This is a genomic window from Bradyrhizobium sp. B117, assembly GCF_038969555.1.
GTDB lineage: Bacteria > Pseudomonadota > Alphaproteobacteria > Rhizobiales > Xanthobacteraceae > Bradyrhizobium.
Window position 1 is genome coordinate 6,422,026 of the sequence record NZ_CP152414.1, and the last position, 57,671, is coordinate 6,479,696.

The 57,671-nt window shown below is 63.6% G+C and carries 49 protein-coding genes and 1 pseudogene (2 of these 50 only partly in view); 22 read left to right on the plus strand and 28 right to left on the minus strand.

Annotation, left to right across the window (positions count from 1 at the left end):
- A protein-coding gene (locus AAFG16_RS31355; RefSeq protein ID WP_342731495.1) for an AMP-binding protein crosses the window boundary here: on the plus strand, window positions 1-264 show its end. 2,343 nt of this gene lie to the left of the window's left edge; the window shows 264 of its 2,607 coding nt (coding positions 2,344-2,607); the start codon falls outside the window, past its left edge; the stop codon is at window positions 262-264.
- A gap of 60 nt (window positions 265-324) precedes the next feature.
- Here the strand turns inward: AAFG16_RS31355 and AAFG16_RS31360 are convergent, their stop codons facing one another.
- Window positions 325-861, minus strand: a complete 537-nt coding sequence (locus AAFG16_RS31360) for a DsrE family protein (protein ID WP_283080337.1) — start codon at window positions 859-861, stop codon at window positions 325-327.
- 326 nt (window positions 862-1,187) lie between these two features.
- On the opposite strand from AAFG16_RS31360, the gene AAFG16_RS31365 reads away from it, so the two are divergent.
- The 3 genes from AAFG16_RS31365 (at window position 1,188) to AAFG16_RS31375 (ending at window position 5,409) form a co-directional block, all read left to right on the plus strand.
- Window positions 1,188-2,984 (plus strand): hypothetical protein, encoded by a 1,797-nt coding sequence (locus AAFG16_RS31365; RefSeq protein WP_342731498.1) that lies wholly within the window; start codon window positions 1,188-1,190, stop codon window positions 2,982-2,984.
- A gap of 85 nt (window positions 2,985-3,069) precedes the next feature.
- Window positions 3,070-4,056 carry a TAXI family TRAP transporter solute-binding subunit gene (locus AAFG16_RS31370; protein ID WP_342741002.1) on the plus strand — a complete coding sequence of 329 codons (987 nt, stop codon included), beginning with the start codon at window positions 3,070-3,072 and terminating at the stop codon, window positions 4,054-4,056.
- 669 nt (window positions 4,057-4,725) lie between these two features.
- The gene (locus AAFG16_RS31375; protein ID WP_283080339.1) at window positions 4,726-5,409 is read left to right on the plus strand and encodes a HemK/PrmC family methyltransferase; all 684 of its coding nucleotides are present in this window, start codon (window positions 4,726-4,728) and stop codon (window positions 5,407-5,409) included.
- Window positions 5,410-5,500: 91 nt separating this feature from the next.
- Here the strand turns inward: AAFG16_RS31375 and AAFG16_RS31380 are convergent, their stop codons facing one another.
- The 3 genes from AAFG16_RS31380 to AAFG16_RS31390 all read right to left on the minus strand — a co-directional run bounded on the left by AAFG16_RS31380 (window position 5,501) and on the right by AAFG16_RS31390 (window position 10,416).
- Window positions 5,501-6,871 (minus strand): HlyD family type I secretion periplasmic adaptor subunit, encoded by a 1,371-nt coding sequence (locus tag AAFG16_RS31380; protein ID WP_342731501.1) that lies wholly within the window; start codon window positions 6,869-6,871, stop codon window positions 5,501-5,503.
- Between the two features lie 158 nt (window positions 6,872-7,029).
- Window positions 7,030-8,871, minus strand: a complete 1,842-nt coding sequence (locus tag AAFG16_RS31385; RefSeq protein WP_342731503.1) for a type I secretion system permease/ATPase — start codon at window positions 8,869-8,871, stop codon at window positions 7,030-7,032.
- A 204-nt stretch (window positions 8,872-9,075) separates the two neighbouring features.
- Window positions 9,076-10,416 (minus strand): calcium-binding protein, encoded by a 1,341-nt coding sequence (locus tag AAFG16_RS31390; protein WP_342731505.1) that lies wholly within the window; start codon window positions 10,414-10,416, stop codon window positions 9,076-9,078.
- 88 nt (window positions 10,417-10,504) lie between these two features.
- On the opposite strand from AAFG16_RS31390, the gene AAFG16_RS31395 reads away from it, so the two are divergent.
- The gene (locus AAFG16_RS31395; protein ID WP_342731507.1) at window positions 10,505-10,828 is read left to right on the plus strand and encodes a hypothetical protein; all 324 of its coding nucleotides are present in this window, start codon (window positions 10,505-10,507) and stop codon (window positions 10,826-10,828) included.
- Window positions 10,829-11,478: 650 nt separating this feature from the next.
- Window positions 11,479-12,006, plus strand: a complete 528-nt coding sequence (locus tag AAFG16_RS31400) for a hypothetical protein (protein ID WP_342731509.1) — start codon at window positions 11,479-11,481, stop codon at window positions 12,004-12,006.
- 884 nt (window positions 12,007-12,890) lie between these two features.
- On the opposite strand, the gene AAFG16_RS31405 is transcribed toward AAFG16_RS31400, so the two are convergent.
- The 8 genes from AAFG16_RS31405 to urtA all read right to left on the minus strand — a co-directional run bounded on the left by AAFG16_RS31405 (window position 12,891) and on the right by urtA (window position 20,621).
- Complete coding sequence (locus tag AAFG16_RS31405; RefSeq protein ID WP_342731511.1) at window positions 12,891-13,931, minus strand: aliphatic amidase; 1,041 nt, start codon at window positions 13,929-13,931, stop codon at window positions 12,891-12,893.
- 55 nt (window positions 13,932-13,986) lie between these two features.
- On the minus strand, window positions 13,987-14,337 hold the full coding sequence (locus AAFG16_RS31410; protein ID WP_283080346.1) for a zinc ribbon domain-containing protein: 351 nt from the start codon (window positions 14,335-14,337) through the stop codon (window positions 13,987-13,989).
- 67 nt (window positions 14,338-14,404) lie between these two features.
- Entirely contained in the window at window positions 14,405-15,634 is a 1,230-nt protein-coding gene (fmdA, locus tag AAFG16_RS31415; protein WP_063694888.1) for a formamidase, read from the minus strand.
- Window positions 15,635-15,659: 25 nt separating this feature from the next.
- Window positions 15,660-16,349 (minus strand): urea ABC transporter ATP-binding subunit UrtE, encoded by a 690-nt coding sequence (urtE, locus tag AAFG16_RS31420; protein WP_342731514.1) that lies wholly within the window; start codon window positions 16,347-16,349, stop codon window positions 15,660-15,662.
- An 11-nt stretch (window positions 16,350-16,360) separates the two neighbouring features.
- The gene (gene urtD, locus AAFG16_RS31425) at window positions 16,361-17,116 is read right to left on the minus strand and encodes an urea ABC transporter ATP-binding protein UrtD (protein WP_342731517.1); all 756 of its coding nucleotides are present in this window, start codon (window positions 17,114-17,116) and stop codon (window positions 16,361-16,363) included.
- Between the two features lie 10 nt (window positions 17,117-17,126).
- Window positions 17,127-18,266: an urea ABC transporter permease subunit UrtC gene (gene urtC, locus AAFG16_RS31430; protein WP_283080350.1), complete on the minus strand. Its 1,140-nt coding sequence runs from the start codon at window positions 18,264-18,266 to the stop codon at window positions 17,127-17,129.
- Between the two features lie 23 nt (window positions 18,267-18,289).
- Window positions 18,290-19,216, minus strand: a complete 927-nt coding sequence (urtB, locus tag AAFG16_RS31435; RefSeq protein WP_027557089.1) for an urea ABC transporter permease subunit UrtB — start codon at window positions 19,214-19,216, stop codon at window positions 18,290-18,292.
- A gap of 145 nt (window positions 19,217-19,361) precedes the next feature.
- A complete protein-coding gene (gene urtA, locus AAFG16_RS31440; protein ID WP_342731521.1) occupies window positions 19,362-20,621 on the minus strand; it encodes an urea ABC transporter substrate-binding protein in 1,260 nt (419 codons plus the stop codon).
- Between the two features lie 170 nt (window positions 20,622-20,791).
- On the opposite strand from urtA, the gene AAFG16_RS31445 reads away from it, so the two are divergent.
- Together AAFG16_RS31445 and AAFG16_RS31450 are read left to right on the plus strand one after the other, a co-directional pair.
- Window positions 20,792-24,160 carry an ATP-binding protein gene (locus AAFG16_RS31445; RefSeq protein ID WP_342731524.1) on the plus strand — a complete coding sequence of 1,123 codons (3,369 nt, stop codon included), beginning with the start codon at window positions 20,792-20,794 and terminating at the stop codon, window positions 24,158-24,160.
- Window positions 24,150-25,076 carry a DNA-binding response regulator gene (locus AAFG16_RS31450; RefSeq protein WP_342731525.1) on the plus strand — a complete coding sequence of 309 codons (927 nt, stop codon included), beginning with the start codon at window positions 24,150-24,152 and terminating at the stop codon, window positions 25,074-25,076. The genes AAFG16_RS31445 and AAFG16_RS31450 overlap by 11 nt, the downstream gene beginning before the upstream one ends.
- A gap of 60 nt (window positions 25,077-25,136) precedes the next feature.
- On the opposite strand, the gene AAFG16_RS31455 is transcribed toward AAFG16_RS31450, so the two are convergent.
- Together AAFG16_RS31455 and AAFG16_RS31460 are read right to left on the minus strand one after the other, a co-directional pair.
- Entirely contained in the window at window positions 25,137-25,391 is a 255-nt protein-coding gene (locus AAFG16_RS31455; RefSeq protein WP_283080354.1) for a hypothetical protein, read from the minus strand.
- Window positions 25,388-26,227 (minus strand): AraC family transcriptional regulator, encoded by an 840-nt coding sequence (locus AAFG16_RS31460; RefSeq protein ID WP_342731527.1) that lies wholly within the window; start codon window positions 26,225-26,227, stop codon window positions 25,388-25,390. Before AAFG16_RS31460 ends, AAFG16_RS31455 begins: the two co-directional genes overlap by 4 nt.
- Before the next feature lie 453 nt (window positions 26,228-26,680).
- On the opposite strand from AAFG16_RS31460, the gene AAFG16_RS31465 reads away from it, so the two are divergent.
- The 7 genes and pseudogenes from AAFG16_RS31465 (at window position 26,681) to AAFG16_RS31495 (ending at window position 34,588) form a co-directional block, all read left to right on the plus strand.
- Window positions 26,681-28,558: an ATP-binding protein gene (locus AAFG16_RS31465; protein ID WP_342731529.1), complete on the plus strand. Its 1,878-nt coding sequence runs from the start codon at window positions 26,681-26,683 to the stop codon at window positions 28,556-28,558.
- Window positions 28,555-29,226, plus strand: coding sequence for a response regulator transcription factor (locus tag AAFG16_RS31470; RefSeq protein ID WP_283080357.1), 672 nt, complete (start codon window positions 28,555-28,557; stop codon window positions 29,224-29,226). The genes AAFG16_RS31465 and AAFG16_RS31470 overlap by 4 nt, the downstream gene beginning before the upstream one ends.
- A gap of 106 nt (window positions 29,227-29,332) precedes the next feature.
- Window positions 29,333-29,716 (plus strand): response regulator, encoded by a 384-nt coding sequence (locus AAFG16_RS31475; RefSeq protein ID WP_342731531.1) that lies wholly within the window; start codon window positions 29,333-29,335, stop codon window positions 29,714-29,716.
- Between the two features lie 166 nt (window positions 29,717-29,882).
- Window positions 29,883-31,742 carry an FUSC family protein gene (locus tag AAFG16_RS31480; protein WP_342731533.1) on the plus strand — a complete coding sequence of 620 codons (1,860 nt, stop codon included), beginning with the start codon at window positions 29,883-29,885 and terminating at the stop codon, window positions 31,740-31,742.
- Complete coding sequence (locus tag AAFG16_RS31485) at window positions 31,739-31,942, plus strand: DUF1656 domain-containing protein (protein WP_342731535.1); 204 nt, start codon at window positions 31,739-31,741, stop codon at window positions 31,940-31,942. Before AAFG16_RS31480 ends, AAFG16_RS31485 begins: the two co-directional genes overlap by 4 nt.
- 12 nt (window positions 31,943-31,954) lie before the next feature.
- Window positions 31,955-33,250 (plus strand): HlyD family secretion protein, encoded by a 1,296-nt coding sequence (locus AAFG16_RS31490; protein ID WP_342731537.1) that lies wholly within the window; start codon window positions 31,955-31,957, stop codon window positions 33,248-33,250.
- Between the two features lie 248 nt (window positions 33,251-33,498).
- A pseudogene (locus AAFG16_RS31495) lies at window positions 33,499-34,588 on the plus strand (AraC family transcriptional regulator).
- Between the two features lie 144 nt (window positions 34,589-34,732).
- On the opposite strand, the gene AAFG16_RS31500 reads toward AAFG16_RS31495, so the two are convergent.
- The 10 genes from AAFG16_RS31500 to AAFG16_RS31545 all read right to left on the minus strand — a co-directional run bounded on the left by AAFG16_RS31500 (window position 34,733) and on the right by AAFG16_RS31545 (window position 43,525).
- The gene (locus AAFG16_RS31500; protein WP_283080362.1) at window positions 34,733-35,671 is read right to left on the minus strand and encodes an acyltransferase domain-containing protein; all 939 of its coding nucleotides are present in this window, start codon (window positions 35,669-35,671) and stop codon (window positions 34,733-34,735) included.
- Between the two features lie 9 nt (window positions 35,672-35,680).
- Window positions 35,681-36,631 (minus strand): AEC family transporter, encoded by a 951-nt coding sequence (locus tag AAFG16_RS31505; protein ID WP_342731540.1) that lies wholly within the window; start codon window positions 36,629-36,631, stop codon window positions 35,681-35,683.
- Entirely contained in the window at window positions 36,628-37,509 is an 882-nt protein-coding gene (mdcB, locus tag AAFG16_RS31510) for a triphosphoribosyl-dephospho-CoA synthase MdcB (RefSeq protein ID WP_342731541.1), read from the minus strand. The genes AAFG16_RS31505 and mdcB overlap by 4 nt, the downstream gene beginning before the upstream one ends.
- On the minus strand, window positions 37,506-38,186 hold the full coding sequence (gene mdcG, locus AAFG16_RS31515) for a malonate decarboxylase holo-[acyl-carrier-protein] synthase (protein WP_342731543.1): 681 nt from the start codon (window positions 38,184-38,186) through the stop codon (window positions 37,506-37,508). The genes mdcB and mdcG overlap by 4 nt, the downstream gene beginning before the upstream one ends.
- The gene (mdcE, locus tag AAFG16_RS31520; RefSeq protein WP_342731545.1) at window positions 38,161-38,883 is read right to left on the minus strand and encodes a biotin-independent malonate decarboxylase subunit gamma; all 723 of its coding nucleotides are present in this window, start codon (window positions 38,881-38,883) and stop codon (window positions 38,161-38,163) included. Before mdcE ends, mdcG begins: the two co-directional genes overlap by 26 nt.
- A complete protein-coding gene (locus AAFG16_RS31525) occupies window positions 38,870-39,808 on the minus strand; it encodes a biotin-independent malonate decarboxylase subunit beta (RefSeq protein ID WP_342731547.1) in 939 nt (312 codons plus the stop codon). The genes mdcE and AAFG16_RS31525 overlap by 14 nt, the downstream gene beginning before the upstream one ends.
- Window positions 39,805-40,122, minus strand: a complete 318-nt coding sequence (mdcC, locus tag AAFG16_RS31530) for a malonate decarboxylase acyl carrier protein (RefSeq protein ID WP_283080368.1) — start codon at window positions 40,120-40,122, stop codon at window positions 39,805-39,807. Before mdcC ends, AAFG16_RS31525 begins: the two co-directional genes overlap by 4 nt.
- 9 nt (window positions 40,123-40,131) lie before the next feature.
- Window positions 40,132-41,778, minus strand: coding sequence for a malonate decarboxylase subunit alpha (mdcA, locus tag AAFG16_RS31535; RefSeq protein ID WP_342731550.1), 1,647 nt, complete (start codon window positions 41,776-41,778; stop codon window positions 40,132-40,134).
- Window positions 41,775-42,641 (minus strand): MBL fold metallo-hydrolase, encoded by an 867-nt coding sequence (locus AAFG16_RS31540; RefSeq protein ID WP_342731552.1) that lies wholly within the window; start codon window positions 42,639-42,641, stop codon window positions 41,775-41,777. The genes mdcA and AAFG16_RS31540 overlap by 4 nt, the downstream gene beginning before the upstream one ends.
- Window positions 42,642-42,739: 98 nt before the next feature.
- Window positions 42,740-43,525, minus strand: a complete 786-nt coding sequence (locus AAFG16_RS31545) for an alpha/beta hydrolase (RefSeq protein ID WP_342731554.1) — start codon at window positions 43,523-43,525, stop codon at window positions 42,740-42,742.
- A gap of 248 nt (window positions 43,526-43,773) precedes the next feature.
- Here AAFG16_RS31545 and AAFG16_RS31550 point away from each other — a divergent pair, with 248 nt between their 5' ends.
- The 6 genes from AAFG16_RS31550 to AAFG16_RS31575 all read left to right on the plus strand — a co-directional run bounded on the left by AAFG16_RS31550 (window position 43,774) and on the right by AAFG16_RS31575 (window position 51,097).
- Window positions 43,774-44,133 (plus strand): hypothetical protein, encoded by a 360-nt coding sequence (locus AAFG16_RS31550; protein WP_342731556.1) that lies wholly within the window; start codon window positions 43,774-43,776, stop codon window positions 44,131-44,133.
- A gap of 174 nt (window positions 44,134-44,307) precedes the next feature.
- Complete coding sequence (locus tag AAFG16_RS31555) at window positions 44,308-44,772, plus strand: hypothetical protein (protein WP_342731558.1); 465 nt, start codon at window positions 44,308-44,310, stop codon at window positions 44,770-44,772.
- 20 nt (window positions 44,773-44,792) lie between these two features.
- Window positions 44,793-45,965, plus strand: a complete 1,173-nt coding sequence (locus tag AAFG16_RS31560; RefSeq protein ID WP_342731561.1) for an efflux RND transporter periplasmic adaptor subunit — start codon at window positions 44,793-44,795, stop codon at window positions 45,963-45,965.
- The gene (locus tag AAFG16_RS31565) at window positions 45,962-49,102 is read left to right on the plus strand and encodes an efflux RND transporter permease subunit (protein ID WP_342731563.1); all 3,141 of its coding nucleotides are present in this window, start codon (window positions 45,962-45,964) and stop codon (window positions 49,100-49,102) included. The genes AAFG16_RS31560 and AAFG16_RS31565 overlap by 4 nt, the downstream gene beginning before the upstream one ends.
- Window positions 49,089-49,505, plus strand: a complete 417-nt coding sequence (locus AAFG16_RS31570; protein ID WP_342731565.1) for a thioesterase family protein — start codon at window positions 49,089-49,091, stop codon at window positions 49,503-49,505. Before AAFG16_RS31565 ends, AAFG16_RS31570 begins: the two co-directional genes overlap by 14 nt.
- 218 nt (window positions 49,506-49,723) lie before the next feature.
- A complete protein-coding gene (locus AAFG16_RS31575; protein ID WP_342731567.1) occupies window positions 49,724-51,097 on the plus strand; it encodes an ATP-binding protein in 1,374 nt (457 codons plus the stop codon).
- Window positions 51,098-51,114: 17 nt separating this feature from the next.
- Here AAFG16_RS31575 and AAFG16_RS31580 read toward each other — a convergent pair whose 3' ends face one another.
- Window positions 51,115-53,412, minus strand: a complete 2,298-nt coding sequence (locus tag AAFG16_RS31580; protein WP_342731569.1) for an FdhF/YdeP family oxidoreductase — start codon at window positions 53,410-53,412, stop codon at window positions 51,115-51,117.
- A 247-nt stretch (window positions 53,413-53,659) separates the two neighbouring features.
- On the opposite strand from AAFG16_RS31580, the gene AAFG16_RS31585 reads away from it, so the two are divergent.
- Window positions 53,660-54,907 (plus strand): oxalate decarboxylase family bicupin, encoded by a 1,248-nt coding sequence (locus AAFG16_RS31585; protein WP_283080379.1) that lies wholly within the window; start codon window positions 53,660-53,662, stop codon window positions 54,905-54,907.
- Between the two features lie 118 nt (window positions 54,908-55,025).
- Here the strand turns inward: AAFG16_RS31585 and cydB are convergent, their stop codons facing one another.
- The 3 genes in view from cydB to mqo are tightly spaced (at most 18 nt apart) and all read right to left on the minus strand, a layout consistent with a single transcriptional unit that may run on beyond the window.
- On the minus strand, window positions 55,026-56,012 hold the full coding sequence (gene cydB / locus AAFG16_RS31590) for a cytochrome d ubiquinol oxidase subunit II (RefSeq protein ID WP_342731571.1): 987 nt from the start codon (window positions 56,010-56,012) through the stop codon (window positions 55,026-55,028).
- Between the two features lie 2 nt (window positions 56,013-56,014).
- Window positions 56,015-57,415, minus strand: a complete 1,401-nt coding sequence (locus AAFG16_RS31595; protein WP_342731573.1) for a cytochrome ubiquinol oxidase subunit I — start codon at window positions 57,413-57,415, stop codon at window positions 56,015-56,017.
- Between the two features lie 18 nt (window positions 57,416-57,433).
- Window positions 57,434-57,671: the 3' portion of a malate dehydrogenase (quinone) gene (gene mqo, locus AAFG16_RS31600; protein WP_283080382.1), read on the minus strand. It continues 1,301 nt past the right edge of the window; the window shows 238 of its 1,539 coding nt (coding positions 1,302-1,539); its start codon lies beyond the right edge, outside the window; it ends in the stop codon at window positions 57,434-57,436.

Below are 57,671 nucleotides of genomic sequence, written 5' to 3' on the forward strand. Positions count from 1 at the left end.
ATGCTCAAGCTCGAACTCGAGGAACTCCTCCGGATGCGGGCATTCGGGCGCTGGGTTTCGGATACCAAAGCTCGTCTGCCCATCAAGGGAACGGTCTTCGCCTGCCATCGACCGGGAGTGACACCGCGCCTCGGATGGGACGCCCTGTTCGAAGAGCTGGATGTGATTCCGATCGCCGGCGGACATCTTGACCTGGTGGTCGAGCCACATCTCTCTGTCAACCGACCTGTCATCGAGCGCGCGATCGCGGCGTCCAGCTCTTGATGCGAGGTGCTTTCCAACGACCGGTCCTGTAAGACAGGACCGTACAGACCGATCGTGCCATCAGGGCCGCAAGTAGCTCCAACCTTGCTCCTGAAGCTCCATCAGGCGGACCACCCCGGACTTGGTGACCTTGGCTTGTGAAACAAGGGGAATGTCTTTGCCTTCGCTCTTCGTCATGTTCTCGCGCGTATTTCCACATGCCGAAAACGTCAGTCCGGGGGTGGTTTCGCTCATCGCTGCAACACGCCCTTTGACGGGGGACGTGTCATCGCGCAGCATGTGCAGTCCCGGTCCGTACGCGACCACTTCTATTTCGACTTTCTGATTGAGATCGCTGTAGTGCTGAGCCACGTTGCTGACATTGTTGAGAGCAAGGTTCATCACCGCCGGATCGTTGACGTCGACATGGATGACAAGTCGATGCGGACGCTGCGTCCGTAGCGTCGCATTCGAGATCTTGGCATTTGCGTTCCTGACCGAAACGCTGGGATTCTTGGTGGAGAACGGTGATTGCGCAGAACCGTGGGTTTCCATGCCGCTTGCGAGGATCAATCCGAAAGCCGCGACGCCGGCAAGAATGGCAAATGACCTGCTCATATTTTGCCTCCCGCGCGTGTAATGAGCTATGCACCTCGCAAACTATTTAAGCAGGGTCGACGGGGTCAAGACGCTTCGAGCAACCGTCCGTTCTGATCTACTTAATACCCATCGTCGCTCCTTCTACTCCGTTCTGGCTACCACGACTGCGATATCGACAGTGCGTTGGTGAACGCGGTGTCATGAACGCCAAACCATGATCCCTACCAAGCATTTGGGCTATCACGATGGGGGCGCACAGATTCGATTTGTCGACAAGAAGAGCTACCGCGATGATTGCTGCGCGCTGGTCTCGGTGCCAGCAACTTCCATTCCGCGGATGCGGATTGTTCGACCTCTCTTACCGCCCGCGCGGTCGCGCAAGAGCCCGTACGTCCATCGTGATCCCAGTCATCTGCCTTGTGCCGCTGCTGGTTGGAACGACTGCCGCTGCATCCTGGAACAAAGAAGAGGGTCACGCTCACCTCGTCGCAGCAGCGGCATTCAATCAATCGAGCGGCACGGGCGAACGAAAGCCACTCAACGAGGTCGAACGAACGCGGATCCTCGCTCAACGCGTGGACAAAACGCAATCTGCACCGCCGCAACCCGCTCCAAGGCCCGCAGCAGCCGCGCCACAAGGAACGATAACGGCAAAGGAGCAGCAACGCCCCCCTGCCGAGACCCCTGCGCACGATACGACGTCTTTACCGGCGGACCGTGGCGCAGCTCAGCCCGCGTCAGAAGCAGAGCGGGTCAACCAGCAGTTACTGCTGGATCAGGAGCGCCAGCGAAGGGAACAGCTTGCCCGCGAACTGGCTTCCGTCCGAGCGGAGCTAGACGCGGCGCGCCAGATCCAGACGCACACCGCCCGCGCCATCGAGATTGGAATCCAGCAAACGCAGGCGCTCGAACAGGAACGGGAAAAGGCGAGCAATTTATCGCGCGAACTCTCCTTTCTGAGGGCGGAGCTGGATGTCGCGCGGGTTGCGGCTTCGAAGGCGATGCAGGCGTCCGAAGTCGAGCTCAAGCAGGAATGTCCACTCGACCGACGGAACGGAGCCAAGCGTTTTTCGCTTCAGCTTGCCTCGCTTCGCTCGGAGCTCGACGGCGCACGGAACGCAGTATCCGAGGCCACGAATTCTGCCGCGACGGAGGCTGAACGGAGGCAGGCTCTGGAGCGAGAACTGAAGCAGGAACAGGATAAGACCGAGGCCCTCATCAACGAACTCGGCGCTCTCCGGACTTCGGCCTCCGAGACCGTCAAGATCAATGCTGCAGATTCCGCCGAAAAGCAGGCGCTGAGACGCGAGCTCGAGAAGCAGCGAGACAGGGCGGATAGCACGGTCCGCCAGCTGGACTCTTCTCAGGCCGAACTCCGTGCAGCGCAATCTGCGGCCTCAGAACTGACGGCCCACCGCGCCGCCGACGTCGAACAGCAACGGGTGCTGGAGCGTGATCTCGAGCAGCAGCGAAGCCGTGCTGACGCACTCGCGCGCGAGACGACATCGCTGAGGAATGAGCGCGACGCGGCGCGTGCTGAAGTGTCAGATGCGGCGCGCGCCGCCGAGGCTGTCGCAAAAGCGCAGGTCAAGCGTGAGAAGGAGCAAGCGAGCAGTGGCAAGCCGCCGCCTCCGACGTCTGCATCCGTCGGGGATCAGTTGGCCGCGTGGAGCGCATTCGCCGCTGTGATCGCCCCCTCGCGTAGCGACCAGAGCCGCGCCCCCACCCAAAGCGTCATCCAGTCCCCTGCTCCGCCTTCGCCCAAGCCTCCAACCCCGGCCGCAACGCCGCCGAACGTGCAGCTCACAACGGGCTCTGTCCCGTCCGGCGCGACGGAGCGAGCGGCCGCCGCGAGCGCAGCAGCGCGACCGCTTGCCAACGAGGAGAGACTACTCGCCCGTGCCAGCGCATTGCTCCGGCAAGCGGACATCAACGGCGCCCGCGGATTGCTCGAATACATCCTGGGGCATGGCAGCGCACAGGCTGCCTTCATGCTGGCCGAAACCTACGATCCTCACATGCTGCAATCCTGGGACGCCCGCGGCGTCGCCGGCGATTCGGCAAAGGCGCGCGAACTGTATGAACGAGCCCGGGCTGGCGGCATTCAGGACGCGGACGGACGGATCAAGGGACTCAGATAGCTGCCGAGTGGGCCTTAGGAAGGCAGCCCAAAGAGGAGAGCGATTCATGTTTTTGACCAAGCTCGCATTCACGGCAGCTATGGCGATGCTCGTCTTGCAGCCGGTCGCCAATGCCCAATCTCGCCCGCCACGCGATCCGCCGCCGGCACCGACCGCGCCACGAACCGCGGACGCGCTCGCGAAGGAACGCATCAACGCGTGGACGGTCGGGCTCGCCGGAGGACTTGTCGAAGGCGCGCCGCTTCGGCTCGCCGCGGAGATCGCCCGCGTCGTCAACGAAGAGGACAAGCTGCACGTCATTCCGATCGTCACGACGGGTGCGACCGAGAACGTCAATTCGCTGCTCTATCTCAGGGGCGTCGATGCGGCAATCATCAACACCGATGCGCTTGACGAGTACAAGGCACAGGTTCCGGGGATCGAACGGCGGATCGCTTATGTTCTCAACCTCTTCCCTGCCGAGCTGCACGTCTTCGTGCGTCCAGAGATCAAGTCGCTCGATGACCTCAAGGGAAAGAAGGTCAACTTCAATACTCAGGGTACGGCGGCCGCCTACTCTGGTCCTCTGATCTTCAGCCGGCTGGGATTGAATGTCGAAAAATTGTTCATTCCCCATCAGGTCGCATTGCAGCAGATGAAGAGCGGTGAAATTGCAGCGGTCGTCTTCATCACATCAAAGCCAGTCGACGCATTCCTAAAAGGTCGTTGGGACGACGGCTTCAAGTTCTTGCCGATCGAATATGACGTCCGATTTGAAGATTACTATCTTCCGTCGTTCCTCGATGCAAAGGATTATCCAAACCTGGTTCCGAACGGCACGCGGATTGCGACCATCGCCGTTCCTACAATTCTCGCCGCCTACAACTGGCAACCACAGACCGATCGCTATCGGCGGATGGCGCGCTTCGTGGATCACCTCTTCGGAAGGCTCGACCGGCTGCAATCCGCCGGCTTCGACTCGAAATGGAAGGACGTGAATCTCCGCGCGGGTGTCCCCACCTTGACCCGATTTGGCCCGGCGCAGGAGTGGCTCGATCATTCACCCAGCGCGACCGTTGGATTATCGCGATGAAGCGACTCTGTACCCTCGCAGCCTCCGTGCTCGTGGGTATGGTGCATCTAGACTGCGCGTCGGCCGACGATGCGACAGATCGCTTGAAGGCATGCGCGCAATTTCAGGGCATGGAGCACATGACGTGCGTCGACCAGCGGATCGGGGCGACCTCACCCGAGCGATTGGTCCAAGTGGCTCCTCAAAGTCCGAACTGGATTGTGAGCGAAACCACATCGCCGGTCGACTACAAGCCACAGATCGCCGCGCGAACGACCGCACGGTCCGGCTCGAAGGATGCACCCTCCTCGCTCGCTATCCATTGTCACGCCAATCGGACCGCGCTGTTGCTCTCCGCAGCGAGTCCCTGGACCCAAACTCCCTCGTCCGAGATCAGGGTCGTATTCCAGATCAATGATCAACCGTCTGTAGACCAACGATGGAAGGTCGCCGATGGCGGACGAAGTCTGGTCTTCCCTGGCGATGCCGCCCGCCTCATAGGCACCATGCCGGCGGCCGGTCGACTTCTGGTCAGGGTGTACACTGGAACGCCTCCCGTCTCCGAGAACGAGTTTGAGCTGGTGGGTCTGGACGCAGTCCGCCGGCGATTTGCAGAAGTCTGCACCCGGCCAGCGAGCTGAGCCGGACTGAACGATTGGCAGGAATGCGTCACACAGGGGTCTGACGGCAATGGCTGAAACAATCAATGTCGGCGAAGCCTACGGGCGTGGATCCACCCTGTTCATGGGAATCGAACTGCTGGTCGCTCCCGGCGCTTTGGTGCCGCGGCCGGAGACCGAGTTGCTTGCCAGAACCGCGATTGACGCTCTACGCCAAAAACACCTACCCACGCCGCGGGTCGTCGATATGTGCTGCGGCGCCGGCAATCTGGCATGCGCGATCGCGCTCAACATTCCCGGCACTCGCGTCTGGGCCAGCGACCTGACCGACGGGTGTGTCGAGCTCGCACGGCGCAATATTGCCCGCCACGGCCTCGAGTCACGCATGGCCGTGCTTCAGGGCGACCTGTTCGGAGCCCTATCGGCTCTGCCGCTGGAGCGGAGAATCGATATGATCGTCTGCAACCCGCCCTACATCTCGGAATCCAGGCTTAAGGGCGACCGCGCTTCCCTGCTCATAGACGAGCCGCGCGAAGCATTCGCTGCCGGGCCGTACGGACTGAGCATCCATATGCGCGTTGCCAAAGATGCACCTCGCTACCTGCGGCAGGGAGGACTGCTGCTGTTCGAGGTCGGCCGCGGCCAGGATCGCCAGGTGGCAACCCTGCTCGAACGCAACGAGGCTTACGGGAATGTCCGCGTGGTTATGGACGAGACCGGCACCGGTCGCGTCGTGATGGCGCACGCAAATTGATGCCGGCCTCGCCCACGTCGTTCCCGAACGATGGCCGGCTTCACAGTGTCCAGCGACCCGCGCGGGTCGGCGAGCGAAAGCCGACGAGTTGTCAGCTTTCCCTCATGCCGCGCCGGATCGCGTCCGTGATCGGTTGGGTCAGATACGCAAGGATTGTGCGTTCGCCGGTTGCGATCAGAACGTCAGCCATCATGCCAGGCTTGAGCTTTTCACGGACCGCCTCGGGAAACTGAGTGACCTGAACCGACACCTTCACCTCGTAATACGGTTGATGCGTGGCATCGTCGCGAGTGGCGTCGGCCGCGATCGAAAGCACCTCCCCGAGAGCGATCGGTGTCGTGCGCGCTTTGAACGACGGTAGCCGCACCTCGGTCGGTAGGCCAAGCTGGACGTGGTTGATGTCGAGCGCCGACACCTTCGCAGCCACCACGAGCACATCGTTGTCCGGCACGATCTCCATCAACACCTCGCCTGCCTTGATCACGGCACCGATCGTGTGAACCTTGAGGTTCACGATCCGCCCCGATCGCGGTGCGCGCACCTCCATCCGGGCCAGCACATCGACGGCGACGCGCAGCTTCTCGCGCGCGTCAGCAAGCTGGGCACGGGTGTCGGCGAGCTTGCCGGTTGCTTCTTCCAGCACCTTCTGCCCGACCTGATCGATCTGCAGCCGCGATTCGTCGATGATGCGACCGTAGCGAGCGATGTCCGCCTCATATGCGCCGATCTTGCCCTCGAGCTCGGCTTTGGTGCGCTCCAGCGTGGCGACGCGCGCGAACGGCACGATGCCCTGGTCAGCGAGCGGCTTGAGCTTGGTGTATTCCTGGCTCACGCTGTCGAATTGCGCGTGCGCGCCCTTGTTTTGCGCGGTGTTTCCCTGGATCTGCCGCTGCGCCTGCGCGATTCGCTCCTCGAGAATCGAGATCTCGATCTTTCGCGCCGCGCGACGTTCATCGAAGCGCCGCTTCTGGTCCCCCATTGCGCGCACCGCGCTCGGATCTGAGGTCTTCTGGAGCAGCTCGGCCGGAAACGTGATGCCATCCTTTCCTTCGGCTTCCGCCTGCAGGCGTGCCTCCTCGGCGACCGCCGAGTACACCGCCGAGCGGGCGATCTCCTCCTTGGCCCGCTCCTGCGTGGGATCAAGACGCAACAGGACCTGACCTTCCGCGACATGCGCATCGCCTGTCACCAGCAGATCCCGGACAATTCCACCCTCGAGATGCTGCACGACCTTGCGGTCGCTCTCGACAACGACGGAGCCGGTCGCCACCACGGCGCCGTCGATCGATGCGAGGGCGGTCCAGCCACCGAATACGCCAAAGGTGAGGAAGACGACCAGAAAGCCCCGCCGTGCGGGTGTCTTCCAATCGCCCGGCTGCCCCTCATTGCCGCCCAGTGAGGACCATTGGGACCACAGGACCGGAAGTTTTGTCTTTGCAAGATGGATCAGCGACTTTGTCATCGCTTCCGCCTTCGTAAGGAGTTGATTCGGAGCTTGCGGTTCCAGTTTTCCCGGGGCTTGCGGCGCTCGCGCCGCTTCGCCGGTTTTGTTGAACTGCTTCAGGAGTTCCGCCAGCTCGTTGTCGAGAGCGTCCGCTCCCCGTTGCAACATCTTGTCCATTATTGCCTCGTCGCGTGCGCCGGGCGCAGCTGATTTGAAAACTGCGCGGACCCGTGAATACCTTCAGCACGGTGGTGGCCCTCAGCATGGTGATGGCGGTCAGCGCGATGGTGTTCGGCAGGCCCGCGCACCTCGCGTCGCATCGGTGCAACCGTCTTGCCAAGCAGCGCAGGCAGCATTTCCTCGCGCGTCCCGATTCGTCCGAGCCGCCCCTCGTGCATGAACACGATCTTGTCTACGGCGGCGAGCAGGTTCGGTCGGTGATTGATGATCACGATCGTCACCTTGCTCTGCCGCAGTCTCTGGATCGCATCAGCCAGCGCGCGATCGCCGTCGCCGTCGAGATTGGCGTTCGGCTCATCGAGCACGACCAGCACCGGCTTGCCGAACAGTGCGCGCGCGAGCCCGATGCGCTGCCGCTGACCGCCCGAAAGACCTGCGCCGTTATCCCCGATCACGGTGTCATAGCCCTTGGGAAGACGCTGGATCATCTCGTGCGCCGAGGCCAACTGCGCTGCTTCCACAACCGCCTCGTCGGAGGCGTCGTCGCGGAAACGGGCAATATTGTCGCGCACGGTACCGGCGAACAGCTCGACGTCCTGAGGCAGGTAGCCGAGATTCCGCCCGAGGAAATTGGGGTCGAAATGCGTGACATCGTTACCGTCGATACGCACGCAGCCGTGCGCCAGCGGCCAGGCACCGACCAGAGCTCGCGCCAGCGACGATTTCCCGGAGCCGGACTGGCCGACGACGGCGACGACCTCGCCGGGCTCCAGGCGGAACGACACGTCGGCGATAGCCGGCAATTGCGATCCGGGAACGAGAACCGTCGCGGCCTCGAGCGAGACCTGGCCCACCAACGCCGGCAGCCTCGTGGGCCGCCCCTCAGTGGCACGCGCGTCGAGCGCGCGATTGAGGCGGGCATAGGAGGTCCGCGCGGCGACCAGCGCCTTCCATTGCGAGACCGCAGCCTCGACGGGCGCAAGAGCGCGCCCCATGATCAGCGAAGCGGCAAATAGCACACCTCCCGAAATTTCCTGCTGGATCGCGAGATATGCGCCCACTCCCATGATACTCACCTGAATCGCCATGCGCAGGAATTTGGAGATTGCAAGCAAGGTCCCGCCGCGCTCTCCCGCCGTCGCGCTTTCCGACAGCGCCTGTTCATGAGTTTGCGCCCAGGACGCACGGATCGCGGGTGCCATTCCAAGCGCGCGGATCGCTTCTGCGTTGCGGAGCGACGAGGTCAAACGATCAAGTGCGTGAAGATTCTTCGACGCGGCCGCATTCAGCGGCTTCTTCGTAAGACGCTCGTTGAGGAAGGCCAGCGTCAAGATGATGACCGCGCCGATCAGGGCGACCAAGCCGATCAGCGGATGGAGCAGAAAACAAATCGCGAGGAAAATCGGCGTCCACGGCACGTCCATTAGCGATGTGATGACGCCGCCCGACAGCACCTCTCGCAAGGTGTCGACGTCGCGCAGAAGCTGAACATGATGCGAGCTGCTTGTGCTCAGCGCCTGTCCGAGCGCGGTCTCGAACGTCTCCCCCGAGATGAGCTGATCGAAATGAAGCCCGGTTTGCACGAGAACCCGGCTGCGAAAATGCTCGAGCGCCGCGTAGCTGATGAAAAGCGCGAGCGCGATCACTGACAGCAGCAACAACGTCATCCCGTTGCGGCTCGTCAGCACCCGATCGTAGATCTGCATGGTGTAGAGCGGCGAGACGAACACCAGCAGATTGATGAAGATGGATAGTCCACCGGCCGCGATCAGGCCGGGACGTATCCGACGGAAAGCGCTCGCGAGCGCTGATTGTTTTGCCGAAGCGTGCATGTGCATATCCGGGCCGCCCTTGGCCGGGCGGCGGTAAGCGGGTTGAAAATTGCATGCAATCGAGCGTCAGGACGCCCGCATTTCAACATTCCGCCGTGCGCGGAATGGCACCCCTCCTCTCGACCACTGCGGTTGAGAGGACTTCCCCCATATTGAACATACGCGCGGGCGGACCGCGCGTATGCTCTTATTGCAAATTACGCTACTAGCTCACGAGTGCCAGGCGTGATGGTCGTTGTGGTGACTCATGAAGTCAGCCAGATGCCCGACGAAAGACCCCGTGTCCGAGGCATCGGTCTGGTCAGTGGTGGTTGCATCCGACGTCGCGGATGACGGAGTGGTCAGACCTCGCCATCCCCCATGACCTCCGAACGAAGACGACGTGGCGCCATTGATCCACTGCGAGAAATCGAAGCTCCCGCCCTGGTGATTGTGCCAGCCCGTATCGCCAGTCGTGGACGAAGGCGAGCTGGCCCACCAGTGACCATGGCCATTCCCGTGGCCGGTATCCGTCCCGCCTGTCGACGGGTCCGTCGTTCCGTCCGAACCGGGAACCGGTGTCGTCGGCGTGGAGCCTCCCGTTGAGCCACCGGTGCTTCCGCCGGCATCGCCAACAGGCGTCGTCGTGCCGCCGTCCGTCCCCGTGCTTCCGTTCGCGCCGGAAGTTGGAGGCGTGCTGCCGTCGGACGCCGAACTTCCGCTATGATCGGAAGGCGGCGTGTCGGTCGGCGTGTCGGTCGGCGTATCAGCCGGCGGAGCGCTGACGACCGGCGGGACGGGCGTCGACGAGCCCCCGCTCGTGTTGTGCGCGAGGAAGACCTGCTGCAATTCCGGCGAGTCCTCAAGCGCCGTATCGCCATTCTGCGAGCCCCAAGCATAAGCGTAGTCAAACGCCGGGTTGGGAACGAGGTCCGCCCAGTGATTGATCATCGCCTGCTCTTGCGCGGCAGTCGGCATGACGACCTGGCTACCGGTTTCGGTGCTCCAGCCGCCACCGCCGAATGCCTGGTACACCGGGACGATCGAGTCGAGCGGAATGCCCGCCTGCTCCGCAGCAGCGACATACTTGTCGATGGTGCTGAGATCGACGTTCGGACGATCCGACCAGACCGGATACCAATCGAGACCGAAGTAGTCGATGTGGGTATTCGCCTGGTTGTAGCTGTTCATGTAGCTCGGGTCGTCCGATGATCCCATGTTATTCAGGACCGTGAACGTCTTGGCGCCGGGATCGTGCTGGTGGATCCAGTCGGATTCCGCCTGCAAGTCCGCTGCGTTGGCCTGCGGGCCCCACTGTCCGGTGGGATCCGGCTCATCCACGAGGTAGAAGCCGAACACTTTCGGATTGTTGAGGAAAGGTGTGACCGCGTCGATGAACTCCTGAGTCACACCTTGATACTGATCAAGCCAGACCAGACCCTGCACGCCATCGGGCAATGCGTTCGCCTGATCGACATACTGGATATCCGCGAGATTGAATCCCGCTTCGGCCGGTGTGTAGTTACCGTTCGAGTCCAGACCCCCGCCAGCTGCGTAGTGTAAGGTAGTCAATGATATTCCCCTTGTGTGTTGAAACCCCCAGTGACCCTTTTGGGCCTGAGCGCCGACAACCGATCGTGCGTCCCACGGCGGCTAACGTATGTTTACGTTTGAGGCGGGAATTCCCGTTCCTTTGGGCGTAACCAAGGGATTGTTGTGCCTAAAGTTTGCACAGCAACACGACAGCAATCGCCCGCCAAATTCGGATTCGAACTGTTTCAAAAGGGGATTCAAATATCTGCGGACGATTGCGGCGAAGAAGAGCACCGAAGATCTGGCACAACGCCGACACAATTGCTTCCCTGCCAAGGACGGACGCCAAGCAACCGGACGAATCTTTTGCCGGGGGATTACTCCTGATGATGGAGGTTCTCATCAGCGGCTTTCCGTTGTTCAGTATCAAGTGGTGCCGTTCAGCGATTGACTTCATTGCAGGTCGGCTTCGCAAGCAATCGGTATTTTGGCACCGAAATCGAGTTCGCTGGCCCGAGCAAGTTGCGAAGTTGCCAGAAGAGAAGTTGCAGAAGAAAAGGAATTTTGTCTTAGGCGCCGGGCTGCGTTTGGTTCTTCAGTACCGTCGGTCGAAGAGCTCTTCGTGCCGAGCGCACAATCGAATTTGCCCGTTCAATGCGCCCGCCCGTCTGGTGCCACGCTGTTGCGACCGTTCGAGCAGAATTGGGCACTGCTGCCGAGGATTCTATGTCGCGATCGGCCGAAATCCAGCTCAAGTTTCCACCGGGCTCACGAATTCAGGTAAAGCCGGCCGCCGGTCCTCGTCTCGCTGGAAGGATCGGGACCGTGATTGGGGCCGGATACTACCCCAAGAGTCTCCGCGTGATCTTGGACGGATCGAAGGGTCCAATCACTCTTCATATGAACTTCGTGGCAATGATCGACACATGAAGCGATCGCATCTGCGGCTGCGGTGCTCTTCGACGGTCTGCAAGTTTGGAGTTACTCCAGAAGTATGGTTGGCCTCTCATCCAGAGAGAGGCCGCTTTTTTGGCGGATTTCAGCCAATCTGTTGACGGTTGTTCCTTGCTCGGGGCGGGGTCCTTCAATTTGGAGCCTGCAATGTTCAAACAAGTAATTTCTGCGTGTTGTTTCGTTGCGATCACCTCCCTCAATTCGGACGCGCGACCATATCGAATAGATCGCGCTTCCGAATGCAATATCACCATGCCCTGTGATTTCTCATACCAGTCGCAAGTCTCGAATCAGCGAACGGAGTTGCGCCACTCACTGCGGACACAGCGGTTAGAGCAACTCGCCGCACCCGATACTTCCATCAGCATTCAAATCGTCGGCGGCCGCCCCGCGGGCTGCCCCTTTTCGTTCTGCGGTTGTGGCGCGGCCCTACGCGTGTTTGGCCGTATCGTGCCGGAATTGAACCTCGGGGCAAACTGGCTGCGGTTTCCGCGCACCTCGCCGGCACCAGGGATGGTCGCTGCAAGGCGCGGACACGTTTTCGTCCTGGAGCAACATGTCGCCGGCGACGTTTGGATGGCATACGACGCCAACTCAGGTGGACACGCCACGCGGATACACGCGCGTTCATTGAGAGGGTACACGGTTGTGAACCCGCGCGGCACGGTGCTGTGAATAGAGCCCTTCACCGGCAACTCAGAAGAGTTGGTATGCTTCCGCTGGGAGTGAACAAAGACGTGCTTTCGTCGCCAAGTCGCTCAGACTGATGAGATTGGCTAAAGCTGCTGGCGGCACGATCGGTTCGCCGCCAGCAGGCACGCGGCGGGACCGCGGCACCGCCACTGAGGCTTTCCGAAAAGTCTCTTTCGTTGTCCTTGCCTGGGATCCGATGGAGATTGCGTTAGCCAGCAATTCCCGATCGGCCACTTCGGTCGGCCAAGCCCCCTCGGGATAGTCCAATCACCCTTTCTCTTGCACTCCTCTGGAGGTGGGGCTGCGAATCCATCTGAAGATCAGCGCTGAACACGGCCTGCGTCGAAAGTGTTGCTTTATTTCATGTTTGATGCATCTTCGTGAGTAATTGCCACGTTTTCCCTATTCGATTCGCATAAACAAATGCAGTGCTTGGAGCCTGATTGCTAGAAGCAGCCCCAGATTAGGAGCCCTTTTGGTGAATGACCGAACGCCATCGCAGAGCAGATTTTTTGTTCGAATGGGCGGCAGGGGCTGGATGGTATACGATCGAACAAGGAAAGGCCCGGCGGTGATTGGGACCGATCTGGCCGAGAATCTGACGAAAGAGCACGCAGAACGCGTCCACCGTTTGCTGATTTCGACAGGAACAGGCGGCGCTATTGCCCCGACGCGCTAGGAGCGGCGGCGGACTAGGCACGCGCGTACGATACTCGGGATCTTTCCTGAGTATTTGGATCGTGGGCGGCCACTAAGCTGATCTTCTCAATCGTGCTTCCGGATAAATCCGGCGTCCGGACCGCGGCAAGCACGCCGCGGCCCACCATGCTGGTACGTCCCTCAACCGAGACCTACCGCAAGATGATCTAGTAATTCGTCGCAGACTTCTCGTTCGGGATGCCGTCAATCGGGCATTCTTCGGTTCCGACCATCGGGCGGGTCATCGCCTCGACCATGTCGCGCGTGCCTTCGGGGTCGGCGATCCACTTCGAATAGAAATCGTAAGGACACGCCGCAAGGCCTTTCGCGCTTTCGCCGGAATTGATCATGCCGGTGTAGCCGCGATGCAAGAGCTTGAAGAGATGGTTCTGCGACTGGTTGTTGCGGCGGGCATCACGGATCAGGCTCTTCGAGAGGCCCGCGTATTGGATGCCGTATTCCTCTTCCCCAGTCTCGCCCAGAGTCCGGCCATCGAAGCCGACGATCGCGGAGTGGCCGAAATAGGAGTAGACGCCGTCAAAGCCCGCGGCGTTGGCCACCGCGACATAGACGTTGTTCGCCCAGGCCATCGCCTTGGAGATCATCACCTGCTGCTCGTTCGCCGGATACATATAGCCCTGGCAGCGCACGATCAGCTCCGCGCCCTTCATCGCGCAGTCGCGCCAGATCTCCGGATAGTTGCCGTCATCGCAGATGATCAGGCTGATCTTCAGCCCCTTCGGGCCTTCGGAGACATAGGTACATGTGCCGGGATACCAGCCCTCGATCGGCACCCAGGGCATGATCTTGCGGTATTTCTGCACGATCTCGCCCTTGTCGTTCATGAGGATCAGCGTGTTGTAGGGCGCCTTGCGCGGATGCTCCTCATGGCGCTCGCCGGTCAGCGAGAACACGCCCCACACCTTGGCCTTGCGGCAGGCTTCCGCAAAGATCGCGGTCTCCTCGCCCGGCACCTGCGAGGCGGTCTCGTACATCTCCTTGGCATCATACATGATGCCGTGGGTCGAATATTCCGGGAAGATGACGAGGTCCATGCCCGGCAAACCGAGCTTCATGCCGACGACCATGTCGGCGATCTTGCGGGCGTTGTCGAGCACCTCGGCCTTGGTGTGCAGCCGCGGCATCTTGTAATTGACGACCGCGACGCCGACCACGTCGTTGCTGGAAGAAATGTCACCGTGAAGCATTTGAAGCGCCCTTCTGTTGTTTGAGCTTGTCGACGACGCGATGGCCGCCCTGCGTTCAGTGGCTGATCATCCAGGGCCGCGCGGTCGGAAAGCCGACGGCGCCGCTCTTGCTTTTGGTGACGAGCCGCCCCGGTTTCTTCTTCGTGCCGGTCCCGCAGCAGCCGCAGCCCGGCCCGTGCGCTGCCTTGTACTGGTCGAGCGTCTTCGGCGCGTGCCTGGAGCGCTCGTTGGTGGCGTGCGCCTTGCGCTTCTCAGCGGGCATGCAGAAGAACGCCGGCGCGGTCAGGATCACGCGCGGCGATTCCATCTCGCAGCGTGGACAATCCTGAGGGTCGTCGCATTCGGCCATCGGCCGCATGTCGGTGAACGGACCGCAATCATTGCAGAGATAATCGTAGACAGGCATCCTCGCTCCCTTCGCTGTTGCGCGTCGGATGCGGGGCGCATCGCCCCGCATCCCTCGCGTGCAGGCATCACTTATCCGGCGAGATCGGCATCTGGATATCGCCCGTGATGTGCTTGATCGGCCCCGCCGACGACGGCATCACATCGAAGTCGAATATCTCGGTCGGCAGCCACAGCGTGGCGCAGGCGTTGGGCACGTCGACCACGCCGGAGATGTGGCCCTGGCATGGCGCGGTCCCGAGGATCGAATAGGCCTGGGCGCCGGAGTAGCCGAACTTCTTCAGGTACTCGATCGCGTTCAGGCATGCCTGGCGGTAGGCGATGTGGACGTCGAGGTAATGCTGCTTGCCGGCCTCGTCGACCGAGATGCCCTCAAAGATCAGATAGTCCTTGTAGTTCGGCGTGATCGGCGACGGCTTGAAAACGGGGTTCTTGATGCCGTATTTCGCCACGCCGTCCTTGATGACGTCGACCTTGATGTGCAGCCAGCCGGCCATCTCGATCGCGCCGCAGAAGGTGATCTCGCCGTCGCCCTGACTGAAATGCAGATCGCCCATCGAGAGGCCGCCGCCGGGCACGTAGACCGGGAAGTAGATCTTCGAGCCGCGCGACAGGTCCTTGATGTCGCAATTGCCGCCATGCTCGCGCGGTGGCACCGTCCGCGCGCCCTCGAGACCGATCTTGGCCTTGACGTCACCCTTGGCTTGGCCCGCATGGGCGGTCGGCGCGAACGGCGGATTGGCAAGGCCCGGCACCCGGGTCGGGTTGGTCGCGATCAGCTCGGCTTCGCGCGCGTTCCAGGCCGCGAGCATCTTGGCATCGGGCAGACAGCCGATCAGACCGGGATGGATCAGGCCGGCAAAGTTCACGCCGGGCACGTGGCGCGACGAGGTGTACAGACCCTTGATGTCCCAGATCGACTTCTGCGCCAGCGGGAAATGATCGGTCAGGAAGCCGCCGCCATTCTGCTTGGAAAAGAAGCCGTTGAAGCCCCACAGGCTCTCCTTGAGGGGACCGACGTCGAGCAGATCAACGACGAGAAGATCGCCGGGCTCGGCCCCCTTGACGCCGATCGGACCGGACAGGAAATGCACGATCGACAGATCGATGTCGCGGACGTCATCAGCCGAGTCGTTGTTCTTGATGAATCCGCCGGTCCAGTCGACGGTCTCGATGATGAAGTCGTCGCCGGGGCTGACCCACTCGACGATCGGAACCTCCGGATGCCAGCGGTTGTGGATCTTGTCGTTCTCATAGGCAGACTTGGTGAGGTCGACCTTGATCAGTGTGTCTGGCATCGAGATGCTCCCCTTGGTTTACTGATTAGACGGACAGGAATTTCGATATCTGCGCGGCATCGACGCTGTCGCGCGGTTCGTCACGGACGATCTCGCCATTCTCGATCACGAGCACGCGGTCGGCGATGTCGAGCGCGAAGCTCAGGACCTGCTCGGAGACGACGATCGACAGGCCCCGCTGGTCGCGGATACGCTTCAAGGTGCGCGCCATCTCCTTGATGATCGACGGCTGGATACCTTCGGTCGGCTCGTCCAGCAGCAGCACTTTCGGATTGGTCGCGAGCGCACGCGCGATCGCAAGCTGTTGCTGCTGGCCTCCAGAGAGATTGCCGCCGCGGCGACCCTTCATCTCCAGCAGCACCGGGAATAATTCGTAGATATCTTCCGGCACCTCGGAGCCGCCTGACACGACCAGGCCCGTCTCGATGTTCTCCTTCACCGTCATGGTCGAGAAGATCATCCGCCCCTGCGGTACATAAGCGAGCCCCTTGGCGACGCGATCATAGCTCGGCAGCGATCCGAGCTCGGCACCGTCCATGGTCACCGAACCGCTCTTGGTCGGCACGATCCCCATCAGAGACTTCATCAGCGTGGTCTTGCCCATGCCGTTGCGACCCATGATCGCGACGATCTCATTGGGCGCGACCGACACGTTGAGGCCGTGCAGCACCTCGCTCTGGCCGTAGGCGACGTGAAGATCATTGATTGCCAGCATCGACGCGCTCCCTAGTGTCCGAGGTAAACTTCGATCACTTTCGGATCGTTCTTCACCTTCTCCATGGTGCCCTCGGAGAGGATCTGGCCCTGGTGCAGCACCGTGACCTTGTGGGCGATGTCCTCGACGAATTTCATGTCATGCTCGATCACCAGCACCGACCGGTCCTTGATGATGCGATTGAGGAGTTCGGCGGTCTTGGCGCGCTCGGACACGCTCATGCCGGCGACGGGCTCGTCCAGCATCAGCAGATCCGGGTCCTGGATCAGCAGCATGCCGATCTCGAGCCATTGCTTCTGGCCGTGGCTAAGCAGCGCCGCGCTCATGTCGAGGCGGTCTTTCAGGAAGATCATTTCCGCCACTTCGTGGACGCGGTCGCGCACGGCAGCATCACGTGTGAAGGTCAGCGCGCCGAACACGGTGCGCCCGCGCGGAAAGGAGATCTCCAGATTCTCGAACACCGTGAGATCGTCGTAGATCGACGGCGTCTGGAACTTGCGGCCGACGCCGGCCTTGACGATCTGGTTCTCCTTCAGCTTGGTCAGATCCTTACCGCGGAACTCGATCGAGCCTGAGGTGGCCTTGGTCTTGCCGCAGATCAGGTCGAGCACGGTGGTCTTGCCGGCCCCGTTGGGGCCGATGATGACGCGGATCTCGTTCTCCTCGACGTAGAAGGAGAGATCGTTGACCGCCTTGAAGCCGTCGAAGGACACGGTGAGCCCTTCAACCGAGAGCAGGAAGGGTTTTGGCTGTTGACCGACGAGCATGATCTCCTCCTCACTCTGCCGGCGCGCCGTCGGCGACGGAGTTGTCGGTCCAGCCCGCCTTCGGCTTGCGCGCGGCGATCAGGCGGCTGATCCGCGGCTGGACGTAATCGCCCCAGATGCCGGCGAGGCCGTTCGGGAACGCCAGCACTACGGCGATGAACAGGCCGCCGAGGCCGAACAGCCACAGCTCAGGGAATGACTCGGAGAGGCTGGTCTTGGCGAAGTTGACGAGGATCGTTCCGTAGACCGCGCCCAGGATCGAGAGCCGGCCACCGACCGCGGTGTAGATCACCATCTCGATCGAGGGCACGATGCCGACAAAGGACGGTGACATGAAGCCGACATTGAGCGCGAACATCGCGCCGCCGATCGCGGCGAATACAGCGGCAATACAGAAGGCGAAGATCTTGAAGTTGGCGACGCTGTAGCCGGAGAACCTGACACGATCCTCCTGATCGCGCATTGCCACCAGGATGCGGCCGAGCTTGGAGTGCCGGACGAACTGCGCGATGAAGATGCAAGCGAACAGCAGGCCGACCTCGAAGAAGTAGAGCACGATCTTGGCGTGGTCGGGACGGATATCCCACCCCTTCAGCGTGCGGAGATCCGTCATGCCGTTGATGCCGCCGGTGTAGCCCTGCTGTCCCACGATCAGGATGGTCAGGATCGCAGCGACCGCCTGCGTGATGATCGCGAAGTAGGTGCCGCCGACGCGGCGCTTGAACATCGCAGCACCAATGATCAGGGCGAAGATGCCCGGCACCAGGATGACGGCGGCGATGGTAAAGGTCAGGCTGTGGAACGGCTTCCAGAAGAACGGCAGCGCGGTGATCTGATTCCAGTCCATGAAGTCGGGAATCCCCGGCGTCGACTGGATCTTGGTGTTCTCGACGCTCGACGCCTCGAGCTTGAGAAACATCGCCATGCAGTAGCCGCCGAGGCCGAAGAACACGCCCTGCCCCAGGCTCAGGATGCCGCCGTATCCCCAGCAGATCACCAACCCCAGCGCGACGAAGGCGTAGGTGAGATATTTGGCGACCAGGTTGAGGCGGAAGACATCGAGACAGAGCGGCAGGATTACGACCAGAAAGACCGCGAGCACAAGGATGCCGATCAACTCCGAACGCGTAGCAAAACGACTGTCGTTCATGGGTTCAGCCCCCTGCACTTTCGTTATTTGCGGACCTTGAGGGCGAACAGCCCCTGCGGCCGCAGCATCAGAATTCCGACCACCGCAAGCAGCGTCAGCACCTTCGCCATCGAGCCCGACATGAAGAACTCGAGCGTCGACTGGGTCTGCGAGATCGAGAAGGCCGAGGCGATGGTGCCGAGCAGGCTCGCGGCGCCGCCGAACACGACGACCAAGAACGTATCGACGATGTAGAGCTGGCCCGACGTCGGCCCGGTCGAGCCGATCATGGTGAAGGCCGAGCCAGCGACGCCGGCGATGCCGCAGCCGAGTGCGAAAGTGTAGCGGTCGACCTTGGCCGTGTTGATGCCGACGGCGCCCGCCATGATGCGGTTCTGCACGACGGCACGAACCTGGCGGCCCCAGCGCGAGCGGAACATGATGTAGGCGACGCCGATGGTGATCAGCACCGTCAGGCCCATCACGAAGACGCCGTTGATCGGAACTTCGATCGAGTCCGTGACATGCAGCGAGCCGAGCATCCACTGCGGCAGCTCGACGCCGACTTCACGCGCGCCGAAGATCGAACGATAGGCCTGCTGCAACATGAGGCTGAGCCCCCAGGTCGCAAGCAGAGTATCGAGCGGCCGCTTGTAGAGGTGCCGGATCAGCACCCATTCGACCAGCATCCCGAGCGCGCCGGAGGCCAGGAAGGCCAATATCATCGCGAGGAAGAAATAGCCGCTGAACAGGCTTGGAAGATAGGACTGGAAGAAATTCGACGTCATCCAGGTGACGTAGGCGCCCAGGATCATGAACTCGCCATGGGCCATGTTGATGACGCCCATCTGGCCGAAGATGATCGCGAGCCCCAGCGCCATCAGCACGTAGACGGAAAACAGGATCAGGCCGGCAAAGCCCTGCATGACGAAGATCGAGCCGAGGTCGCCAATCGAATAGTCGCCGAACATCTGATTTCTCCGTCGAGGACAGCGTCTTGCGTCCGAGGGACAGGGTCCCGCGTCGCGAGCGACGTCGCGACGCGGGGTCGTGAGGCGCGGATTGACCGTCCGCGCCAGGGAGCTCTTGCTCTGGGAAAGTTTGCGGAAGGCTTGCTTACTGGTAGCCCTTCGGAAATGGATCCGGCTCGACCAGATCCGCGGTCTCGTAGATCAGCTCGAACTGACCATCGAGCTTGGCGCGGCCGACGCGCGTTTTCGACCAGAGGTGATGGTTCTCGTGGATACGCACATAGCCCTCGGGCGCGCCCTTGAATTCCACGCCCGGCGAGGCGGCCGCGATCTTGTCGACGTCGAAGCTGCCGGCCTTTTCGACCGTCAATTTCCAGAGCCACGGGCCGAGATAGGCCGCCTGCGTCACGTCACCAATCACGGTCTTCTCGCCCCAGATCTTCTTGAAGGCGGCGACGAAGGCCTTGTTGTTGGCATTGTCGAGCGACTGGAAGTACTTCATGCAGGCGTAGGCACCCGCGATGTTCTCGCCGCCGATGCCGTCGATCTCGTCCTCGGTCACCGAGATTGTCAGCAGCGCCTGCTTGGAGAGATCGATGCCGGCTGCCTTGAGCTGCTTATAGAAAGCGACGTTCGAGCCGCCGACCACGTCGGTGAAGATCACGTCGGGCTTGGTCAGCTTGATCTTGTTGATCACCGAATTGAACTGGGTGCTGCCGAGCGCATAATACTCCTCGCCCACGACCTTGCCCTTCAGCACATTCTCGACGTGCTTGCGCGCGATCTTGTTCGAGGTGCGCGGCCAGATATAGTCCGAGCCGATGAAAAAGAACGACTTGGCGCCCTTCTCCTTGGCGATCCAGTTCAGGCCGGCGAGGATCTGCTGGGTGGCTTCCTGGCCGGTGTAGATCACGTTCTTGGACTGCTCGAGACCTTCGTAGAAGGTCGGGTAGTAGAGCATGCCATTGTACTGCTCGACGACCGGCAGCACCGCCTTGCGCGAGGCCGAGGTCCAGCAGCCCATGATGGCCGCGACCTTGTCGTTGACGAGGAGCTTCTTCGCCTTCTCCGCGAAGGTCGGCCAGTCGCTGGCGCCGTCTTCCTGGATGACCTTGATCTTGCGGCCGAGCACGCCGCCGGCGGCGTTGATCTGCTCGATTGCGAGCTTCTCGGCTTCGATCGAGCCGGTCTCCGAGATCGCCATCGTGCCGGTGGCCGAGTGCAGGATGCCGACTGTGACTTCGGTATCGGTTACCGCAAGACCCGTGGTGTTGACTGCCGAGGTCGCCGGAGCCTGCGCGAAGGACGCCTTCGGCAGCATCGTGATGGCCGGCACGGCAGCCATTCCCATCAATAGCTTGCGCCGAAGCGGCGACAATAGGCCCTTGTTTGTTTCGTCTGACATGAGCACCCCACTGTTTGTTCGAGGACACGCGATTGGTGCCGTGAGGATGGCTCGAATTTGTGCAGCGCAAGCATACGCAAGATCGCGTATACTGCACCGCAAAATGCCGACGTAGGCTTTTGGTACGGGATTTGCGTGGGATCCGGGTCCGTATCGGGAGTGGGGGTTAAGTGGCAGGGCGGCAGCGAATAGACCGCGTCAGGCGCCAGTACAACCAATGGGTTGCCAACCAGACGCTGGAAGACTACGCGCTGCGCTTCACCGCCAAGAGCGCGCGGCGCTGGTCCGCCGCCCGCGTCGCCAACACTGCGCTTGGCGCAATCTCCTTCCTCGCGCTTGAAGCCATCGGCGGCACCATCACGCTGAATTACGGCGCCAGCAACGCAACCGCAGCGATCCTGGTCGTCAGCGTCATCATCTTCCTGTGCGGGCTGCCGATTGCCTATTATGCCGCCAAATGCGGCATCGATATCGACCTGCTGACCCGCGGCGCCGGCTTCGGCTATATCGGCTCGACGATCACTTCGCTGATCTACGCCTCGTTCACCTTTATCTTCTTCGCCTTCGAGGCGGTCATTCTGGCAGCGGCGCTGGACATGTGCTTTGGCATTCCGCGACCGCTCGGTTATCTCATCAGCGCCATCGTCATCATCCCGCTGGTGACCTACGGCATCACCCTGATCAGCCGCTTCCAGCTATGGACGCAGCCACTATGGGTCGTCCTTCATCTCCTCCCCTTCCTGGCGATCGCCTGGGCGAATCCACATTCGTTTACGGAGTGGCGGAGATTCGCCGGCGAGCATGGCGATCCGAACGGACATCTCGATCTGCTGCTGTTCGGCACCGCGGCGTCGGTCGTGTTCTCGCTGGTGGCGCAGATCGGCGAGCAGGTCGACTTCCTGCGCTTCCTGCCGCGCGACCGCCGCACCTCCAAGACCTCATGGTGGATCGCCCTGCTCAGTGCCGGTCCCGGTTGGATCGTTTTCGGCGCGCTCAAACTGCTGGTCGGCTCCTTCCTGGCCTATTTCGCGCTGAGCCATGGCGTCGCGCTCGAACAGGCTGCCGAGCCGGCCAACATGTATCTCGAGGCGTTTCGATATGTGCTGTCGCAGCCGGATCTGGCGCTGGCGCTGACCGGCACTTTCGTGATCCTGTCGCAAGTCAAGATCAACGTCACCAACGCCTATGCCGGCTCGATCGCCTGGTCGAACTTCTTCTCGCGGCTGACCCACAGCCATCCCGGCCGTGTGGTCTGGCTGGTGTTCAACGTGATGGTGGCGCTGCTGTTGATGGAGATCGGCGTCTACAAAGCGCTGGAGCAGACGCTGGCGCTCTACTCCAACGTCGCGATCGCCTGGGTTGGCGCGCTGGTCGCCGATCTCGTGATCAACAAGCCGCTCGGCTTGCGCCCGCCGCAGATCGAGTTTAAGCGCGCACATCTCTACGACATCAACCCGGTCGGCGTCGGCGCCATGACCATCGCGACCATTGTTTCGATCAGCGCGTTCTATGGCCTGTTCGGCCCGACCGCGAAGGCGCTGTCGGCCTTCGTCGCGCTCGCTGCGGCCTTCATCGCGGCGCCGCTAATCGCGTGGGCCACCGACGGCAAGTACTATATCGCCCGCAAGCCGAAGCGAAGCTGGCAGAATGTCGAGGCGATCCAGTGCTGCATCTGCGAACATTCGTTCGAGCCGGAGGACATGGCCTCCTGCCCCGCCTACGCCGGACCGATCTGCTCGCTCTGCTGCTCGCTCGACGCCCGCTGCCATGATCTCTGCAAGCCGCACGCGCGGGCCGGCGCGCAGGTGTCAGAGGCGCTCGGCAGGATGTTGCCCGAGGCCATCCATACCAGGATCAACTCGCAGTTCGGCCAGTATATATGCGTGTTCGCCGTCTCGGCCGGCCTCGTCGGGCTCGTGCTCGGACTGATCTATCTGCAAACCTCGGCGACCGTGCACGCCGATGCGCTGCTGGCTGACGTGTTATGGAAGGTGTTCTTCGCGCTGATCATCATCATCGGCGTTGTCGCCTGGCTGTTCGTGCTGGCGCAGCAGAGCCGTCGCGCGGCGGAGGAAGAGACGCGGCGGCAGACCGCGCTCTTGATCCAGGAAATCGACGCGCACAAGCGCACCGACGCCGAGTTGCAGCGCGCCAAGGAGGTTGCGGAGTCCGCCAACCTCGCCAAGAGCCGCTATGTGGTTGGACTGAGCCATGAGCTCCGCTCGCCGCTGAACGCGATCTCCGGCTATGCGCAGCTCCTTGAGCAAGACAGCAGCTTGCAGACGCGGCCGCGCGATCAGGTGCGCGTGGTCCGCCGCAGCGCGGATCATCTGTCGGGATTGATCGACGGCATTCTCGACATCTCCAAGATCGAGGCCGGACGGCTCTATCTCTCCCGCGACGAGGTCCGCCTCAACGATTTTCTCGATCAGCTCGTCGGCATGTTCCGCCTGCAGGCTGCCGCCAAAGGCATCGACTTCGTATTCAAGCGGCCGGCTGTGCTGCCGGTCGTGGTCTATGCGGACGAAAAGCGGCTGCGTCAGATCCTGATCAACCTGCTGTCGAACGCAATCAAGTTCACGCAGACCGGCAGCGTCAAGTTCGTCGTGCATTATCGCAGCCCGGTCGCCGAGTTCGAGGTCGTTGATACGGGCCCCGGTATCCAGCCGAACGATCTCGAACGCATCTTCGCCCCCTTCGAGCGCGGCGCGCTCGGCGTGGCGCAGCCCCAGACCGGTACCGGCCTCGGCCTCACCATCAGCCGCCTGCTTGCGGGCGTCATGGGCGGCGACATCAAGGTGACGAGCACGGTCGGCGCCGGCGCGACCTTCCGCGTGAAACTCCTGCTCTCCGAGGTCACCAATCCCCGGCGTGATGCACCGGTGGAGGCGCCGATCTACGGCTATCTCGGCCCGCGCAAGACGATCCTGATCACCGATGACGACCCGACTCATCGCGATCTCCTGCGCGAGGTGCTGGCGCCGCTCGGCTTCATCCTGCTCAGCGCCCCCGACGGACCAGGCTGCCTGGCACTTGCGCAGCACTGCCGGCCGGACCTGTTCCTGCTCGACATCTCCATGGCCGGCATGGACGGCTGGACGGTGGCAGAGACCTTGCGAGCGGGCGGCCATCACACCGCGCGCATCCTGATGGTGTCGGCGAGCGCGCTCGAAGCGCATGGCGCGCCGCTGGCGCAGCCATTCCATGACGGCTATCTGATGAAGCCGATCGACATCCCGCGGCTGCTGGAAACCATCCGCCAATTGCTCAAGCTCGAATGGCAGTACGAGGCAGACCAGGTGCCGGTGCCGCTATGGAAGCCGGAGAGCGGCTCGCGGCCCCCGGTGAAATATGTCGAGGAGCTGATCGACCTCGGCCGGCTTGGCTATGTCCGGGCGATCCAGCTCAAGCTCGACGAAATCGGCACCGAGCTGCCGGAGCACGCCGACTTCGTCACCCATATGCGCGCACTGCTCGACCGCTTCGATCTCGACCAATACATGGCGACGCTGAAAACCTTGCACAGCTATGATCACTGACCCCAGAAAACGCGACGTCGCCCTCGTCGTCGACGACTCTCCCGAGACGCTGCGGCTCCTGACCGACGCGCTCGACGGCGCCGGCATGACCGTGATGGTCGCGCTCGATGGCGTATCCGCGATGCGGATCGTCGACCAGATCACGCCCGACATCGTGCTGCTCGATGCGGTGATGCCCGGCATGGACGGGTTTGAGACCTGCAAGCGGCTGAAGCGTGATGCCGGCCTCGACGGCGTACCGATCATCTTCATGACGGGCCTTGCCGAGACCGAACACATCGTGCGCGGGCTGGAAGCGGGCGGGGTCGACTATGTGACGAAGCCGATCGTTATCGAGGAGATGCTGGCGCGGATCCGCGTCCACCTCGCCAATGCCCGGATGACCCAGAGCGCGCGCGCCGCCCTCGATGTCTCCGGCCGCTATCTGCTCGCGGTCAACAGCAAGGGCAAGTTGTTATGGGCCACGCCACAGGCCCAGAGGCTTCTTGCCGATACGCTGGCCGACGACACCATCGACGAGTTCGTGCTGCCCGACCCGATGCCGCAATGGCTCGACCAGGTCCAGAAGGGCAAATCCGCGGCGAAGACCACGACCATGCCTACCCTCCCCGGCAACGAGCAATTGCGGTTGCAATATATGGGCAAGCTCGGTCCGAACGAATTCCTGCTTCGCCTCGCCAAGGATTCCGGCGCCGATACGCCGGTGGAGTTTTCAAAAGAGCTAGGCCTGACCACGCGCGAAGGGGAAGTGCTGTCCTGGCTGTCCAAAGGAAAGACCAACCGGGACATAGCCCAAATCTTGGGCCTCAGCCCGCGCACCGTCGACAAGCACCTTGAGCAAATCTATTCCAAGCTCGGCGTCGAGAATCGCACAGCGGCGGCCGCGATCGCCGTCAAAGCCAAAGACTTGAAATAAGACAGGCGGCTGAGGCCGGCGTTCGCAGGAACTGCGCCGAATGCGAAATCGCGGCCGACGCTACGTTTGGGGGACCGTTTCGTCGATCGACCGTCCCATCGACGTATAATGCGCGGCGCCTCCGACAATGATCCTGCAGACGTTTAGGGTGAAGCGTCCGTAGACGGCACCCGACTCGGGCGCCGAGGATGCGAAACGATAGGAGGCGCCGAGACCGCGAGCGATCTCGAACAATCCCATGATCTCGTGGTGCGCCAGCGCCGAGTGAATGCCGAGGAGCGGAAGCACCAGGGCTTGAATACCGACACTGTTCATGACGGCCTCGCCTCGATGCGCGGCATCGGCATAAATTGCGCGAGATGGGCGCTCCTCCATTGATATGGCGTATCACCGACGAAGCGCTTGAACACCGTCGTGAAATGAGCCTGGGTCTGGAACCCGACGGTCAAGGCGATGTCGACGAGCGAGACGTCGGCCCGCTGCAGCAATTCCTGGGCTCGCTCGATCCGCCTCTTCAGTAGATAGTCGTGCGGCCGCATGCCGACCGCTGCCCGGAACTGCGCGGCAAAATGCATCCGGCTCAGTCCGGCCACCGCGGCCAGATGCTGCAAGGTGACCTTAGCATCCAGGTTGTCGTCGATATACTGCGTGACGCGCTTGAGGCGCCATTTCTGCAGCGACCGCACCGTCCGGCAAGCTTGCCGTTCGCAGTCGCCCTCGGCCGACTCGGACTGGCCTCGTCCGACCACCGTCCGCCGGCTGGCCTTGCAGGTCAGCATCGCCAAATGCAACGCGTCGACAAGGATGGCGGAATGGGGATGGTGCATGGCTTTGGTGGCCGCGAGGGCATCCGAGAGACGCCGCATCACCGGGTCCGTGACCTCGCCGGCACCCGCCTCGCGATCGGCCTCTGCCGACGCGCACGCAAGACGTTTCGCGGACACCCGAAAGCTCGGCTCGCCGCCGGCAGATCCTCGCACGTCCGGAGCAGGCGGCTCGATGGCAAGCGCGACATCCAGATGCACGAGGGAGAGCGTCATCGCTTCCTCGCCGGAGCGCGGCGATCGTCTCGGTGACCGCAACTGCGAGACGTCGATTGCGGCGGCGACATGATCCTTGACATTTTGCGGGTATGACATCTGCAGCGACATCGTCGAACTCCTTGTCCCAGTTCGCAGCGGCAACACCTGGCAGGCTTGCCCGAATGCGATGGGAGCAGAGTAGTTCAGCGGTCCGCGCGCTCCATCCTACGCGCGGGTGCATGGATAAGGTCTCGGGTTAACCGCGTCATACCTAGGTATGATCGCAACGCGGTCCGAACGCCTCGTCTGCACCGACAGGCCTTCGAGCACGGTGACCCTGCGCACCTGCGGTAGTTTGACGCGCCCGTGATCGGCGAGATCCCCGAAAAGCCTTGTTCTGCCCGGGAATCTTCCTGTCGGAACCGGCGCGGATTCAACTTCCCACGAGGTCTTCCATGAGGGCACGAAAATCACCCGGCCGGATATTGTGGACGCGATGAAATCGCGGCATCAACGCGGCTGCGATGAGAAGAAAAACCGCCTGCGACGATGACGAAGCTTGATCGGCCCACGGGTTCCTCCATGAGCCCCGCCGGCTTGCGGTTCTGGTCCGCCGTCCTCGCCTTCGCGGTCTTCATGGTCGACGTGCTGACGCCGCTCGAGGGCGCGGTCGCGGTTCTCTATGTGGTCGCGATCCTGCTTGCGGCAAGGACGAACCGGCGCAATGACATCATCGTCGCCGCAGCCGGCTGCATTGCCCTGACCGTAATCGGTTATCTGACCTCGCACGATCTGCAGACGATCGCCTCGCCCGCCCTGCGCGCGCTGGTGAGCCTCGCGGCAATCGGGATCACGACACTGCTGGTCTTGCAGAATCACGCGGCGACAACGCGTCTTGCGGCGCAAGCGCGCCTGCTCAATCTCTCGCATGACATGATCTTCGTCAGGGATCGCGGCGGCATGATCACGTTCTGGAACAGGACCGCAGAAGAGACCTACGGCTGGTCGACTGAGGAGGCGCTTGGCCAACTCGCCGACAGGCTGCTGCGGACCAGCTATCCCGACCGGCGGGAAACCATTGAGGCCAGCCTGCTCGATACCGGACGATGGGAAGGCAAGGTGGTGCAACGGACGAAGGCCGGCGCCGTGCTCACCGTCGATGCGCGATGGGCCCTGCAGCACGACCATCTCGGCAAACCCGTCGGGGTGCTCGAAACGCATACTGACGTCACGGACCGCGTGGCGGCGCATAGCGCGCTGGTGCAGAGCGAGCAGCGATACCGCCGGATGTTCGACGCAAGCCGGATCGGCGTCGTCGAGGAAGACTGGAGCGGACTGCGGGCTGCGCTCGATTCGCTGCCGGCGCGCGGCGCGGACCTGCGCGACTATCTGGCACGACATCCCGATTTCGTCAGGAATGCCCGCCGGCTTGCCAGAATAACGGACGTCAATCCGGCCCTGCAGAAGATGGCGGGGGCAAGCAGCGCTGCGGCCTTCATCGAGAACATGGACAAGCTGCTGGGTGAGAACGATCGCAGCTTCCTCGATGCGCTGATCGCATTCGCGCAAGGAGAGCGGTTCCACGAAGGCGAGACCGAGCTCGTACGTCTCGACGGACGCAAGGTCCCCGTGCTGTTCACGATCACCTTTTCGCCTCGATCCGACGACGATCATGACGTGCTCGTCTTCGTCGTCGACATCACCGAGCGCAAGCAGGCGCAGGACGCGCTGCTCGCGGCGCAGGCCGAGCTCGCCCACGCTGCGCGCGTTGCCACCCTCGGCGAGCTCAGCGCGTCGATTGCGCACGAGGTGAACCAGCCGCTGGCGGCGATCGTCACCAGCGGCGAGGCCGGCTTGCGCTGGCTGCGGCGCGACGTTCCCGATCTCAAGGAGGTTGCGACGACGATCGGCCATGTTGTTGCCCAGGGCCGCCGCGCCAGCGAGATCGTGACCCGCATCCGGACCTTTCTGAAGAAGGCCCCGGCCCAGCAGGACTTGCTGCAAATCGGCGAGATCGTCGCGGAGGCGACGGCACTGGTCGCGCGCGAGCTCGCCAAGGACGACGTCACCCTCATCGTCGAGACGGAGCCGGAGCTGCCGCCGGTTCGCGGCGACCGGATCCAGCTGCAACAGGTCCTGGTCAATCTTCTGATCAATGCCGGCCAGGCCATGTCGGGCCGGCCCGGTTCCCGCACGATCACCCTGCGCGCCGGTACCGTGGACGGCGAAACGCTCGCGATCACGGTGCAGGACAGCGGCCCGGGCATCCAGCCTGAAGACCTGCCACGCCTGTTCGATCCCTTCTTCACGACGAAGGATGGCGGAATGGGCTTGGGCCTTGCGATCTGCCGAACGACGGTGGAAGCTCACGGCGGCCGCTTGTCGGTGGCGAGCACCCCGGGCTCGGGCGCGACATTCCACCTGACACTGCCATACAGCCAAGAACACGCCTCGCCATGACACGACCAAACCAGGCCCAGCCGCCGGCACCCCCCTCCAGCGCGATCGTCATCATCGTCGATGACGATGCCGGCATCCGCGCCTCGCTCGATAGCCTGTTCCGATCCGTCGGTCTCGAGACCCGGCTGTTCGGCTCGCCGGCCGAACTGCTTGGCAGCTCGCTGCCCGACTGCCCCGGCTGCATCGTGTTGGACGTCCGCCTTCCGGGCGTCAGCGGGCTCGATCTGCAGGGACAGCTGGTTCGGCAGGGCATCAGCTATCCGATCATCTTCATGACCGGGCATGGCGACATTCCGATGTCGGTGCGCGCCATGAAGGCCGGCGCGGTCGATTTCCTCTCCAAGCCGTTCCGCGACCAGGACATGCTCGATGCCGTGACGGCGGCGCTCGAGCGCGATGCGCAGCACCGGGCCGAGGCCGCGACCAAGGAGGACATCCGCGCCCAATACGAGACCTTGACGGCGCGCGAGCGCGAGGTCATGGGCCATGTCACCGCCGGGTTGATGAACAAGCAGGTTGCCGCGCTGGTCGGCCTCAGCGAGATCACGGTCAAGATCCATCGCGGGAACGTCATGCGCAAGATGGGGGTTAGGTCACTGGCCGACCTCGTTCGCAAGGCCGAGGCGCTCGGGGTTTCCCAAACCCGCAGGTCTACGGACCAAACCTGAGTATAATTTCGGCGGGCCCGCCCCCGGGTGCATAAGGCGTCATCGGCCGCGCAACGGGAGATATCCTCCCTGCCTTGCGGAACACCGCGGTCAGGATTGTGCGCGAATGGCCAAAAACCCCGTGATTGCGATTGTGGACGACGACGAAGGCGTTCGCGCTTCGCTCGCGAGCCTGGTGCGTTCGCTCGGCTACGAGGCGCTTGCCTACGAGTCCGGCGTCGACTTCCTGCAGCACGCGCCGGGAGACGATCCGGCATGCATGATCGCCGACGTCCAGATGCCTATGATCGCCGGCGACGAATTGCAGGCGCAATTGATAGCTTCCGGCCGCCGCTTCCCGATCATCTTCATGACGGCGTTTCCAAGCGAGGCCGTGCGTCAACGCGTGATGGCGGCCGGCGCGCATTGCTACCTTGGCAAGCCTTCCAGCGGTGATGAGATCATCCGCTGTCTCGAGAACGCGCTGGCAGGCCACGGCGCAACGCCCTGATCCCTCATCCGCCCTTCGCATAGCAACGTCGTTCCCAACCGGCCGTGCATTCCAGCAAGCGGGTTGGTGGACCGGAAATACCGGCGGGCGCGGCAAACCTCATAGTCGGTCTCGATTTTGTCGAGATCGGCAGGGCGGCACGCTCTGCCGAAACGGATGAGGCACGATGCCAGTAAACGCCGCCAGTGCTGCCGTGCCGCGTCCACTGGTCTTCGCCGGCTTCCCCGCGACCGCCTGGGCGTTCGCGCTGCGCGTTTGGCTGGCGATGCTCCTCGCGCTCTACGTCAGCTTCTGGCTCGAGCTGGACTCGTCGTCGTCGTCCGCCCTCACCGTGGCCGTCCTTGCCCTGCCGACACGCGGCCAGGGCTTGGAGAAGGCGGGTTACCGGCTGGTCGCAACAGCCATCGGCGTTGTGGCGTCCATCGCGATCGCGGGCGTGTTTTCCCAGACCGACGGTCTCCTGCTCGCGGTGCTCGGTATCTGGGTGGGGCTCTGCGTCTATGTCGCGGGGATGCTGGACGGCAATCGCGCCTATGCGGCTGCACTCTGCTGCATCACCGTCGCCCTCGTCGCCATCCAACAGATCGACACGCCGTTGCAGGTATTCCCGACCGGCGTCGCACGCGGCGCCGCCATCGGCATCGGCGTCCTAGCGGTGGCGCTCGTGAACGAGGTTCTGGCCGCTCCGAACTACCATCCGGTGCTGGCAAGGCGCATCGAGGCGTTGCACGGCCGGGTCACGGATCTCGCGCAAGCGGCCGGGCCAGTCTCCGCAACGGCTGCCGCGAGCCTGCTGCATGACATCGCGGCACTACGTCCGGAGATCGCGAGCCTTGTGACGGAATCGAGCATCGGCACGGCAAGGACAGAAGCTGCGCGCTCCGCGCTGGTCGACCTCGTCAGCGCGCTCTCGCTCGGCCGCATGCTCGCAGCGCTCCCCGCCGCTTCCCCGGATGATATAGCTGGGCTGATAGCGACGTCCCGATCCTGGCTCCAGGCCGAGATCAGCCGAAAGAACGCGCAGGTGTGCACCAGCCTCGAAGCCCTGCGTGAAGGGACACGCCCGGATCATGCATGGCGCGCGCCGCTCTACCGCTCGCGCCGCATCGCGGCAGAAACCGCCGCACGGGCCGCGATCTCGTTCATGCTGATCGCGCTCTTCTTCGTGCTGACGGGCTGGCCGAGCACCGAGCTCTGCCTCACGCTCGTCGCAGCGATCATCGGCCTCAGCTCGATCTCGCCCGCGCCACGAATCTTCGCGCTGGTGGCGGTGACGGCGATGCCGATCGCCTGCGCGCTGGCAGGCATGCTGAAATATCTCATCTTCAACGGCGTGTCCGAATTTCAATTGCTGGCGATCGGTCTTGCGCCTGTCGTCATCGGCCTCGCGCTGCTGATCTCATTGCCGAACCCGATGCTGTCGTCCCTCGGCCGACTCGTCCTGGTGTTCATGATCGCCGTCCTCGCACCGACCAATCCGCAGAGCTACGACCCCGAGGTATTCCTGGTGACCAGCCTCTTTGCCTGCCTGTCCGCGGTGCTCGTGTTTGCCGCGCAAATGCTGCTGCCGCCCCTATCCGGCGACCGGCGGGTACGGCTGCTGCTGGGAGAGGCCAGGCGCGAGCTGAACCATCTCGACCGCGGACGAACCCGACACTTCGCGCCGGAGGAAGCCGCGTTTCGCGACGCGGCTCGGATCGAACAGATCCTGACCGCAAACGGCGCCTTGCCTCTCGATGATCAGATCGCAGCCAACGCGACGCGCTATTTCGATCAGGCTGAGACCTTGCGGCGTTGCTGCGCCGAACTGGACGGGCTGCGACTGGGTCCCCTCGCCGGGGCAGCGCAGGACGCGCGAGAGGCTCTTGCCCAGCGCGACGGCGGTACCATCCTCGTTTCTGCCGAGGCGTTGCGCGAGGCGGCAGCGCGAAGCTACCCGTCCGCCAACTCTGCCATCGCCATGCTGGTTGCGGCGAGCAGCGCATTCGCACGGTCACGATCTTCAAGCCGGGGCGAACAGCCATGACGAACACCTATCGGGAGCTCGTCGTCGGCGGCGTGCTCATCGCCCCCATCGTCTCCTACGCGGCGGTTGCGTTGCTCGCGTTCCTGCTGCTCCGCCCGCTGCTGCGTTTCGTCGGATTCGCAAGCTGGTTCAGCAACCCCTCGCTGGCCGAGCTCAGTCTCTACGTCGCGATGTTCGGCCTGCTCGCACTGTTCTTCTAGGGAGAAAGAGTTATGGACGCCGCCTTTCCCCGGGATAACGCCGCGCGCCACGGCGAACAATCAGTTGAAGTCCAGGCCGATGCCGCCGACACCACAAACGGCCCGGGCATACCGGAGACCGTGGCGCGAGATACCCGCGATCGCGCTGCGGAGAACGACCGGCCGCAGGAACAGGCCATGTCCTCATCGAGGCTGCCGCGCAAAGCGGTGATCCGTTTCGTCCGCGCTGCTGGCAGGCATCTTGCGACCCTCGGCATCGCACTGATCGCGGTCCTGATCGCGGTTGCGACCTGGCAGCACTACGTCACCGCGCCCTGGACGCGGAACGGCAGCGTTCGTGTCCAGGTCGCCAACGTGGCGCCACAGGTCGCGGGCAAGATCGTGGAGCTGCGCGTGGCCGACAACCAGTTCGTCCACAAGGGCGACGTCCTCTACGTGATCGACCCCTTCGACTTCGAGGTGGCCGTCCGCGTCGACAAGGCGCTAATGGACCAGCGGGCCGCGGATCTCGTCGTGAAGCAGGCCGAGTTCGACCGGCGCCAGCATCTGTCGGATCTTGCGACGACACCCGAAGAGCAGCAGATCTTCGCGGGCAATGCGGCGCAGGCGAAAGCCGCCTACGAGGCGGCGGCGCACCAGCTCGCGCAGGCGGAGCTGAATCTGAAGCGCACCAGCGTGGTCAGTCCCGTCGACGGCTATGTCACCAACCTCCTGCTGCGCGCGGGCGACTATGCCGTCACCGGCGTCAGCAACGTTTCCGTCATCGATTCCAACAGCTTCTGGATCGACGGCTATTTCGAGGAAACCAAGATGGCGCGGGTCTGCATCGGCGATCGTGCCGAAGCGCAACTGGTCGGTTATCCCAGGCCGATATTCGGACATGTGACGACCGTGACGCGCGGCATCAGCGTGTCGAACGCCGCCACGGGCACGCAGGGCCTGCCCAACGTCGATCCGATCTACACCTGGGTGCGGCTGGCGCAGCGTGTACCGGTTCGCCTCGCCATCGATGCGGTTCCGCCGGATGTCCCGCTCGTCTCCGGCATGACAGCGACAGTGACGATCCGGCAGCCCCCAACGAGGGGGGCCCAAAGCTGGTTCGGGCGGTTCCGCACGAGCTTCGTCGATCCCGTCTCCGATCTGTTCGGCGCGGGGCTACCGCCCCGTCCGAACTGCCTGCAGGCGGCATCACAGCAGCGCCCCGAGGTGGACGTGCTCCCCTATACGCGCGAGCCCGCGGTTCCGCCGGCAGACAAGATCGCACCGGGCCTCACACCCGGCATCGACGCCTCGCCACGCCGGCCCTGAATCAGACGTGTACCCTCGCCGACAGGCTGTCCGCGGCAATATCCGACCTCACAATGCATCTATCTGATCGCATTGGTTCAATTGACCTTTTTGCGACATGCGGTCGCACCTCTCGCATTTGCAAAATCTAATACCGCTTAAGCATCCTTAACGGGCCCCGCGGTGAAATCGCACCTATCGTTGAGCATGGACCATTTGCATTCGGCCGCCGCCACGACGGCAGTCGAATCCAAGAGACGGGACAAACAATGCTCACCGATATGCAAGCGGCCGGTGCCTGGTCGACGTATCAACCCAACCGTCGCAACTCTGATCCCCAGCGGGACACTCGCGCATTTCCCCTCGAACGAAGATGGCGTCAGCCCGGCCAACGGACCGGCACTGCACCTGACGACATCACGATCTCGCGCTGGACCTGTGTGCAGACAGGCATAAGGCACGAAGAGGCTACGACGCCTGTCGACCGATATTTCTTCGCGATCGCCTTGAGGACGACCCGCGTCAAACTGACCAGAGGCCGTCACACCATCTTCGACGGTGTCATGCCGGCAGGCTCGCTGTATATCGGCGCGCCATCGCAGCAGCTCAGCGCGCAGTTCCACGCACCGTGCGATTTCCTGCACTTCCATGTCTCCGCCAGCAGTTATTTTCCGCCTCTGCGGCCCGGAGCAGGATCTACCTCGCATGAGGGCCTCAATGACCTCATCCTGCTTCGCGATCCCTTCGCCGAGCAGCTTGCGAAAGCGCTGACCGAACGCGGCCATTCGGCCGACCGCGAATTCGCGCGCTGCATCGGCCAGACGCTGGCCATGCACATCGCCCGGCGTGAGCTGCCGCACACGAGAGTCAATGCCTTGCCGAAATGGCGGCTGCGGCGCGTCGAGGAATATGTCGGGACACACTTCGACCACTGCATCAGCCTCTCCGAGCTTGCCAAGGTCGCGGGGCTGTCCAGGATGCATTTCGCGGCCCAGTTCCGCGCCGCGACGGGATATCGGCCGCGCGAGTATCTGCTGCATCAGCGCATCGAGCGTGCGAAATCGCTGTTATCGAACACCGATACGACGTTGGCCGAGGTGGCGCTGATCGTCGGCTTCTGCACGCAGGCGCATTTCTCGACCGTCTTCAAGCGGATCACGGGTGATACTCCCGCGCGGTGGCGATGCACCAGCCGGAACGCGTCGGCTTCGTCCAGGCTCTCCGCCGCTGATCCGGCCTCGACATCGAAGACGATGTCTCACGTGTTGCCCGCGGACTTCGCGTGAATCATGCGAAATGGGAAATAGCCGGGTTCGTGAAATACTTCTGCTGCGGGATCGGCGATGTTGTGCATGTTAGGTGACTGAGACCCCGAAGTCACCGCTCGAGCCTCCCTCCTCCCTGGGCATCCGAGCATTTTAGGGCCGTCCTCCCCAAGGGACGGCCCCTTTTTTCGACCACGTAGCGAGATGGACGGCATCACCAATCCGAAACCGGCCGGCTCTAGGCGCCGAGTCGGTGCGCGATCCAGGCGCGCACGCCCTGCAGACTTCTGAAATCATCCAGCGAGCGCGCCGGCAGTCCGGTGTCGATGCCCGCGACCATCGCGCTCAGCGCGTGCCCCGGACCGAGCTCGAGAAATCCTGTCGCACCGGCTTCGACGCAGGCTTGCAGGCAATCGGCCCATTGCACAGTGTGCGATATCTGCGCGGCAAGCTTGTCGAGGCCGCTCTCGAGCGAGACGACCGGAGCGGCATCGATCCCGCTCAGAATGCGCCCGCCGGTCCTGGGCGGAAACGCCACCGGCACGCGACCCAAGGCTTCACGAAATACGGTGGACGCTCCGGCGAGCCGCGGGGTGTGGGAGGCGACCTCGACCGGCAACGCAACGATCCTCGCAGCGTGCATCGCCCGCGCGTCTGCCGCAATCCTGTCCAGCGCCTCGCGGCCGCCGCCGATGACGAAGGCGTCGCCCGGATTGACGATGGCGATGGCTGCGCCATGGCGCTCGCAAAGACGAGCGACCTGCTCTCGCGATAGCCCGCGGACGAAGATCAGCCTGTCGCCAGCGTGCGTCGCCGCATCCATGACCTCTGCGCGGCGCGCGACGAGGTCAAGCGTGAGGATCGCGTCGAACAGGCCTCCAACGCCCCAGGCCGCGACCTCGCCGACGCTGTAACCGGCAATGATCACACCGCGTGGAATGGCATCGCCGAGCGCGGCTGCCGCGGCGAGCGCCTGCAGGGTACACAGAATCTGGCCAGCGCGGTTGCGATGCAGGGCCTCGTCGGGCTCTGTGCGGACGAAATCGCGCGGATCCTTGCCGCCCAGCAATGTCGCGGCGTGTGCAAACAGGTGCGCGGCTTCCGGCGCATCGCCGGTGAGGGCGAACATCTCCCGGTGCTGCCTGCCTTGTCCCGAGCACAGAATCGCGAGCGACATAATCTCGGCCTAACGGGGAAAGAACGCTGCGATCGCAATCGCCAGGGTCACGACGCTGAACGCGGTGCTGGCGATGACCATGGAGCCGACCGTCGCGGAATCCAGCCGGTAATTGACGGCAAACAAAATGCCGAAGAAGCCCGAAGGCAATGCCGCGAGCAGAATTGCCGTCTTCGCGACATCGGGTGCGAGGTGAAAGCCGTAGACGATCGCGACGGCCAGCAGCGGACGCAGGACGTCCGCCGCTCCCGTTGCGGCAACCACTCTCCAATCCAGGCGGAGCGACTGGGCCGACAGAACGAGACCGGTCAGGAACAAGGCGACGCCTGCAGCCGCGCTCCCGATCAGAGTGAGACAGGAATGGACAAGGGGATCGAGAGTCATGCCGAACAACGAGAACACCACGCCGAGCGCGGGTGCCCACACCACCGGCTTGACGAGCGCGCGCCGGATGGCCGTGAGAAACGGCGACGCCGGAGCATCGGCGCCACGGGTCTTGCTGGCGCTCATTTCGGCGATCACGAGGGTCAGGGGACTGACGAGGACCGATCCGGTTGCCAGCGCGACGGCGACCGGAACGACGCCGGCCGGCCCCAGCACGGTCGACAGGATCGGCAGACCGACGCCGGCTAGATTTGGGAAACCAACCGTCAGGGCCTGCACCGCAGCGTCGGACCTCGTCACCACGAAGAAGGTGCGCTCGAACCAGTACCAAGCGAGATAGATGATCAGCATTGTCAGGCCGAACACGAGGAAGACCGGAGCCTGGTCGGTGATCCGGTCGCGCGGGGCCGATGCGGTCGCGGCGAACAGCGAGGCCGGCAGGGCGAAATCCATCACCAGCGCATTGAGACCTTCGACGTGACCGTTGTCGACAATACGGGCCTTGCCTGCAACGAAGCCCAGCAGCAGCACGAAGAAGACCGGCACCAGCGCCATCAGGATGACGTTCGACGTCATGAGCTCAGCCTCTCATGGGCATCGACGAAGAGCGTCATCGCGAGCAGGTCGGCCGACCCGCCCGGGCTGAGACGGCGGGCGACGAAGCTGTCGTGGATCGATTGCGCGCGTGCGCGCCAGCCGGGCGCGCGGACGCCGCCTGAAGCGATGAAGCGATGCGCTGCATCACGTGCAAAGCAAAGGCCGCCGAGCCCGCCGCGATGCAGAAGATTGGTGTCCTCGACGGATGCGATCAGGGCGAAGCACGCCTCGACCCGTGCGGCCTCAGTGTCTTCCGGCGCGACCGGCGCCGCTCTCCGCAGGGCCGGCAAACCGATCCGGTAGACACAGGGAAATCCGCTCGCGGCCTCGAGGCGCGCGCCGCCGGCGCGAAAGCGGCGGCGAGCCGCGCTGCCGTGGCTGTGCAGCAGCACCGGGCCGTCGAGAATGCTGTCGCCCCACAGCCGCGCGACGACATCGCCGAGTGGAAGTTCGGGATCCACCAATCCACCGGTCTTCGCGCCGGCCGCCGCGCAGAGCAGGCCGAGCCCGAAGATCGCGCCACGGTGCGTGTTGACACCCGAGGTCGCCGCTAGCATCGCCCGCTCCGCCTCCAGGCCGATGATCCGCAGCCGCCCCATGCCGCAGCCGAGCGCGCCCGCATCGGCGAGGCGCTGAAGATAAGGCCGGATCGCCGCGGCGCTACGACGGAACGTTCCGGCATCCATGTCGTCGTGACTACCATTGTCGACATGGCTCACGAGGCCCGGCTTCGGCCAGGTCTCCAGTTCCTTGAGGAGACAATCGGCAGCGAGATCGCCGATTGCGGAGACATCGGACCCAACTCGCGCCCGGCGCGGAGCAAGCGGTTCAGCGCCTCGCAAGGCCGCGGTGATCATGATCCCCCCGCTCCCGAAATGAAAAGGTCCCTGTCGAGCAGGGTCACACCCTCGATGCTCTTGACCAGAAGCTCGTGCGCACCCGCGTGGAATTCGCGCCAGTTCACCGCGGCACCATCGGCGCGCATCAGTTCGCCATCGAGCCGCATCGGTGCTTCGATCTCGATCGCAGCCAGATCGGCGACGAGACGATCCAGATCGCTTTCGGGGCGAATCTCGAACAGGAGGTCGAGATCCGAGCGGGCGGTTACGTAGTCAAGCCCGGTCAGCGCCTCCCAAGCGAGACTGCCGAACACGCGCGCGTGCACCGAATGGCGAAGCGCGAGCGCGTCGAGCCGATCGAGCGTCGGCCGCCAGCATTGCGGAGCGGATGCACGCGCATCCCTCAGCGACGGCGGCCTCGCAACCGCGACGATGTCGTCGAGGCCGGCAAGAAGGGAGAGCCGCTTCTTGCCGGCAGAGGGAGGCAAGGGCAGACCCAATGCGAGGCCGGTTGCCTCGCATGGCAGCGCCCGCCGCCTGATTGTCGGCCATCCCAGCTCCGCCCAGTGCAATACGAGGGGATCGCACACGAGTTCGCCATGCGGAACGAGCAGCGCGCGCCATCCCTCCGGGCGGACGAAGACGAGGTCGTGACGACCGGCGGGTCGATCAACGTGCTTGCAGGGCGAGGTCACGAACACGCTCCGCGATATCGGCAGCCTTCAGCCGGCCACCACGCGCCTTGCCCAACGCATCCCGCCCGTCCCGCGCGGCGGGAATGTCGGCCAGCAACGCTTCCAGCTGATCGGCGAGCGAGGTGGCATGGCTCCATGTCGCGTGGACGGCGCCCATCTGCGCGAGATTGGACAGGCCCGGAGCGAACACCGGCGTCGACTTCGCCTTCTCCTCCAGCGCTTCCATCGACAGCTTGGTAACCTTCGCCATCGACGGCAGGTCCATCACCGCAGGATCGGCGCCGGGAAGCCCCACCAGCACGCGGGTCGCAAGTCCGGTCGCAAGCAGCGCGCCCGCAGCCGAGTGACCGTAGAGTAGGCCGATGGTCGGGCGGCCGTTCATGTCCGCGTGGATCAATACCTTCGCCAGATGCGCGAGGAATTCGTTCAGGCCGAGCAATTCGTCGCGCTTGCTCATGCGCTGGCTGTCGCTGTCGACGAGCACCAGGATCGGTTCGCTGTCGCGGTCGATTGATGTGAGGACATGGCCGGACAATCTGATCGCTTCGTCGACGCCCAGCGCCGTCCGATCTGCAATACCCAGGACGAGCATGCTTGCGCCGGATCGCAGTGTCGCCGAACCGAGCAGGACGCCCTTGTCATTCCTGACCTGATGTCCGTCGGGGAAGAGTGCAGCAAGAATGTCATCGAGCGTCACGGCTGGTCCTCCCGATCCTGTCGGCGAGCGCAATGAACTGATCGGCCGGCAGCTCCGGAACCGTTTCGGCATGCGCGATGCCTTCCGCCGTCCAGATGTCGACGGCATCCGAGCAGGCGCCGTAGCGGCGCAACCGCTCGGCAAGCCGCTCCTGCTCGGCCTTCAGGCTGTCGAGGCCGAAGGGACCGACCAGACCCAGTAGCTCCAGCGCGGCCTCGCGAAAATCCTGCACATTGTCGTCGGCAAAGACGTCGGCGGCGCCGAGCAGCCGACGGTGCTTGCCGCCCATGGTGCGCCAGACCAGCGCGCGATCGCGGGAATCGAACTCCTCGACACCGCGATTGGTCTCGATCACTTCGGGACCCGACACCGCGATGCGCCCCTGCTCCGAAACGGCGAGCGCCGAGCAGCAGCCTGCGATCAGGCCGCCGCCGCCATAGCATCCGGACCTGCCGCCGATCAGGCCGATCACCTTCACGCCGGCGGCGCGCGCTTCCATCACCGACCGCATGATCTCGGCGATCGCGAGCTCGCCGGCATTGGCTTCCTGCAACCGGACACCGCCGGTATCGAACAGGATCAGGACGGGGATCGAGCCGATCTGGCGCGCCGCGCGGAGCAGCCCTGTCAGCTTGGCGCCATGCACCTCGCCAAAGGCGCCGCCCATGAAACGTCCCTCCTGCGCGGCGACGAACACCGGCGAGCCGTCAATGCGGCCGCGACCAACGATAATGCCATCGTCGAACTGCTCGGGAAGATCGAATATCTTCAAGTGCGGACTGACCTCGCGCTGCTCCGGTCCAATGAACTCGGCGAAGCTGCCGGCATCGAGCAGCAGCTCCAGCCGGGTGCGGGCCGACGCCTCGTAGAAGCTGGTGGTGCGGGCGCGTTCGGCCGGGGTGATGTCCTTGAGCGGCGCGGTCATTGGTCGTCCTCCGCGATCAATCGCACCGCCTGCGCCAGCCTAAGCGAGACCGTATCGGGGCGTGCGCCGCCGTCATTGATCGAGAATCTCAGCCCGCCGGGTGAATAGCGCTCGACGAAATCGCCAATCACGGCAGTCCACACCTCACCGAAGCCGATTGCCGCGGTCTTGATGTCGAGGGCGCATTCCGCATCCGGCAGGACGCGCTCCACCAGCACTTCCAGATTGCCCGAGGCGACCACGCCGACGATCGCGCTCTGCCTGGTGCCGCCGGCCCGTGCGCGAACCCTGTGCTGAAACTTGAGATCTTCCATGGACCGTCCTCACCAGTTCCTGAATTTCGACGGCGGCGCATAGAGTCCACCCGACCAGCGCACGAGATCCTTGATCGAGCGCGCCGCCAGCATGCTGCGATCCGCATCGAGCGGGTTGATGCCGAGATCCTCCGGGCGGCGGATCACCCCGCGCTCGCGCAGTCGCGCGACCATGCCGTGGTCTCGCCGACGGCCGACGTCGGTGTAGCCGGCGACACCGCGGATGGCCTGCTCGCGCTCCTGCGCGGTGCGGCACAGCAAGAGGTTCGCCACGCCCTCCTCGGTGACGATATGCGTGACGTCGTCGCCATAAATCATGATCGGCGCGAGCTCGAGGTTGAGCTTCTCCGCGAGCTCGATGGCGTCGAGCTTCTCGACGAACAGCGGCACGTTCTTGTCGCCGAACGTCTCGCCGATCTGCACGACCAGCTTGCGGCCGCGGCGCATCAGGGCCGCACCGTCGGGGTCGGCCTCGACTCCCGCCTTCAGCCAGGGCTCGCTCGGATGACGCCGCCCACGAGCATCTGCGCCCATGTTCGGCGCGCCACCGAACCCGGCGATGCGGGACGTCGTGACGGTCGACGAATTCCCCTGCAGGTCGATCTGCAAGGTGGAGCCTATGAACATGTCGCAGGCATAGAGACCGGCGGTCTGGCAAAAGGCGCGATTGGAGCGTAGCGAGCCGTCAGGGCCGGTGAAGTACACGTCGGATCGGGCGCGGATGTAGTCATCCATGCCCACTTCCGAGCCGAACGAGTGGATCTGCCGCACCCAGCCGGACTCGATCGCGGGAATCAACGCCGGATGCGGATTCAGAGCGAATTGGGTTGCGATCCTGCCCTTCAGTCCCAATCGTTCACCGAAAGTCGGCAGCAGCAGCTCGATTGCGGCGGTACTGAAGCCGATGCCGTGATTGAGCCGCTGCACGCCATAAGGCGCATAGATGCCCTTGATCGCGAGCATCGCGGTCAGGATCTGGCCCTCCGTGATCGCGGCCGGATCGCGCGTGAACAGCGGCTCGACGAAGAAGGGCTTGTCGGACTTGACGATGAAGTGGACCCGATCCGCCGGGATGTCGACCCGCGGCACCGTCTCGACGATCTCGTTGACCTGGGCGATCACGATGCCGTCCTTGAAGGCGGTGGCCTCCACCACCGTCGGCGTGTCCTCGGTGTTCGGACCGGTGTAGAGATTGCCCTCGTGGTCGGCGCTGACGGCAGCGATCAACGCGACGTGCGGCGTCAAATCGATGAAGTAGCGGGCGAACAATTCGAGATAGGTGTGAACCGCGCCAAGCTCGATCTTGCCGCCGAACAGCATGCGGGCGATGCGCGCCGATTGCGGCCCGGAATAGGCATAATCCAGGCGCTTTGCGACGCCGCGGTCGAACAGGTCCAAATGCTCGGGAAGAACCACGCCGGACTGCACCATGTGCAGATCGTTGACCTTCGCGAGATCGACGGCGAGCAGCGCGCGGCTGAGCAGATCGGCCTGCTTCTGGTTGTCACCCTCGAGGCAAACCCGGTCGCCCGGCTTGATCACGGCCTCCAGCAACTGTGTGGCATCGTGCGCCGCCACGAGCTTGCCGCGCGCGAGCCCGGCGCCGGCCGCGATGCGCGCATCGCGCGCGGCGCGGTTGTTCTGCCAGCTCGTCATGACTTCTGTTCCTTCGCGGCATTGGCTCCGCTCCAGAGCGACCCGGGATTGGCGCGATCGGGATAGAGCTCCAGCATCGCCTCATAGAGCTCGCGTGGCGATGCCGTCGCTTCGTCGAGGCGATTGAAATCGAGCAGATATTGCCGGGTTTCCGCAATGTTGCGCGGGTGATCGTCATTGTCCGGCTTCTTATGTCCGGCGATCACGAAACGCGGCTTCAGTGCCTCGAGCCGGTCGAGCGCGGCGATCCATTCCAGCCGGCTCGCAGTATCGGTTTCGGCAAGATAAGGATGGATGCCGTTATAGATGGTATCGCCCGCAACGATCAGGTCGAGAGATGGAACATGCAGCGCGGTGGACCTCGCCGTATCGGTTCGGCCCATATCGATGACGGCGAGCTTGTGTCCTTCCAGCATAAGCTCGCCCGCCAGCGGCTCGGCCGCGACCAGGCGCTCTGCGATCTCGCCCGGAAAGCGCTTACGCCAGAAACCATCGAGCGAGGTCGGCGAAAGCTGAGTCTTCATCTCGTCGACGACGTCGGGAACGGCCACGGCTCTGGCATTCGGAAAGCGGTCGAGCAGCGGCACGAGCCCGAAGAAGTGATCGCCGTGGCCATGCGTCACGTAGATCGCGGTCAGATTGCGGCCGCGCGACACGACCCAGTCAAGCAGCGTCTTCGACTGACCGGCGGTGAGGAACGTATCGACCAGCACCGCGTCTCGCTCGCCATAGATGAGGGTTGAGGAGTTCGCGACCCACATCAGGTCCGGATTGCCCGAGGGCAAGTCGCGACTGAGCCCTGCTCGCTTCACCGTCGTCACGCTCCAGTTCAAGACGGCGCTGCTATTCTCGATCACGCTCATGGGATTCTCCGGGATGGGCAGTCGGACCGGCGGGAGCGCTGTCGCTCCCGCCGTCCTTCCTTCTGCCGGCCGTGCGTCGGGACCGGCAAAACACGTCGTCAGCGCGTGGCCGGCTGCTGAATACTGCGCGCAGCGCGGGCAATCACGGCCGCCACTTCCTTCGGATGCGACTCGTAGACGGAGTGGCTGGCGCCCGGGATCACGGTGGTCTGGCTCTTGGCGCGCTCGTAGTACCAGCGTTCGAGATCCGGATTGATGATCTGGTCGGCGCCGGCAACGATGCCCCAGCTCGGCTTGGTCTTCCACGCGGCCGCGGTCAGCGGCGTGCTGAACACCTGAGTCGCGGCCAGAACCTGGGAGCGCGCAACGAACTCGGCGCGCTCGCGCGGCAGATCGGGCGCGAACAGTTTCGGGAATTGCACGGGATCGAGATAGGTGAACTTGTCGGGCGTGACCTTAATGACGCCTTCGGACTTGCCGAGCACGCTCGGCGTCTTCTTGCCGAGTGCCGATTCGTCCTCGCCGACGTCGGGCGCGTGAGCGGCGACGTAGACGAGACCCACGACGTTGGGATGGACGCCGGCTTCGGTGATGATCGAGCCGCCATAGCTGTGGCCGACGAGGAGCGTCGGACCGTCCTGGAGATCGAGAATCCGCTTCGCTGCCGTGACGTCGTCGGCAAATGTGGTTTCGGGCTCCTGCACCATCGTCACGCGGAAACCGTCCTTGGTCAGGATCTCGTAGACGGGCTTCCAGCCCGACGCATCCACCCAGGCGCCGTGCACCAGGACGATGTTCTTCAGGGGTTCCGCGCGAGCCGGGGCGACGGTCGCGAACAGGGAGAGAGCGGCGGCGAAGGCGAGGCCTGCGTTGAGGTGTTTCATGTCGGGATCACTCCGGGTTGGAATGACGCGACACTAGATTCGACGCCCGCTTGCGTATTTCGGCAAACAACGGCCGTTGCCACTTCGCACGCCGGCAAGTGTTTGCCGCAGCTCTTCCCGCTCGCGTCCGGTTTTTTCTAACGGCACGACCTCCTGCGCATGCGGAGCGGCAGGCGTTCGTAAGCGAAAGACGGCGTGCATCGGTTCTGTCATTCGAGACAGATGTTCAAGCACCGAGAGGATCGACAATGACATCGAATTCACTCATCCGGATTGCAGCTATCAATATAATCCTGCTGGAAGCGGCATCCCCGGTTCATGCGGCGTCCTGCAAGGATTCGATCTGGCGCGTCCAGGCGCAGTTGGACGCGGCCATCGAGAAGAATGCCGGCGCACATGGTTGGGGCCCGGAAAGTCTCAATGCGCTGCGCAGTCATCAGCCCACACCACGATCGCTGGCAGACGCCGAAGGCGCGAGCGGAGCGCATCTTCGGCTCGCGCTCGATGCCCTCGATCGCGCGCGCGCCGCGGACCGTTCCAAGGACATTGCGAAGTGCCGCCGGGAGCTGTCCGAGGCAACGCTGCTGCTTCAGAAGCAGCCACAATGAGGGAGATCCCACCCGACCGTGCGGCCAGACAGCCGGACGTGCGTTCAGGGAATACCGGTGCGCCGGCCGCTTCCTATCGTCCCGCGCAAGTGAAAGACTCCGGAGCAGCCCATGCGAGAACAGCTCTCATCGAACAGATCCAGATACCGCCCGTCTGCATCGATGCATCTGCGCATGGCGCTCGCAGCTAGCTGGATATGGCTGATCCCGGCTGCGGCAAATGCGCAAATGACGCCGCCGACGACGCAGCCCCCTGTCGGCATGTCCGCGACCTCGCCGCTCAACCTCGGCTCGACCCGGCCTGAAGGTATTCCGTTGGGCTCCACCGAAATCACAACGCCCGGCGTATCCCCGATCAATCCTTCGCTGGGCATGACGAACTGCCCCGTCTCAGGCAATACCGGATCATCGGGCGCCCCGTTCGATGGCGGCGGGCTCTCCGGAGGCTCGTCGCTCGCCTGCCAGAGCGGCACGACGACGCCATCGGCCCTGCCTGCCCCGACATCCACGATCGGTCGCGTCGGAATTCCGCTCGGGTCCACCGAGCTCGGCGGCGCAGGAACAAGTCCGTTTGTGCCGGTGCCCGGCCCCACGTCCACGGGCAGCACGCTCCCAATCGACGGCTCCAGCAATCCCTGAGATCACCCAGGAGCATCACCGTGAAGCGGACCCTCACCATTGCATCCGTTGCTCTCGCCGCGATCCTGATCGGCGGAGCCCTCTGGTTCTTCAGTAGCGATCAGAAGCCGGCCGTCGCGGCCGCGCCGGTACCCGTCGCCGTGCCGGTGGTTGCTGCCACCGTCACCGGCAAGGACGTCCCAATCTATCTGCGCGGCATCGGCACGGTGATTGCCTACAACACCGACATCGTGCGCAGCCAGATTCAGGGGCAGATCGTCAAGATCGCCTTCACCGAGGGACAGACCGTCAAGACCGGCGATCTGCTCGCCCAGATCGACCCACGGCCTTATGAGGCCCAGATCGAGCAGCTGACGGCCAATCGCGACAGGGACCAGGCGCAGCTCGTCAATGCCGAGGCCAACCTGTCCCGCTACAATCGGCTCGGCGACAAGGGCTATGCGACCCCGCAACTGATCGAGACGCAGACGGCGCAGGTGGCGCAGCTCAAGGCCGCCGTGAAGGCGGACCAGGCCCAGATCGACGAGGCCAATGTCCAGCTCAGCTACACGCGCCTGACGTCGGCGATTCCCGGCATCACCGGCGTTCGCCAGATCGATGTCGGCAACGTGATCCATCCGACCGACCCGAACGGTCTTGTCGTCGTCACGCAGATAGAGCCGATCTCGCTGCTGTTCACCCTGCCGCAGACCGACCTGCCCGTGATCCAGCAGCACGCAGCAAAGGGAGAGCTGAAGGTCATCGCCTACAGCCAAGACAACAAGATCAAGCTCGACGAAGGCACGCTGCTGCTGGTCAACAACGAGATCGCGGGCACGACCGGCACCGTCCAGCTGAAGGCGGTGTTTCCGAACCATGAGCATCGGCTGTGGCCGGGCCAGCTGGTGAACGCACGCCTGCTGCTTGAGATTCAGAAGAACGCGCTCACTGTTGCCGGCTCGGCCGTGCAGCAGGGGCCGAACGGCAGCTATGTCTATGTCGTATCTCCCGACCAGACCGCGGCCTTGCGCTCCGTTCACGTCGCGCAGATCAGCGATGGACAGGCCCTGATCGACAAGGGGCTGAAGTCGGGCGAGGTCGTCGTGGTCGACGGCCAGTATCGGTTGACTGAAGGCAGCCGCGTTCGCGAGCTGCACGGCAAGGCCGCGCAGGAAGCCGACCTGCAGAGCGCCGTGCAGGATGCGATCCCATGAACCTGTCCGCGCCCTTCATCCTGCGGCCGATCGCGACCGCCTTGCTGATGGCCGGCCTGCTGCTGTGCGGCCTTGCGGCTTATCCGCTGCTGCCGGTCGGCGCATTGCCGAACGTCAATTACCCGACCATCCAGATCTCGGCGCAATTGCCCGGCGCCGATCCGGGCACCATCGCCTCGTCGGTCGCTACGCCGCTCGAACAGCAGCTCAGCCAGATCCCAGGTGTCACCCAGCTCACCTCGTCCAGCGCGCTCGGCGTTGCCCAGCTCACGGTGCAGTTCGAGCTGTCGCGCACCGTGGACAGCGCTGCGGTCGACGTGCTCTCCGCGATCAATGCCGCCAGCCCGTTCCTGCCGCAGAACATCCCTTACCCGCCGACGATCAGGAAGGTGAATCCGGCCGAGACGCCGATCATGCTGATCGCGCTGACGTCGGACTCGCTGCCGCTGACCACGGTCGACGCCTATGCGGAAAACATCCTGCTGCCGAAGATCTCGCAGGTTCCCGGCGTCGGCCTCGTCGGCATCGGCGGCCAGCAGAAGCCGGCCATCCGCATCCGCGTCAATCCACAGGCGCTTGCCGCCCGCAGTCTCGGCCTCGAGGATGTCCGCAACGTGATCGCCGGCGCCAATGTCGACCTGCCCAAGGGCACGCTCAACAGCCCGCGCGTCACCTACACGCTGAACACCAACGACCAGCTGCTGAAGCCCTCCGCTTACGAAGACCTCATCATCGCCTATCGCAACGGCTCGCCGGTACGCCTGCGCGATATCGGCTCGGCGATCGAGGCGCCCGAAAACGACCTCCTGGCCGGCTGGTACGGCAAGGAGCCCGCCGTCATCCTCGCCGTCCAGCGCGTCCCTGGCGCCAACGTCATCGAGACTGTCGACCGTATCAAGAAGCTGCTGCCGCAGCTCCAGGCTTCCGTTCCGCCGGCGATCAAGGTGACGATCGCCGCCGATCGCACCGCCACCATCCGCGCCGCGGTCTCCGACGTTCAATTCACGCTGATGCTGACGGTCGCCCTGGTAGTGATGGTCATATTCCTGTTCTTGCGGAATTTCTGGGCCACCATCATCCCGGCGATCACCGTTCCTCTGGCGCTGGTCGGCACATTCGCGGTGCTTTACGTGCTCGGCTACAGCCTGGACAACCTCTCGCTGATGGCGCTGTCGATTGCAGTGGGCTTCGTGGTCGATGATGCCGTCGTCGTCATCGAGAACATCGTGCGCCATCTCGAGCAGGGCATGACGCCGATGGAGGCTGCGCTCAAGGGCTCCAGCGAAATCGGCTTCACGATCGTCTCCATCACCCTGTCGCTGATCGCGGTTTTCATCCCGCTGTTCCTGATGGGCGGCTATGTCGGCAAGCTATTCCAGGAATTCGCCGTCACGATCACCGCCTCGCTGCTGCTGTCGCTGGTCATCTCGCTCACACTCACGCCGATGATGTGCGCGCGGCTCCTGAAGGACGATTCGCGGAAGAAGCATGGCCGGCTCTATCTCGTCTTCGAGCGAGGCTTCGATGCCCTGCTTGCGCTCTATGCGCGAGGCCTGCGCGTCGTGCTACGCCATCGCTTCGTGACGCTGCTCGTGATGCTCTCGACCATCGCGCTGACCGGCTATCTCTACGTGATCATTCCGAAGGGTTTCTTCCCGCAGCAGGACACCGGACAGATCGTCGGCATCACCGAAGCAGCCCAGGACATCTCCTTCCCCGCGATGTCCGAACGCCAGCAGGCGATTGTCAACATCCTCTTGAAGGACCCGGCCATTCAATCGGTGGCAAGCTATATCGGCCCCGGCGGCCCGACCGCAACGCTCAACCAGGGGCGCATCTTCATCGTCCTGAAGCCGAAGCCCGAACGTAAGGCCAGCGCTGACCAGATCATCAACCGCCTGGGCCCCCAACTCGCCCACATCCAGGGCATCACGCTCTACATGCAGGCGGCGCAGGACATCACGATTGGCGCACGACTCTCGAAGACACAGTACCAGTATACGCTGACAGACGCCGATTCCAACGAGCTCAACCACTGGGCTGCGATCTTCCTGGAGAAGCTCCGCGCCCTCGACGGCATCACCGACGTCGCGAGCGACCAGGCCAATGCCGGTCCGCGGCTTGAGGTCACCGTCGATCGCGAAGTCGCCTCAAGTTTCGGCATCCTGCCCACGACGATCGACAACACGCTCGACGACGCCTTCGGCCAGCGCATCGTCTCCACCATGTTCACCTCGCTGAACCAGTATCACGTCGTGATGGAGGTCGATCCGCGCTTCCAGTACGGCCCCGAGGCGCTCAAGGACATCTACCTGAACTCGGCCACCGGCCAGCAGGTCCCGCTCAGCACGCTGGTTCACAGCGTGATCAAGCCCGCGCCGATCCTGATCAACCACCAGGGCCTGTTTCCGTCGGTGACGATCTCGTTCAACCTGAAGCCCGGCGTGGCGCTGGGCGATGCGGTGACGGCGATCCAGAAGATCGAGAAGGACACCGGCAAGCCCGCCTCGCTGTCGACCTCGTTCCAGGGCAACGCCCAGGCCTTCCAGTCCTCCCTGCGTGGGACGCCGCTCTTGATCGGGGCGGCGCTGATCGTGATCTACATCATCCTCGGCGTGCTCTATGAGAGCCTGATCCACCCCATTACGATCCTGTCGACGCTGCCTTCGGCCGGCATCGGCGCGCTGCTGCTGCTGCTGGCGGTCCACATGGACCTCAGCGTCATCGCCATCATCGGCATCATCCTCTTGATTGGCATCGTCAAGAAGAACGGCATCATGCTGGTCGACTTTGCTCTCGAGGTGGAGCGCCAGCATGGGCTCAGCCCGGAAGAAGCGATCTACCAGGCCTGCACGCTGCGCTTCCGCCCGATCCTGATGACGACGATGGCGGCGCTGCTCGGCGGCGTGCCGCTGATGATCGGCTCCGGCACCGGCGCGGAGCTGCGCCAGCCGCTTGGCTATACCATCGTCGGCGGCCTGATGCTGTCGCAGGTCCTGACGCTCTACACCACGCCGGTCGTCTATCTCTATCTCGACCGGCTCGGCAATTGGCTCACCGGGCGCAAGCCGCGGACCGAGACGTCCATCCCATCCACGACCGAGGCAGAGACGGGAATGAGCCATGAATCCGCTTGAGAAAGTGACGGCCGGCATGACGGCGGAAAAGCTGGTGAGCGTCACGAGCGAGATGACGGTCGGCCACGTGGTGCCGGGCATGCCCGCCGTCTACGGCACCCCCATGATGATCCTGCACATGGAGATGGCCGCCGGTTCGGCGGTTCAGCCCTTCCTGCCTGCAGGCCATGTCAGCGTCGGGATGATGGTCAATATCCGACACCTCGCGGCGACGCCGGTCGGCCGCACGGTGCGCGCGGTGGCACGGGTCATCGCGATCGAAGGCAGGAGCATTCTGTTCGAGGTCGAGGCCTGGGATGGCGACCGAAAGATCGGCGACGGCACCCACCGCCGTGGCGTCGTTGATGTCGCCGAATTCGAGCGGCGATTCGGCGTTACGACGCCTGTGGCGGAGATGGCCTAGGTCGCAGGCCGGCAACCCGAACGCGGGTTCGTGCGTTTTGACAAAGCGTCTGCGAAAACGCAAAAGACCACCCTTCGGCGGCCCGGTAGACCTTCCGCATGATGCTCGAACGCCTGGATGGCTCTAATCCCGTACAGCCCCAGCGATGGTGGCACCGTTTGCTACCGATCCAGACAATCCAGGATCGGATTCTGCTGTGGGCTTGGGGTAGCCTTGTTTTGACCCTGCTGTCCTTCGCCTGTTCACTGCTCGGGGACAATTTCACAGCGATCGCCTTCGCTGCTTTCCTCGCCGCTTCGCTGACGCTCGTCGGCGCCATCATGGATATCACGGCCCTGAAGAAGGCCCACGCCGAGCTGGAGCGGAGCGAGCTGCGCTACCGCCATTTGTTCAGCCGGATGCCGATCGCATTCCGGCAGCTCGACGCCAGCAGGCTGGTAGCGCTGTTTCGAAAGCTGCGCGCCGAGGGCGTCAAGGATCTCGGCGCCTATTTCGACAGCCATCCCGAGTTTCTGCGGACCTGCATGGACGCGCTCTCGTTTCAGGAGGCCAACGAACGCGCCATCCAGATGTTCGGGGGAGGCACGGAAGGCTATGTCGGACGTTCCCTGGCCGACAGCTGGAAGGAACGCCCCGACACGTTTCGGCGCGCGATGGAATCCCGCTATCGCGGCGAGACGAACTTCGAGGAAGAGACCAGGATGGTCACGTGGGACGGCCGTGTGATCGACGTTCTCTTCACGACCGCCCGCGTCGGCCCGATCAACGATCTCGAAGTCAGCCTGGTCGGTACGATCGACATCTCACAGCGCGTCCGCGCCCAGCAGAAGCTTCAGCAGGTGCAGGCCGAGTTCGCACATGCCGCGCGCGTCTCGATGCTCGGCGAGCTCACCGCCTCGATCGCCCACGAAGTCAATCAGCCCCTCGCCGCCATCGCCACCAACGGCGCCGCTGGGCTGCGATGGCTGAACCGACCGACTCCCGATATCGTCGAGATCCGCAAGACCATCGAAAACATCGTCGTGGATACCCAACGCGCCGCAAACATCGTGGCGCGCGTTCACGGCATGGCCTCGCGAAAAGCCCCCGAGCAGGCATGCCTGTCATTCGACGAGATCATTCGCGAAGCGCTTCTGTTCCTGCGGCACGAGCTCGAGTCCCACAACGTCACGATCCTGCACCGGCCGGCCCCGGCCGCGCCGCAGGTGTTCGGCGACCGCACCCAGCTCCAGCAGGTGATCGTCAATCTGGCCATCAACGCGATCCAGGCGATGAGACAAGCGGGAGGCGGCGATCGCAGGATCGTCATCAGCACAGTCACGCAAGACGCGACCATGATGTGCTGCTCCGTGGAGGACAACGGCCCGGGCATCGCCGGCGAACATGCTGGCCGGCTCTTTGAGAGCTTCTTCACGACCAAGGAGAGCGGCATGGGCATGGGACTTCCCATCTGCCGGTCGATCGTCGAAGCGCATGGCGGACGCATCGGTGCAGAGGGCAGTGCCGCGCATGGCGGCGCCCGTTTCTGGTTCACCCTGCCGATTTCCGTCGTGGCGGATTCGCCGCGGTCCGATCTCCATGCGGATGCCTGACCGCAGCCTTTCCGCGGTTACCCCTGCTGCTCCAGGCCGGCCGAACGCACCAGACGGATTGGGACACCCTTGTATGACGGCGTGAAGCTGAGGGGATCGCGGGCATAGAGCGGCACCAGCGGATTGGTCTCCGGGTAGTACGCTGCACAGCAGCCAGTCGGGAAGGAATAGGCCACGACGCGGAAGTTGCGCACGATCCGCGCGGCCCCGTCGGTCGAGGCGGTGATCAGGTCGACGCGATCGCCGTCAGCCAATCCCCTCCTCTTCAACTCGTATTCGTTGAGGAACACCACGTCGCGCTGGCCGAACACGCCCCGGTATCGATCCGACATCGAGTAGAGGGTGGTGTTGTACTGGTCGTGGCTTCGTATGGTCGTGAGCCACAGGGAATCGTCATCACTCTCCGGCGGGTCCTCGCCGCAACCCGGGAAGACCAGGAAGTTGGCCTTACCCGACGGTGTCGCCCAGATACGTTCGCGCGCCGTCGAGGTGAGATGGAAGCCGCCGGGAACGCGGATGCGAGCGTTGTAGCCCTGAAAGATCGGGAACACCGCCTCGATCGCATCGCGGATGCGGTCGTAATCGGCAACGAAACCGTCCCAGTCGACCACGCTGCGCTCCCCCAACGTCGCCTTGGCGACGCCGGCGATGATCGCGACCTCGCTGAGCAGATGCTCGGATGCCGGCTTGTTGCGGCCGCCGGACGCATGCACCATCGACATCGAGTCCTCCACCGTGATCGATTGCGGACCCGTCCCCTGGATATCTACCTCCGTGCGGCCGAGGCACGGCAGGATCAGGGCAGCGCTGCCATGGATCAGGTGGCTGCGGTTGAGCTTGGTCGAGACGTGGACGGTCAGATCGAGCTTGCCGAGGGCCGCCTGGGTCGCCTGCCAGTCCGGGATGGCAGCGGCGAAATTGCCGCCCATCGCGAAGAAGGCCTTCACCTCGCCGCGGATCATCGCTTCCAGCGCGGTCACTACATTGTGCCCCGGCGCGGACGGAGGCTTGAAACCGAAGTGTTGCTCCAGACGCTCGAGAAAGTCCGCCTTGGGGACTTCCGTGATCCCCACGGTCCGATCCCCCTGCACGTTGGAATGACCGCGAACCGGGCAGACACCGGCGCCTTCGCGCCCGACATTGCCGCGCAACAGCGCGAGATTGGCGATCTGCTGCACATTATTTGCGCCACGCCAGTGCTGGGTGATGCCCATGCCGTAGACGAGGATGGCGCGCTCCGCCTTCATGTAGGCGCCGGCTGCATATTCCATGTTTTCGCGCGTCAGGCCGGACTGGCGTTCGATGTCGGGCCATTGCGTGCGCTTGAGATCGTCGATCAGCGCCTCGATGCCGACGGTGTGCCCGCGGATGAAGTCCCAGTCCAGGATCTCAGGCTGCTCGGCGGCGCGGGCCGCCTCGTCGGTCTCCACCAGGACCTTCATGATCCCCTTGAGGACGGCGACGTCGCCGCCGACCCGCACCTGGAGCAGCTTCGAGCTGATCGTCGTCGACGACAGCGTGATCATCTCGACCGGACTTTGGGGCGCCTGGAAACGCTCCAGCGCCCGCTCGCGAAACGGATTGAAGGAGATGATGGAGGCGCCGCGGCGGGCCGCATTGCGCAGGCTGGTCATCATCCGCGGACTGTTGGTGCCGGGATTCTGGCCGAAGATGAAGATGCAATCGGCCTGGTCGAAATCCTCCAGCAGCACGGTGCCCTTGCCGACCCCGAGCGAGTGCGGCAGGCCGACGCTCGTCGCCTCATGGCACATGTTCGAGCAGTCGGGGAAATTGTTGGTGCCGTATTCACGCACGAACAGCTGATAGAGGAAGGCGGCCTCGTTCGAAGTCCGGCCGGACGTGTAGAACTCCGCCATGTTCGGATCCGGCAGCGCCTTAAGCTCACGGCCGATCATGTCGAACGCGTCACTCCATTCCACCGGGAGATAGCGGTCGGATGCGGCATCATAGGCCATCGGATGCGTGAGCCGCCCGACCATTTCGAGATCGTAGTCGCTCCAGGTCGATAGCTCCGTAACGGTATGCTCGGCAAAGAATTCGGGGGTACAGCGCTTCGACGTCGCCTCCCAGGCGATCGCCTTGCCGCCGTTCTCGCAGAATTCGAATGACGACGTGTGCTTCGGATCCGGCCAGGCACAGCCGGGGCAATCAAAGCCCTCCGGCTGGTTCATCCGGCGGAGCGTCGCCGCCCCCTTCAGCGGCACCCGCTGCGCCAGAAGCGCCTCGCTGAGCGCCTTGAGTGCGCCCCAGCCGCCGGCGGGTTCACGGTAGGGACGGACCGATTTCGTGGTCATCTGGATATCTCTCGGTATGGCAATTCTCCCGGCCAGTTAAGGATCGTGTAGGCAGAGCTGTCTTTTCAAAACGAAGCACAATTTCGCAATTGCCACGTTCGGCCCCGGCCTGCCGGCAGCAGCAGCCAGTGCATTCCGGCAAAAAGATCGCCGTTCACGGAAGCTGAAACGGGAAGCGGAAACTAGGGTCCGAGGTTGGAGCCCCATTGCGATGGAGGGCTTTCGACAGTTTCAGGAGCCATCCAAGATGTTTTCAAGACGTGATCTGCTGGCCATGTCCGCGGCGGGCGCCGCCATGGTCGGCTCCAGTGCGCAAGCCGCAACCTTCGGCAATCCGGACGAGCCGCCGCAAGGCGCCGTGAATGCCAGGAGCCCAGGAAGCCTGACCGATCCGGGTCCCCAGAACCCGGCCCTCGCCAAGCAATTCCCCTCCGCGCAAACCCCGCCGGCGACGGATGTCGGCGGGCTGCAGATGGATTGGGCCTCGTTCAACAACGCGCCAAGGCGCATCCAGGATGGCGGCTGGGCCCGTCAGGTCACCGTCGAGGACTTCGCCATCTCCAAGGAGATCTCCGGCGTCAACATGCGCCTGGCCGCCGGTGGCATCCGCGAGCTGCATTGGCACCAGGCCGCCGAATGGGCGATCATGACCTACGGCAGCTGTCGGATCACCGTGCTCGACACGCAGGGGCGCCCCTATGTCGGCGACCTCAAGGCCGGCGACCTCTGGTACTTTCCGCCAGGCGCGCCGCATTCGCTGCAGGGCCTGGGCCCCGACGGTTGCGAATTCGTGATCTGCTTCGATGATGGCCATGCCAATGAGTTCAACACGCTGCTGGTGACGGATTGGTTCGCCCACACCCCGCCCGAGGTGCTGGCGAAGAATTTCGGCGTGCCGGCGGAGGCCTTCGCCAAGATCCCGCTGCACAATCGCTGGATCTTCCAGGGCACTCTGCCCGGCGATCTCGCCGCCGATCGCGCCGCAGTGGCCAAGCATGCGGAGGCGCCGCCCTATCCTTTCATCCATTCGCTCGGCAGCTCGACCCCGGTCAAGGAGAGCTCGGCCGGCAGCATCCGTGTTGCCGACAGCAGCAACTTCAAGGTCGCGACCACGGTCGCCGCGGCGCTGGTCACGATGCCGCCAGGCGCGGTGCGGGAGATGCACTGGCATCCGAACGCCGACGAATGGCAGTACTACATCAAGGGCAAAGCGCGGATGACGGTGTTCGACACCGGTCCCAATGCGCTGACGACCGATTTTTCGGCCGGCGACATCGGCTATGTCCGGCGCAATCTCGGCCATTATGTCGAGAATGTCGGCGACACCGAGCTGCAGTTCGTCGGCGTATTCCGTGCACCGCGCTACGAGGAGGTCTCGCTCTCCAACTGGCTGACGCACACGCCGCCGAAGCTGGTCGCCCAGCATCTCAACATCGACGAGAAGCTGATCGCGCAATGGCCCGATAACGGCCCGGGCGTCATGCCCAAGTCCTGAAAGACTTCGTCCTGAAAGACTTCGTCCTGAAAGACTTGGGGTACTCAAATGAGAAAGGCGCCGAAACCGGCGCCTTTCTTTTTATCACAACTCACAGCAAGTTCGAGCTGTGCGGCCGTCAGTAGTGATCGGCCGCCGGCGCCGCCTTGCCGCGGAAGACGCGATAGCCGATCGCGACATAGAGTAGCATCAGCGGAAAGACGAACAGGCCGGCACCCCAGAACATGAATGCGAGACTTGAGTGAGGCGCCGCGGCCTCGTCGATTGTCACGACGAACGGGATCATGTAGGGCCAAAACGACAAGGCGAGCGTGCCGAACGCCGTGGCGAAGATCAACGAAACCATATGGAAGGGCCAATAGTCGTCGTGGCGGACGATGCTCGTGGCGAGCACCGCGGCGGCACCCGCGCCGACGAGGGGAAACACGAACAGATAAGGCCGTTCGATCCATCGGCGCAGAATTGGCAGATGTTCGATAAGGGCATGCGTGAAGACGACGACGAGGAAAGCCAGCACGGCGACCGCGAGCAACGGAACCAGATGCCGCGTCGCGTCGCGGACGGGACCATCGCACTTCCTCACGAGCCAGCACGCACCGAGCAACGTGTAACCGAAGCACAGGCCGATACCGCACAAGACCGAGAAGGTCGTCAGCCAGCCGAAGGTGCCTCCAGCATATTCGCCGTTCGAGAATTCAAGCCCCTCCACCAGCGCCCCCACCATCGCGCCCTGCATGAAGCTCGCGGCAAACGATCCCGCGATGAAGCTGACGTCCCAGATCCAGCGCGAGCGCGATGCCTTGCCGCGAAACTCGAATGCCACCCCACGCAGGATCAGTCCCAGAAGCATGACCAGGACAGGGATATAGAACGCGGACAGCAGCATGGAATAGACCAGGGGAAACGCGCCCCACATGATCACGCCCGTGACGATCAGCCAGGTTTCGTTGCCGTCCCAGACGGGAGCGATCGTGCGCAGCATCGCCTCACGATTCGCCTCGCTGCCGGCAAAGCCAAACAGCATCCCGACGCCGAGGTCGAAGCCGTCCAGGAGTAGATAGATCAGGATGCTGATGGCAAGAAGTGCAACCCAGAACATGACCATGGTTATTCTCCCGCCTCGGCGATCGCCGGCATCTCGTCGGCGAGCGACATCGGCCGGTTGGGCACCGGAACATGCAATGGCTCGCCGCCAAGCCCCGCCGGTCCGGCGCGGAGCAGCCGATAGATGTAGTAGGTCCCGAACGAGAAGATGAAGGCGTAGACGGCGACGAACAGGATCAGCGAGGTCATCGCGGCGGACGCCGTGAGGAACGGCGTCACGGCGTCGGCGGTCCGCAACGCGCCGTACACAGTCCACGGCTGGCGGCCGACCTCCGCGGTGTACCAGCCGGTCAGGATCGCGATCCAGGGCAATGGAAAGCTGAGGAAGATGCCCCAGAGCAGCAGGCGGCTGCGCTCGAGCCGGTGCTTGACGCCGAGCCAGCTCCCGAGCCAGGACAGTCCCAGCATCACGAAGCCGCAGCCGACCATGATGCGGAAGGCGAAGAACGGGATCGCCACCGGCGGGCGGTCCTGCGGCGCGAAGCTGGTGAGGCCAACCTCCTTCGAGGTCAGGCTCATGCTTGCGATGATGCTGCCGAGCACCGGAATCGATATGGCGTATCTGTTCGATTCGGTGCTCGAATCCGGGATCGCGATCAGCACCTCGGAGGCCGGCTGCTCGTCATGCCAGCGCGCCTCGATCGCGGCGAACTTGGCCGGCTGGTAGTCGTGGACGTAGTCGCCGACGAGATGCCCGATGAAGAGCTGCACCGGAAGCAGCACCGCCGCGAGCGCGAGGCCCATGCGCAGCATCACATGCGCCTCGGCCCGATAGGTCCGCCGCAGCAGATACCAGGCTCCGGTCGCCGCCACGCAGAACGCGCCGGTGAGATATGAGGCGAGCAGCATGTGCGGGAAGCGGACCCAGACCACTCGGTTGAAGAGGATCTGTACCCAGTCGTTCGGAACGAACTGGCCGTTCTGCAGGACATAGCCGGTCGGCACCTGCATCCAGCTGTTGTTGACCATGATCCAGAATGCCGACAGCGTGGTGCCGAGCGCGACCATCGCGGTGGAGAACAGGTAGAACCAGGGCGGCACCCGCGGCCGGCCGAAGATGAGGATGCCGAAGAAGCCGGCCTCCAGCATGAAAGCGGTGAACGTCTCGTAGGACAGCAGCGGCCCCTGGATCGGCCCCGACATCTTCGAGAGCACGCTCCAGTTCGTTCCGAACTGGAACGCCATCACCACGCCCGATACCACGCCCATGCCGAAGGCGACGCCGAAGATCTTGAGCCAGAACTCGAACAGGGTCCGGTAGACGGGCCTGCCGCTGTACTGGTGCATCGCTTCGAGCACGGTGAGCCAGGCGGCAAGCCCGATCGTGAATGCCGGGAAGATGATGTGGAATGAGATCGTGAAGGCGAACTGCAGCCGCGAGAGGAGAAGTGCCGTCGGGTCCATGACAAGCCCCCTCTCTTCTTACGCTCGCTTGGCAACCGCCGGTGCGCGTGCGGCCGGCGGCGGGATATTGTCGACCTTGAGCACCTCCGCCGTCGCGGCGCGGATCTGGCGGCAGAAAGCCGCATCCTCGATCAGCGACACGCCATAGGACGGGATGATCTGCTTCAGCTTCGGCAGCCAAGCGCTTGCCGTCAGCTCTCCGGCGAAGCACTTCTCCAGTACGCTGACCGCGATGAACGCCGCGGTGGAGGCACCC

Bases quoted from the DNA above. Each gene is read 5' to 3' on its own strand.
- AAFG16_RS31360 (WP_283080337.1), bottom strand. From the start codon at position 861: ATGAGCAGGTCATTTGCCATTCTTGCCGGCGTCGCGGCTTTCGGATTG.
- AAFG16_RS31370 (WP_342741002.1), top strand. From the start codon at position 3,070: ATGCTCGTCTTGCAGCCGGTCGCCAATGCCCAATCTCGCCCGCCACGC.
- AAFG16_RS31375 (WP_283080339.1), top strand. From the start codon at position 4,726: ATGGCTGAAACAATCAATGTCGGCGAAGCCTACGGGCGTGGATCCACC.
- AAFG16_RS31380 (WP_342731501.1), bottom strand. From the start codon at position 6,871: ATGACAAAGTCGCTGATCCATCTTGCAAAGACAAAACTTCCGGTCCTG.
- AAFG16_RS31385 (WP_342731503.1), bottom strand. From the start codon at position 8,871: ATGCACATGCACGCTTCGGCAAAACAATCAGCGCTCGCGAGCGCTTTC.
- AAFG16_RS31395 (WP_342731507.1), top strand. From the start codon at position 10,505: ATGTTTACGTTTGAGGCGGGAATTCCCGTTCCTTTGGGCGTAACCAAG.
- AAFG16_RS31400 (WP_342731509.1), top strand. From the start codon at position 11,479: ATGTTCAAACAAGTAATTTCTGCGTGTTGTTTCGTTGCGATCACCTCC.
- AAFG16_RS31405 (WP_342731511.1), bottom strand. From the start codon at position 13,931: ATGCTTCACGGTGACATTTCTTCCAGCAACGACGTGGTCGGCGTCGCG.
- AAFG16_RS31410 (WP_283080346.1), bottom strand. From the start codon at position 14,337: ATGCCTGTCTACGATTATCTCTGCAATGATTGCGGTCCGTTCACCGAC.
- fmdA (WP_063694888.1), bottom strand. From the start codon at position 15,634: ATGCCAGACACACTGATCAAGGTCGACCTCACCAAGTCTGCCTATGAG.
- urtE (WP_342731514.1), bottom strand. From the start codon at position 16,349: ATGCTGGCAATCAATGATCTTCACGTCGCCTACGGCCAGAGCGAGGTG.
- urtD (WP_342731517.1), bottom strand. From the start codon at position 17,116: ATGCTCGTCGGTCAACAGCCAAAACCCTTCCTGCTCTCGGTTGAAGGG.
- urtC (WP_283080350.1), bottom strand. From the start codon at position 18,266: ATGAACGACAGTCGTTTTGCTACGCGTTCGGAGTTGATCGGCATCCTT.
- urtB (WP_027557089.1), bottom strand. From the start codon at position 19,216: ATGTTCGGCGACTATTCGATTGGCGACCTCGGCTCGATCTTCGTCATG.
- urtA (WP_342731521.1), bottom strand. From the start codon at position 20,621: ATGTCAGACGAAACAAACAAGGGCCTATTGTCGCCGCTTCGGCGCAAG.
- AAFG16_RS31450 (WP_342731525.1), top strand. From the start codon at position 24,150: ATGATCACTGACCCCAGAAAACGCGACGTCGCCCTCGTCGTCGACGAC.
- AAFG16_RS31455 (WP_283080354.1), bottom strand. From the start codon at position 25,391: ATGAACAGTGTCGGTATTCAAGCCCTGGTGCTTCCGCTCCTCGGCATT.
- AAFG16_RS31460 (WP_342731527.1), bottom strand. From the start codon at position 26,227: ATGTCGCTGCAGATGTCATACCCGCAAAATGTCAAGGATCATGTCGCC.
- AAFG16_RS31465 (WP_342731529.1), top strand. From the start codon at position 26,681: ATGAGCCCCGCCGGCTTGCGGTTCTGGTCCGCCGTCCTCGCCTTCGCG.
- AAFG16_RS31470 (WP_283080357.1), top strand. From the start codon at position 28,555: ATGACACGACCAAACCAGGCCCAGCCGCCGGCACCCCCCTCCAGCGCG.
- AAFG16_RS31475 (WP_342731531.1), top strand. From the start codon at position 29,333: ATGGCCAAAAACCCCGTGATTGCGATTGTGGACGACGACGAAGGCGTT.
- AAFG16_RS31480 (WP_342731533.1), top strand. From the start codon at position 29,883: ATGCCAGTAAACGCCGCCAGTGCTGCCGTGCCGCGTCCACTGGTCTTC.
- AAFG16_RS31485 (WP_342731535.1), top strand. From the start codon at position 31,739: ATGACGAACACCTATCGGGAGCTCGTCGTCGGCGGCGTGCTCATCGCC.
- AAFG16_RS31490 (WP_342731537.1), top strand. From the start codon at position 31,955: ATGGACGCCGCCTTTCCCCGGGATAACGCCGCGCGCCACGGCGAACAA.
- AAFG16_RS31500 (WP_283080362.1), bottom strand. From the start codon at position 35,671: ATGTCGCTCGCGATTCTGTGCTCGGGACAAGGCAGGCAGCACCGGGAG.
- AAFG16_RS31505 (WP_342731540.1), bottom strand. From the start codon at position 36,631: ATGACGTCGAACGTCATCCTGATGGCGCTGGTGCCGGTCTTCTTCGTG.
- mdcB (WP_342731541.1), bottom strand. From the start codon at position 37,509: ATGATCACCGCGGCCTTGCGAGGCGCTGAACCGCTTGCTCCGCGCCGG.
- AAFG16_RS31525 (WP_342731547.1), bottom strand. From the start codon at position 39,808: ATGACCGCGCCGCTCAAGGACATCACCCCGGCCGAACGCGCCCGCACC.
- mdcC (WP_283080368.1), bottom strand. From the start codon at position 40,122: ATGGAAGATCTCAAGTTTCAGCACAGGGTTCGCGCACGGGCCGGCGGC.
- mdcA (WP_342731550.1), bottom strand. From the start codon at position 41,778: ATGACGAGCTGGCAGAACAACCGCGCCGCGCGCGATGCGCGCATCGCG.
- AAFG16_RS31540 (WP_342731552.1), bottom strand. From the start codon at position 42,641: ATGAGCGTGATCGAGAATAGCAGCGCCGTCTTGAACTGGAGCGTGACG.
- AAFG16_RS31545 (WP_342731554.1), bottom strand. From the start codon at position 43,525: ATGAAACACCTCAACGCAGGCCTCGCCTTCGCCGCCGCTCTCTCCCTG.
- AAFG16_RS31550 (WP_342731556.1), top strand. From the start codon at position 43,774: ATGACATCGAATTCACTCATCCGGATTGCAGCTATCAATATAATCCTG.
- AAFG16_RS31555 (WP_342731558.1), top strand. From the start codon at position 44,308: ATGGCGCTCGCAGCTAGCTGGATATGGCTGATCCCGGCTGCGGCAAAT.
- AAFG16_RS31565 (WP_342731563.1), top strand. From the start codon at position 45,962: ATGAACCTGTCCGCGCCCTTCATCCTGCGGCCGATCGCGACCGCCTTG.
- AAFG16_RS31570 (WP_342731565.1), top strand. From the start codon at position 49,089: ATGAATCCGCTTGAGAAAGTGACGGCCGGCATGACGGCGGAAAAGCTG.
- AAFG16_RS31580 (WP_342731569.1), bottom strand. From the start codon at position 53,412: ATGACCACGAAATCGGTCCGTCCCTACCGTGAACCCGCCGGCGGCTGG.
- AAFG16_RS31585 (WP_283080379.1), top strand. From the start codon at position 53,660: ATGTTTTCAAGACGTGATCTGCTGGCCATGTCCGCGGCGGGCGCCGCC.
- cydB (WP_342731571.1), bottom strand. From the start codon at position 56,012: ATGGTCATGTTCTGGGTTGCACTTCTTGCCATCAGCATCCTGATCTAT.
- AAFG16_RS31595 (WP_342731573.1), bottom strand. From the start codon at position 57,415: ATGGACCCGACGGCACTTCTCCTCTCGCGGCTGCAGTTCGCCTTCACG.